At 65.4% G+C, this 49,133-nt stretch carries 50 protein-coding genes and 1 tRNA gene; 28 read left to right on the plus strand and 23 right to left on the minus strand.

Annotation, left to right across the window (positions count from 1 at the left end; all coding sequences use genetic code 11):
- Together GGC30_RS13665 and GGC30_RS16330 are read left to right on the plus strand one after the other, a co-directional pair.
- The coding region (locus GGC30_RS13665; protein WP_228763747.1) for an HlyD family secretion protein at positions 1-1,098 on the plus strand (1,098 nt) is incomplete at its 5' end.
- A 51-nt stretch (positions 1,099-1,149) separates the two neighbouring features.
- Positions 1,150-1,326, plus strand: a complete 177-nt coding sequence (locus GGC30_RS16330) for a hypothetical protein (protein ID WP_017505124.1) — start codon at positions 1,150-1,152, stop codon at positions 1,324-1,326.
- 7 nt (positions 1,327-1,333) lie between these two features.
- Here the strand turns inward: GGC30_RS16330 and GGC30_RS13670 are convergent, their stop codons facing one another.
- The 4 genes from GGC30_RS13670 to GGC30_RS13685 all read right to left on the minus strand — a co-directional run bounded on the left by GGC30_RS13670 (position 1,334) and on the right by GGC30_RS13685 (position 6,492).
- A complete protein-coding gene (locus GGC30_RS13670; RefSeq protein WP_228763748.1) occupies positions 1,334-1,537 on the minus strand; it encodes a hypothetical protein in 204 nt (67 codons plus the stop codon).
- Positions 1,538-1,635: 98 nt separating this feature from the next.
- The gene (locus tag GGC30_RS13675; protein ID WP_153925308.1) at positions 1,636-2,145 is read right to left on the minus strand and encodes a GNAT family N-acetyltransferase; all 510 of its coding nucleotides are present in this window, start codon (positions 2,143-2,145) and stop codon (positions 1,636-1,638) included.
- Positions 2,142-4,220 (minus strand): S46 family peptidase, encoded by a 2,079-nt coding sequence (locus tag GGC30_RS13680; protein WP_153925311.1) that lies wholly within the window; start codon positions 4,218-4,220, stop codon positions 2,142-2,144. Before GGC30_RS13680 ends, GGC30_RS13675 begins: the two co-directional genes overlap by 4 nt.
- Before the next feature lie 178 nt (positions 4,221-4,398).
- Positions 4,399-6,492: a S46 family peptidase gene (locus tag GGC30_RS13685; protein WP_153925314.1), complete on the minus strand. Its 2,094-nt coding sequence runs from the start codon at positions 6,490-6,492 to the stop codon at positions 4,399-4,401.
- Between the two features lie 213 nt (positions 6,493-6,705).
- Here GGC30_RS13685 and GGC30_RS13690 point away from each other — a divergent pair, with 213 nt between their 5' ends.
- The 3 genes from GGC30_RS13690 to GGC30_RS13700 are packed head-to-tail and all read left to right on the plus strand — an operon-like array spanning position 6,706 to position 9,669.
- Positions 6,706-7,878 carry an ABC transporter permease gene (locus tag GGC30_RS13690; RefSeq protein ID WP_055805778.1) on the plus strand — a complete coding sequence of 391 codons (1,173 nt, stop codon included), beginning with the start codon at positions 6,706-6,708 and terminating at the stop codon, positions 7,876-7,878.
- The gene (locus GGC30_RS13695) at positions 7,875-8,630 is read left to right on the plus strand and encodes an ABC transporter ATP-binding protein (RefSeq protein ID WP_055805773.1); all 756 of its coding nucleotides are present in this window, start codon (positions 7,875-7,877) and stop codon (positions 8,628-8,630) included. The genes GGC30_RS13690 and GGC30_RS13695 overlap by 4 nt, the downstream gene beginning before the upstream one ends.
- Positions 8,631-8,664: 34 nt before the next feature.
- Positions 8,665-9,669: an HlyD family secretion protein gene (locus tag GGC30_RS13700; protein ID WP_039248126.1), complete on the plus strand. Its 1,005-nt coding sequence runs from the start codon at positions 8,665-8,667 to the stop codon at positions 9,667-9,669.
- A 9-nt stretch (positions 9,670-9,678) separates the two neighbouring features.
- On the opposite strand, the gene GGC30_RS13705 is transcribed toward GGC30_RS13700, so the two are convergent.
- Both GGC30_RS13705 and GGC30_RS16335 read right to left on the minus strand, forming a co-directional pair.
- A complete protein-coding gene (locus GGC30_RS13705; protein ID WP_153925319.1) occupies positions 9,679-10,476 on the minus strand; it encodes a crotonase/enoyl-CoA hydratase family protein in 798 nt (265 codons plus the stop codon).
- Between the two features lie 116 nt (positions 10,477-10,592).
- Complete coding sequence (locus GGC30_RS16335) at positions 10,593-10,745, minus strand: hypothetical protein (protein WP_017505113.1); 153 nt, start codon at positions 10,743-10,745, stop codon at positions 10,593-10,595.
- Positions 10,746-10,901: 156 nt separating this feature from the next.
- Here GGC30_RS16335 and GGC30_RS13710 point away from each other — a divergent pair, with 156 nt between their 5' ends.
- Together GGC30_RS13710 and GGC30_RS13715 are read left to right on the plus strand one after the other, a co-directional pair.
- Positions 10,902-11,123 carry a DUF1289 domain-containing protein gene (locus GGC30_RS13710; protein WP_153925322.1) on the plus strand — a complete coding sequence of 74 codons (222 nt, stop codon included), beginning with the start codon at positions 10,902-10,904 and terminating at the stop codon, positions 11,121-11,123.
- Between the two features lie 75 nt (positions 11,124-11,198).
- Positions 11,199-11,714, plus strand: a complete 516-nt coding sequence (locus GGC30_RS13715; protein WP_066624321.1) for a TIGR02281 family clan AA aspartic protease — start codon at positions 11,199-11,201, stop codon at positions 11,712-11,714.
- On the opposite strand, the gene pgsA is transcribed toward GGC30_RS13715, so the two are convergent.
- The 7 genes from pgsA to GGC30_RS13750 all read right to left on the minus strand — a co-directional run bounded on the left by pgsA (position 11,711) and on the right by GGC30_RS13750 (position 18,084).
- On the minus strand, positions 11,711-12,355 hold the full coding sequence (gene pgsA, locus GGC30_RS13720; RefSeq protein WP_370452000.1) for a CDP-diacylglycerol--glycerol-3-phosphate 3-phosphatidyltransferase: 645 nt from the start codon (positions 12,353-12,355) through the stop codon (positions 11,711-11,713). The two genes, GGC30_RS13715 and pgsA, sit on opposite strands and share 4 nt — an antisense overlap.
- Positions 12,356-12,399: 44 nt before the next feature.
- Complete coding sequence (locus GGC30_RS13725; RefSeq protein WP_055753092.1) at positions 12,400-13,023, minus strand: carbonic anhydrase; 624 nt, start codon at positions 13,021-13,023, stop codon at positions 12,400-12,402.
- A 21-nt stretch (positions 13,024-13,044) separates the two neighbouring features.
- Positions 13,045-14,913 (minus strand): excinuclease ABC subunit UvrC, encoded by a 1,869-nt coding sequence (uvrC, locus tag GGC30_RS13730; protein ID WP_153925327.1) that lies wholly within the window; start codon positions 14,911-14,913, stop codon positions 13,045-13,047.
- Between the two features lie 16 nt (positions 14,914-14,929).
- Positions 14,930-15,376, minus strand: coding sequence for a DMT family transporter (locus tag GGC30_RS13735; RefSeq protein WP_153925329.1), 447 nt, complete (start codon positions 15,374-15,376; stop codon positions 14,930-14,932).
- A 31-nt stretch (positions 15,377-15,407) separates the two neighbouring features.
- Positions 15,408-16,271 (minus strand): alpha/beta hydrolase, encoded by an 864-nt coding sequence (locus tag GGC30_RS13740; RefSeq protein WP_153925334.1) that lies wholly within the window; start codon positions 16,269-16,271, stop codon positions 15,408-15,410.
- A 58-nt stretch (positions 16,272-16,329) separates the two neighbouring features.
- Positions 16,330-16,800, minus strand: coding sequence for an NUDIX domain-containing protein (locus tag GGC30_RS13745; protein ID WP_153925337.1), 471 nt, complete (start codon positions 16,798-16,800; stop codon positions 16,330-16,332).
- 108 nt (positions 16,801-16,908) lie between these two features.
- Positions 16,909-18,084, minus strand: a complete 1,176-nt coding sequence (locus GGC30_RS13750) for a hypothetical protein (protein ID WP_153925340.1) — start codon at positions 18,082-18,084, stop codon at positions 16,909-16,911.
- Positions 18,085-18,234: 150 nt separating this feature from the next.
- Between GGC30_RS13750 and GGC30_RS13755 the strand changes: the two genes are divergently transcribed.
- The 5 genes from GGC30_RS13755 (at position 18,235) to GGC30_RS13775 (ending at position 20,882) form a co-directional block, all read left to right on the plus strand.
- Positions 18,235-18,996, plus strand: a complete 762-nt coding sequence (locus tag GGC30_RS13755; RefSeq protein ID WP_153925344.1) for an SDR family oxidoreductase — start codon at positions 18,235-18,237, stop codon at positions 18,994-18,996.
- Between the two features lie 3 nt (positions 18,997-18,999).
- Positions 19,000-19,398, plus strand: coding sequence for a dihydroneopterin aldolase (gene folB / locus GGC30_RS13760; RefSeq protein WP_370452001.1), 399 nt, complete (start codon positions 19,000-19,002; stop codon positions 19,396-19,398).
- A gap of 82 nt (positions 19,399-19,480) precedes the next feature.
- A complete protein-coding gene (locus tag GGC30_RS13765; RefSeq protein ID WP_228763749.1) occupies positions 19,481-20,137 on the plus strand; it encodes a hypothetical protein in 657 nt (218 codons plus the stop codon).
- Between the two features lie 10 nt (positions 20,138-20,147).
- Entirely contained in the window at positions 20,148-20,531 is a 384-nt protein-coding gene (locus GGC30_RS13770) for a hypothetical protein (RefSeq protein ID WP_153925347.1), read from the plus strand.
- A gap of 66 nt (positions 20,532-20,597) precedes the next feature.
- Positions 20,598-20,882, plus strand: coding sequence for a GNAT family N-acetyltransferase (locus tag GGC30_RS13775; RefSeq protein WP_052689639.1), 285 nt, complete (start codon positions 20,598-20,600; stop codon positions 20,880-20,882).
- A 41-nt stretch (positions 20,883-20,923) separates the two neighbouring features.
- Here the strand turns inward: GGC30_RS13775 and GGC30_RS13780 are convergent, their stop codons facing one another.
- The 6 genes from GGC30_RS13780 to msrA form a co-directional block, all read right to left on the minus strand.
- Positions 20,924-21,910, minus strand: coding sequence for an SDR family oxidoreductase (locus GGC30_RS13780; protein ID WP_153925349.1), 987 nt, complete (start codon positions 21,908-21,910; stop codon positions 20,924-20,926).
- Positions 21,911-21,989: 79 nt separating this feature from the next.
- Positions 21,990-22,307 (minus strand): hypothetical protein, encoded by a 318-nt coding sequence (locus GGC30_RS13785; RefSeq protein WP_055753103.1) that lies wholly within the window; start codon positions 22,305-22,307, stop codon positions 21,990-21,992.
- Positions 22,308-22,418: 111 nt separating this feature from the next.
- Positions 22,419-24,383 carry a glucans biosynthesis glucosyltransferase MdoH gene (mdoH, locus tag GGC30_RS13790; RefSeq protein WP_153925352.1) on the minus strand — a complete coding sequence of 655 codons (1,965 nt, stop codon included), beginning with the start codon at positions 24,381-24,383 and terminating at the stop codon, positions 22,419-22,421.
- Between the two features lie 154 nt (positions 24,384-24,537).
- Positions 24,538-26,385 carry an acyltransferase family protein gene (locus tag GGC30_RS13795; RefSeq protein WP_370452002.1) on the minus strand — a complete coding sequence of 616 codons (1,848 nt, stop codon included), beginning with the start codon at positions 26,383-26,385 and terminating at the stop codon, positions 24,538-24,540.
- An 86-nt stretch (positions 26,386-26,471) separates the two neighbouring features.
- Positions 26,472-27,794 (minus strand): VOC family protein, encoded by a 1,323-nt coding sequence (locus tag GGC30_RS13800; RefSeq protein WP_153925358.1) that lies wholly within the window; start codon positions 27,792-27,794, stop codon positions 26,472-26,474.
- Between the two features lie 71 nt (positions 27,795-27,865).
- A complete protein-coding gene (msrA, locus tag GGC30_RS13805) occupies positions 27,866-28,516 on the minus strand; it encodes a peptide-methionine (S)-S-oxide reductase MsrA (protein WP_066624350.1) in 651 nt (216 codons plus the stop codon).
- Positions 28,517-28,655: 139 nt separating this feature from the next.
- Between msrA and GGC30_RS13810 the strand changes: the two genes are divergently transcribed.
- Positions 28,656-28,745: transfer RNA gene (locus GGC30_RS13810), tRNA-Ser, on the plus strand.
- A 96-nt stretch (positions 28,746-28,841) separates the two neighbouring features.
- Here the strand turns inward: GGC30_RS13810 and GGC30_RS13815 are convergent.
- Both GGC30_RS13815 and GGC30_RS13820 read right to left on the minus strand, forming a co-directional pair.
- The gene (locus GGC30_RS13815) at positions 28,842-29,669 is read right to left on the minus strand and encodes a tyrosine-type recombinase/integrase (protein WP_153925361.1); all 828 of its coding nucleotides are present in this window, start codon (positions 29,667-29,669) and stop codon (positions 28,842-28,844) included.
- Positions 29,670-30,096: 427 nt separating this feature from the next.
- Entirely contained in the window at positions 30,097-30,744 is a 648-nt protein-coding gene (locus tag GGC30_RS13820) for a helix-turn-helix domain-containing protein (protein WP_153925364.1), read from the minus strand.
- Between the two features lie 114 nt (positions 30,745-30,858).
- Here GGC30_RS13820 and GGC30_RS13825 point away from each other — a divergent pair, with 114 nt between their 5' ends.
- Both GGC30_RS13825 and GGC30_RS13830 read left to right on the plus strand, forming a co-directional pair.
- Positions 30,859-31,308, plus strand: coding sequence for a hypothetical protein (locus GGC30_RS13825; protein WP_153925367.1), 450 nt, complete (start codon positions 30,859-30,861; stop codon positions 31,306-31,308).
- A 1,112-nt stretch (positions 31,309-32,420) separates the two neighbouring features.
- Positions 32,421-32,597 carry a hypothetical protein gene (locus tag GGC30_RS13830; RefSeq protein WP_153925370.1) on the plus strand — a complete coding sequence of 59 codons (177 nt, stop codon included), beginning with the start codon at positions 32,421-32,423 and terminating at the stop codon, positions 32,595-32,597.
- A 370-nt stretch (positions 32,598-32,967) separates the two neighbouring features.
- Here the strand turns inward: GGC30_RS13830 and GGC30_RS13835 are convergent, their stop codons facing one another.
- Positions 32,968-33,789, minus strand: a complete 822-nt coding sequence (locus tag GGC30_RS13835; RefSeq protein WP_153925372.1) for a hypothetical protein — start codon at positions 33,787-33,789, stop codon at positions 32,968-32,970.
- A 68-nt stretch (positions 33,790-33,857) separates the two neighbouring features.
- Between GGC30_RS13835 and GGC30_RS13840 the strand changes: the two genes are divergently transcribed.
- The 8 genes from GGC30_RS13840 to GGC30_RS13875 all read left to right on the plus strand — a co-directional run bounded on the left by GGC30_RS13840 (position 33,858) and on the right by GGC30_RS13875 (position 43,301).
- Positions 33,858-34,070 (plus strand): helix-turn-helix domain-containing protein, encoded by a 213-nt coding sequence (locus GGC30_RS13840; RefSeq protein WP_295184275.1) that lies wholly within the window; start codon positions 33,858-33,860, stop codon positions 34,068-34,070.
- Positions 34,071-34,537: 467 nt separating this feature from the next.
- Positions 34,538-36,688 carry an AIPR family protein gene (locus GGC30_RS13845; protein WP_153925374.1) on the plus strand — a complete coding sequence of 717 codons (2,151 nt, stop codon included), beginning with the start codon at positions 34,538-34,540 and terminating at the stop codon, positions 36,686-36,688.
- Positions 36,689-36,732: 44 nt separating this feature from the next.
- A complete protein-coding gene (locus tag GGC30_RS13850) occupies positions 36,733-38,607 on the plus strand; it encodes a DEAD/DEAH box helicase (RefSeq protein WP_153925377.1) in 1,875 nt (624 codons plus the stop codon).
- 16 nt (positions 38,608-38,623) lie between these two features.
- Positions 38,624-39,037: an EcoRII N-terminal effector-binding domain-containing protein gene (locus GGC30_RS13855; protein WP_153925380.1), complete on the plus strand. Its 414-nt coding sequence runs from the start codon at positions 38,624-38,626 to the stop codon at positions 39,035-39,037.
- Positions 39,038-39,056: 19 nt separating this feature from the next.
- On the plus strand, positions 39,057-40,652 hold the full coding sequence (locus tag GGC30_RS13860; protein WP_153925383.1) for an ATP-binding protein: 1,596 nt from the start codon (positions 39,057-39,059) through the stop codon (positions 40,650-40,652).
- Positions 40,639-41,535 (plus strand): HNH endonuclease, encoded by an 897-nt coding sequence (locus GGC30_RS13865; protein WP_153925386.1) that lies wholly within the window; start codon positions 40,639-40,641, stop codon positions 41,533-41,535. Before GGC30_RS13860 ends, GGC30_RS13865 begins: the two co-directional genes overlap by 14 nt.
- A 70-nt stretch (positions 41,536-41,605) precedes the next feature.
- Complete coding sequence (dcm, locus tag GGC30_RS13870) at positions 41,606-42,841, plus strand: DNA (cytosine-5-)-methyltransferase (protein ID WP_370452003.1); 1,236 nt, start codon at positions 41,606-41,608, stop codon at positions 42,839-42,841.
- Positions 42,834-43,301 (plus strand): very short patch repair endonuclease, encoded by a 468-nt coding sequence (locus tag GGC30_RS13875; RefSeq protein ID WP_153925389.1) that lies wholly within the window; start codon positions 42,834-42,836, stop codon positions 43,299-43,301. Before dcm ends, GGC30_RS13875 begins: the two co-directional genes overlap by 8 nt.
- A gap of 133 nt (positions 43,302-43,434) precedes the next feature.
- Here GGC30_RS13875 and GGC30_RS13880 read toward each other — a convergent pair whose 3' ends face one another.
- Positions 43,435-43,938: a hypothetical protein gene (locus tag GGC30_RS13880; protein ID WP_153925392.1), complete on the minus strand. Its 504-nt coding sequence runs from the start codon at positions 43,936-43,938 to the stop codon at positions 43,435-43,437.
- Here GGC30_RS13880 and GGC30_RS13885 point away from each other — a divergent pair.
- The 5 genes from GGC30_RS13885 (at position 43,928) to GGC30_RS13905 (ending at position 48,779) form a co-directional block, all read left to right on the plus strand.
- On the plus strand, positions 43,928-44,323 hold the full coding sequence (locus tag GGC30_RS13885; protein WP_153925395.1) for a DUF4160 domain-containing protein: 396 nt from the start codon (positions 43,928-43,930) through the stop codon (positions 44,321-44,323). The two genes, GGC30_RS13880 and GGC30_RS13885, sit on opposite strands and share 11 nt — an antisense overlap.
- 229 nt (positions 44,324-44,552) lie before the next feature.
- Positions 44,553-45,503 (plus strand): AAA family ATPase, encoded by a 951-nt coding sequence (locus GGC30_RS13890; protein WP_153925398.1) that lies wholly within the window; start codon positions 44,553-44,555, stop codon positions 45,501-45,503.
- On the plus strand, positions 45,500-47,227 hold the full coding sequence (locus tag GGC30_RS16785) for a UvrD-helicase domain-containing protein (RefSeq protein ID WP_370452004.1): 1,728 nt from the start codon (positions 45,500-45,502) through the stop codon (positions 47,225-47,227). Before GGC30_RS13890 ends, GGC30_RS16785 begins: the two co-directional genes overlap by 4 nt.
- Positions 47,224-48,429, plus strand: coding sequence for a restriction endonuclease (locus GGC30_RS13900; RefSeq protein ID WP_153925401.1), 1,206 nt, complete (start codon positions 47,224-47,226; stop codon positions 48,427-48,429). The genes GGC30_RS16785 and GGC30_RS13900 overlap by 4 nt, the downstream gene beginning before the upstream one ends.
- A 179-nt stretch (positions 48,430-48,608) precedes the next feature.
- A complete protein-coding gene (locus tag GGC30_RS13905; protein WP_153925404.1) occupies positions 48,609-48,779 on the plus strand; it encodes a hypothetical protein in 171 nt (56 codons plus the stop codon).
- Positions 48,780-49,133: the final 354 nt, after the last annotated feature.

Here is a 49,133-nt window from a genome sequence, read left to right on the forward strand (position 1 = left end):
GCCCAGACCGCCCCCGCCTCTTCCGCTCCCGCCGCCCCGCAGGCGCCCGCAGCCGCTCCGCCCGCGCCGAAGAAGAACGTCATGTGGACCGTCATCGCCGCCGGGGTCGCCCTGCTGGGCGTGCTGATGGTGCTGTATGCGTGGCAGTTGCCGCCCTTCCGGGGCGCGATACAGCGCACGGACAACGCCTATGTGCGCGGCCAGGTGACGATCATCAGCCCGCAGGTGAACGGCTATGTCACGGCCGTGCCGGTCCAGGACTTCCAGACCGTCCAACAGGGGCAGCTGCTGGCCCAGGTGGACGACCGCATCTATCGCCAGCGGCTCGAGCAGGCGGAGGCCAGCCTGCATTCGGCCCAGGCGGCCCTGTCCAACTCGACCCAGACCCAGGCCTCGGCGCGCGGATCGGTGGCCCAGCAGCGCGCCTCCATCGCCGCCGCCGAAGCTACGCTGACGCGGGCTCAGGCCGACGCTGAGCGCGCCCGCACCCTGAAGGCCGGCGGCTGGGTCGCCCAGGCCAATGTGGACGTCGCCGAAGCCGCCCTGCGCAGCGCCCAGGCCCAGGTCGCCCAGGCCCGCGCCGCCGAGGGCATCGCCCAGACCGGCGTCACCTCCGCCGTCGTCGGCCGCGACAGCCTGGCCGCCGCCGTCGAGAACGCCCAGGCCGCCGTGCGCCTGGCCCAGATCGATCTGGCCAACACCCGCATCGTCGCCCCCCGCGCCGGTCGTCTGGGCGAGATCGGCGTGCGCCAGGGCCAGTATGTGACCGCGGGCACCCAGCTGATGGGTCTGGTGCCGGACGTGGTCTGGGTCACGGCCAATATGAAGGAGACGCAGATGAAGAACATCCGCGTCGGCCAGCCGGTCGAGATCACCGTCGACGCCCTGGGCGGCCAGACCCTGCGCGGCCATGTCGAAAGGATCGCCCCCGCCGCCGGATCGGAGTTCAGCGTCATTCGTCCCGACAACGCCACCGGCAACTTCACCAAGGTGGCCCAGCGCATCCCGGTCCGCATCCGCATCGACCCGAACCAGCCCGCCGCCGAGCGCCTGGCGCCGGGCATGTCGGTGGTGGCGAAGGTCAATACGGCCGGCTGACGGAACGCGCAGCTCCCGATCGCGCTACCTGTCCCAGCAACGGAGAGCACCATGGACCGCGAACAGACCAAAGGTCGTGAAGAGAACGGCGCCGATCCAGCCGGCAAACCGGACGCCCTGACCTCTGACAAGGCAACGAAGGCGGTCGGTCAGGCCGAGCGCCAGAGCGCGGGACCGGACGGCCCGGACGCCGCCGAGATCGGCGACACGTTCAAGCGCAAACCCTGACGCCGGATCAGGCTGATCGCGGCGACAGGCTGGCGGCGAGCAGATGCACGTCGTGCGCCCGCATCCGCTCGAAATTGCCCAGCCCCAAGGCCAGGGCGCGCATGATCTCCGTCTGGCGCGTATGTTCGGGATGGGCGGGCAAGGACGGCTCCGCCCGCGCCAGCTCCGCATCCAGTTCGGCCATCATATGGGCCAGGATTCCGTCGTTCATCTGATCCTCCATCACGCCGCCGACCGCCGCAGACGGTTAGAGCATGATGAGAACAAATGCGGAACACATAGCGTGGAGATGCCTGTGGAGTATTGCGGCTAGAGCGCTTTTTCCAGCACCACGAATTCCAACTCGGGTCGGGGCGGAGCGACGGGGAAGGGGCGAGTCTCGCCGGTGGGGGCGTAACCGCGTCGTTCGTACCAGGCGATCAGTTCGGTCCGGCGGTGGATGACGGTCATCTCCATGCGGCGCGCGCCGAAACGCGCGATCGCCTCGCTTTCGGCGGCCGCGAGCAGACGACGGCCGAGGCCGGACGCCTGCAAGGTCGGCTCGACCGTCAGCATGCCGAGATAGGCCAGGTTGTCCCCGGCGCGGGCGACCTGGACGCAGCCGATCGGCGCGCCGTCGCGATGGGCCAGCAGGATGACCCGGTCGGGATCGGCGATCAGGGCCGACAGCTCCGCCGCGCTGGTGCGATCATCGAACAGCAGGTCGGCTTCATGCGTCCAGCCGGCCTTGGCCGTTTCGCCGCGATAGGCGCGCTCGATCAGAGGATGCAGCGCGGCGACGTCGTCGGGCGTCGCCGCGCGTATGGCGATCTGCGTCAACGGCTGACGCCCAGCTCCGTCAGCAGATGATCCATCCCATAGACGTCGCGCAGGGCCACGGTGACGGCCTGGGTGGTGACGATCACGCTGCGGTTGGTGTTGCGGTCATAGCCATAGGCGTTGCGCTGGGTCAGGACGGTGGAATCGAAGTTGGCCCCGATGATCTCGCCCCGAGCGTTGACCGCGGGCGACCCGGACGAACCGCCGATGGTGTCGGTCGAGACGGCCATGTCCATCACCGCGTTCGGATCGATCCGGTCCTTGGCGGCCATCAGCTTGGGCGCGACCTTGAACGGTTCGGCGCCGGTGGCGCGGTCCCACAGGCCGGCGAAGGTGGTGAAGGCGCCGAAGCGCTGGCCGGGCACGTCCGAGCCTTCGACCTTGCCATAGGTCAGACGCAGCGTGCCGGTGGCGTCGGGATAGACGGCGTCGCCATAGGCGGCGAAGCGGGCGGCCGCCAGCTGTTCCGACGCGCGGTCGGTCGGGGCCTTGACCTTATTCTCCCATTCCGTGCGGACGGCGCGGGCGTCCGCGTCTATCGACAGCACATACTGGACCATCGGATCGTCCGACGCCTGAACCGCCGCCAGGCCGCCGGTCCACAGGGCGCGACGCACGGCCGGATCGGCCAGCTTGGTGCCAGTTACGACGCGGGCCGACAACTCTTCGGGGCTTTCCTTGCCCAGCAGGGTGCGCACATAGGGGCTGTCCACCGTCAGCCATTCGCGCGTCTTGGACAGCCACCATTCCAGCCGGATCTGCTCCAGCTCGGGATAGGTCGGCCGCTCGGCGAACAGACCGGATTCGACGCCGGGCAGGCGGCTGTCGGCGAACTCGGCCAGACGCTGGTCCGACGGCTTGGCCCGCTCCTGCGCGCCGCGCACGATGGCCTTGGCCCACTGGAACAGCTGCGATCCACCGGCGACCGAGGTGGTGCCCAGGCCCGTGCCGCCTTCCAGCAGGGCGGTAGGGGCATAGAGTTCGCGCGCAATGGGCTGGAGCGCTTCCAGCGCACCCCATGGATCGGGACCATTGCCGTTGGCGGCGGCGTAGCGCTGCATGAAGTCGACCTCGGCCGCAGCCTTGGCCTGGATGAACTGGGCGTCGGTCAGGGCGCGCATCCGGCCCAGGCCGCGCTTGTAGGTGTTCTCCACGCCCACAATCGGGTCCATGGCGATAAAGGCCTGATCGTCGCCCTCTTCGGAATAGCGGATCAGACGACCGCGCAGTTCCGATGCGATCAATTGATCCAGCGGCAGGACCACGTCGCGGATCGTCGCCAGCTGGTCCATCGTCAGCAGGCGCTGGGTCGCGCCGGGATTGCCGGTGATGAAGACGGCCTCGCCCTCGGTCGGCTTGTCGGCGTTCCAGGCGAAGTGGATCGGCGTCTCGACCGGCTTGCCGTCCTCGTACAGGCGAATGAAGGCCGCATCGATGGCGAAGCGCGGGAAGGAGAAGTTGTCCAGATCGCCGCCGAAGGTCGCGGCGCGGTCTTCCGGAGCCCAGGCCAGGCGCACATCGCTGTATTTGCGGTATTTGTAGAGTTTGAACTGGCCGCCCCGGTACAGGCTGACGACCTGGCAGCGGATCTTGGGATCGTTGCCGCAGGCTTCAGTCTCGATCCGCCCGGCCTCGGCCTCGCGCGCCTGGGTGAAGGCCTGGCCCTCAAGCCCTTCGCCGGCCTTGTGCATCCGCTCGGTGACATCGGAGATGTCGGTCAGGATCTCGGCCGTGGCGCCGGGGCATTTGCGCTCTTCCTCACGCGTCTTGGGCGTAAAGCCCGTCTCGCCGTACTGCTGTTGCGGCGTGGACAGGTTGGCCACGCAGGTGGCGACGCAGTGGTTGTTGGTCATCACCAGACCCTGGCCCGACACCACCCCCGCCGAGCAGCCGCCGAACTTCACCGACGACAGCCGCACCCGATCCAGGAAGGCCTGATCGATATTGGTCCCCAACGTCTGGTTGGCGCGGGCGATGGGGAAGTTGTCGTAGGTCCACATGCCTTCCTCGGCGCTGGCCGAGCTGGCGGCGGCGAACGCGAGAACGGCGGCAGAGGCGAGGAGAAGAGGGCGCATGGGCGGTGTCCTTTAAGTCTCCTCCCCGCCTTGCGGGGAGGTGGCGCGGCGCTTCTTCAGCGTCGTGACGGAGGGGCTCTTGGTCAGTTTACAGGCGATTGTGTAGTGGTGAAGAGCCCCTCCACCGCTTCGCGGCCCCCTCCCCGCGCAGCGGGGAGGAGACTTCTTCGTTGTCGTTCTAGCGACGCACGCCCAGTTCGCGCAGCAGGCGCGGCTGGTTGTAGACGTTGCGCAGGGCCTCGGTGATGGCGGCGGTCGAGACCGTCACCGTGCGGTTTAGCTCGGGGTCATAACCGAAGCTGCCGCCCAGCGAGTGGATGTTGCCGTCGAAGGCGGCGCCGATGACTTCGCCCTTGGCGTTGATCACGGGCGAGCCCGAATTGCCGCCGATGATGTCGTTGGTCGAGACGAAGTCATAGACGGTCGACTTGTTGACCTTGCCCTCGGCCGCCAGCCAGTCCTCGGCCGCGTTGAAGGGCTCGGCGCCGGTGTTGCGCTCGTACAGGCCGCCGATCTGGGTGAAGGGTTCGACCGTCACGCCGCGATAGGTCCAGCCCTTCACCTGGCCGTAGGACAGGCGCAAGGAGAAGGTCGCATCGGGATACAGATTGGTCCCATAGACCGCGAACCGGGCCTGGGCGATCTTTTCGCCGGCGCGGCTGGTCGGGCCGGACACAGCCGATTCCCACTGGGTGCGCACGGCCTGGGCCGCATCGTCATTGGCCAGCACGAACTGGATCAGCGGGTCGCCCGAGGCGGCCAGTTGCTCCGGCGTCATGGCCAGGGCCTGGGCGCGGAAGGCGGGATCGGCCAGACGCGTGCCGTCGACCAGACGCTCCGCAATCTGTTCGGGGCTTTCCTTGCCCAGCAGCGCCTTCACATTCGCATTGTCGACCGTCAGATATTCGCGGGTCTTGGACAGCCAGAAGTCGAGATAGATCTTCTCCAGGTCGTTCGAGATCGGCGTCTCGGTCGCCAGGCGACGGCCCAGCGAGGCGATGTCGGCGTCCGAATAGCCGGCGCGACGCTCGGCGACGGGCTTGGCGCGTTCCTTGGAAGCGCGGACGATGGCCTTGGCGTAGCTGTAGAGCGACGAGCGTTGGCCTGCCGCCGATTCCAGCTGGCGATAGGGCAGATAGAGGTCGCGCTGGGCGGTCGAGGCGCGTTCCAGATCGGCCCACGGATCGCCGATGCGTTGGGCCAGGGCCGGGTCGGCGGCGACGCGCTGGCGCAGCTCCTGCTCTTCGCGGCGCTTGGTGGCCATGAAGGCCGGGTCGGTCAGGGCGCCCTGCTGGCCGTAGTTGACCTTGAAACCGTTCTCCAAGCCGAAGATCGGATCGACCGAGACGCGTTTGGCCTCTTCGCCGGTGGTCGAATATTCCAGCAGACGACCACGCAGTTCCGAGGTCTGGATCAGGCTGATGGGCAGTTGCTGGTCGCGCAGGGTTTCCAACTGGGCCACGGTCAGCAGGCGCTGGGTCGAGCCGGGGTTGCCGGCGACGAAGGTTACGTCGCCTTCCTTGGGCGCATTGGCGTTCCAAGTCAGGTGGTTGGGCGTCGCGACCGGCTTGCCGTCCTCGTAGATGCGCAGGAAGCCGGCATCCAGGGCGTAGCGCGGGAAGTTGAAGTTGTCCGGGTCGCCGCCGAAGAAGGCCGCCTGGAACTCGGGCGCGAAGACCAGGCGCACGTCGTCGTATTTGCGGAACTTGTAGAGCTTGTACTGGCCGCCGCGATAGAAGCTGATGACCTGGCAGGTCAGCTTCTGATCGTCGCCGCAGGTCTCCTTCTGGATCTTGTCGATCTCGGCGGCGCGGGCCTGGACGAAGGCGGCGCCCTCAAGACCGGCGCCGGCGCCGGTCACGCGGTCGGTGACATCGACGATGTCCGTCAGGATTTCGGCCGTCTGGCCGGGGCACTTCTTCTCTTCCTCGCGGGTGGCGGGCATCCAGCCGTTCTTGACGTAGTCGTTCTGGGCCGTGGACAGGTCCTGAACGCACGACACGACGCAGTGGTGGTTGGTCAGCACCAGGCCTTCGTTCGAAACCAGCGAGGCCGAGCAGCCCTGCAGGCGGACCGCGGCGTTGCGCACGCGGTCAAGCCACGCCTGATCGATATTGGTGCCGTACTTCTCGTTCACCGTGGTGATGGGGAAGTTGTCGAAGGTCCACATGCCCTCGTCGGCGCGGGCGGAGGTCGCAGGCGCGGACAGGACGGCGGTGGCGGCGCCGAGCGCGGCCAGAGAGGCGGTGAGACGAAGCGAGGGCAAGGACATGAAGGCGTGTTTCCCAGAGCGTGGGACGGCCTGTCCCATCTGTTATGTTGTAACTAGCGCCGACGAAGGGCGGGCGCCAAGAGGCTGGAAGGCCCTTAATCCCCTGATTTCGAACCCGCAATGACAAGGGTTCACAAGCCTTACCCCGATTTAACTTGGCGGTGAGGGGGCGCACGGTCAGATAGGCGCAAGTACCGGGGGTTATCGACGACAATGTCGCTTGCGCTATCAACACTGCTGTTCGAGTGGCGTCGCTATATGGCGGCGGTCATGGCCCTGGCCCTGTCGGGGCTTCTGGTCCTGGCGATGACCGGCGTCTTCATCGGCATCGGCAAGGGATTCACCGCGACCATCGAACGGTCGAACGCCGACATCTTCATCATGCAGCCCGGCGCCAAGAGCCTGATCGGCGGGCCGTCGGGCGTGCCCCGCCGGTTCATCCCCCTGGCCTACAACCACCCCGAGGTGGTCGAGGTCATGCCGCTGGACGGCGCCGGCGGCACCTTCCAGAACATCAAGAACGTCGATCCGACCAAGAGCCAGGCGGACAATGCGTCGCAGGGCGCGCCGCGTCAGAAGTTCGTTCAGGCCAGCATCATCGACACCCGTCCTGGCTCGGTGACCATCCCGACCGACTATTCGCAGGAACTGGTCGATGCGTTGCGCCAACCCTACACCGTGGCGGTCGACGAGACGGCCCTGACGACCTTGGGCGTGAAGCTGGGCGACAAGGCCCTGTACAACGGCCAGACCGTCACCGTCGTCGGCGTGACGCGCGGCTATCCCAATATGATGCAGCCGGGCGTGGTCATGTCGCGCGACACCCTGCGGATGCTGGGCCAGGCCGACACGGGTCCGCGCGTCGGTCCGCTGATGGTCAAGCTGCGTGATCCGGCCCGCGCGCCCATCGTGGTGGCCCAGCTGAACGCCATGGGCGCCGGTCAGTGGAAGGCGTGGACCAAGCAGCAACTGGCCGACGCCAACGCCGGCGCCATGTTCGAGGAAGGCATCCTGGTCATCATCATCGGCGGCTGCGTCGTCTTGGGGATCATCATCGGCGTGGCCATCACCTGGCAGACCCTGCGCGGCGCCATCATGGCCAATATCAAGGAGTTCGCCTCTCTGCGGGCCCTGGGCGTCAGCATGGGGTCCTTGCGTCGGATCGTGGTCGAGCTCAGCTTCTGGGTCGGCGTCGTCGGCGTCATCGCGGCCATCGTCCTGACCTGGCTCGTCTCGCTGCTGGCGATGATGGGGGCGGTGATCATCGCCCTGCCGCTGTCGCTGCTGATCATCGTCGGCATCGGTCTGATCGCCATCGCCATGGTGTCCGGCCTGCTGTCGCTGGGCATCCTCAAGAACAGCCAACCGGCGGACCTGCTGCGATGAACGTTCATACAAAGGTTCACGGCAAGCACGGCGACTTCGCCATCGAGGCCAAAAGCCTGGTCAAGCGGTTCAAGTCCGGCAAGGCTTGGGTGGATGTGCTGAAAGGCGTCGATTTCGATGCGCGGCATGGCGACCTGACCATGGTCATGGGGCCTTCCGGCTCGGGCAAGTCCACCCTGATCGCAGCCCTGTCGGGCCTGCTGAAGCCTGAAGAGGGCCGGGTGGACGCGTTGGACGTCGACGATCTGTGGAAGCTGTCCTCGGGTCGGATCGACAAGTTCCGCCTGGATAACTGCGGCTTCATCTTTCAGGGCTTCAACCTGTTTCCCGCGCTGACGGCGCTTCAGCAGGTCGAGACGGTGCTGAAGTTCCAGGGGCTGACCGCGGGCCAGGCCAAGAAACGCGCCACGATCGCCCTTGAAGAGGTCGGCCTGGGCCACCGTCTGCACCAGCGACCGGCGGCTTTGTCAGGTGGTGAAAAGCAGCGCGTCGCCATCGCCCGCGCCCTGGCCAAGGACCCGAAGATCCTGTTCGCCGACGAACCCACCTCGGCCCTGGACGGCGAGAACGGCCAGGTGGTCATCAAGCTGCTGCGCCGCGCCGCCACCGAACACGGCGCCGCCGTCATCTGCGTGACCCACGATCCGCGCCTGGAGGCCTGGGCCGACCGGGTCATCCACATTGAGGACGGAAAGATTCTGGACGACCAGCGCCGCATCCCTGATCCGAACGCCATCCTGGCGTCCCACTAACCGACACGACGATTTCCCTTAGGACGACACGCCAATGCCCGGCTTTCTGAAGAAAAAACGCACCTGGATCGGCCTGCTGCTGGTGATCGTGCTGGCGGTCGGCTTCATGCTGTTCCAGTCCGCCGCCAAGACCAAGAAGGCCGAGCAGGAGAAGGCGGCGGCGACCAAGGTCGACAGCCCCTATGCGGCTATCGCCAATGGCAAGGTCGACGTCGAGGGCGGCATCATCCAGATCGCGGCCCGTCGCGGCGGCATCGTCCGTGACGTTCTGGTTCAGGAAGGCGATCGCGTCGTCGCCGGTCAGATCCTGGCCCGTCAGGAAGACGACGAAGCGCGTCTGGCGGTGCAGGCCGCCGCCGCCGCCGTCAGCCAGGCCGAAAGCCAGCTGGCCCAGATCCGCGTGGACATCCGCACCGCCCAGCGCGAGCAGGAGCGTCTGCAACGTCTGGTCGCCACCAACTTCGTCGCCGCCCAGCGCATGGACCAGGCCCAGGACGCCATCGCCACCGCCCAGGCCCGGCTGGGGTCGCAGGTCGCCGCAGTCCAGACCGCGCGCGCCCAGCTGGATCAGGCCCGCTACAATCAGGAACTGACGGTCATCCGTGCCCCGACCAACGGCCGGATCGTGCGCCGCTACGCCAACCCCGGCGCCGGCGCCTCGACCCTGAACGTTTCCAACATGTTCGATCTGGAACCCGACGCGCCGCGCATCGTCCGCGCCGAGGTGGTAGAGAGCGACCTGCCGAACCTGACCGACGGCCAGGCCGTCGAGATCAGCCCCGAGGGCGACGCCAGCAAGGTCTATATCGGCGCCGTCATGCGTCGGGCCGCCGTGTTCGGCGCGCGTAAACTGGCCTCGGACGATCCCTCGCAACGTAGCGACGAGCGGGTGGTTGAAGTGGTCGCCTCGGCCGGCGATGCGCCCCTGCTGATCGGACAGCGGGTGCTGGTCAAGTTCATGAAGCCGGGCGAGACCGCCGGGGCCAAACGCGCGGTCGCCGCCGGCGTCGGGCCCAGCGAGGCCATGAAGACGAAATAGGACGTCGGATCAGCGGCCGGTGAAATTGCCCGGCCGCTTTTCCAGCACGGCGGCGACGCCTTCCTGATGGTCCTCGGTCAGATGGGCGAGCGCCTGCATCGCCGCCGACATCTCCAGCATCTGGTCGAAGGTCGTGTCTCGGCCCTGACGCAGCAGGGTCTTGGCCATGCGCAGGGCCTGGGGCGGCTGGGCCGCGACCTGGGCGGCGACGGCCAGGGCCTCGGTCATCAGGTCGTCGTGCGCGACCACGCGGTTGACCAGCCCCCATTCGGCCGCTGTTGCGGCGTCGATGGAGCGGGCGGTGAACAGCAGCTCGGCGGCGCGGGCATAGCCGATGTTGCGCGGCAGCAGCCATGATCCGCCGTCGCCGGGGATGATGCCCAGCTTCAGGAAGGGCACGCCGAAACTGGCGCGGTCCGAGGCGATACGGATGTCCCCGAGCCCCGCGATATCGCAGCCCAGCCCCATCGCCGGCCCGTTGACGGCGGCGATCAGCGGAACCTCAAGCCCATACAGAGACCGCACGATCCGGTGGACGACGCGGCGATAGCGTTCGCGGATCGCGGCGCCCGATCCCTCGAACAGGTCGCGCCGATCTCGCATGGCCGTCAGGTCGCCACCTGCTGAAAAAGCCCGCCCGGCGCCGGTCAGGACTATACAGCGGATCGTCGGATCGGCGTTGACCCGTTCGCACGCCGCCGCGACCTCGTCGCCGTCGCTCAGATCGGGCAGGGCGTTCAGCCGCGCCTCGCGATCCAGCGTCCAGATCACTATTGCGCCTTGGCGGTCTTCGGCGATCAGGCCCATGCGTCGTCTCCGTCTTCGCGCCCGTCATCGACCGCGAACGCCGCGTCAGGCAAGCCCGCAATTGCAAAAGCCCCGGCGAGACCGGGGCTTCTTCAGGCTGAGGGCCCAGCGGGCCGTCAGCGTTTCTTGATCGTATAGGGTACGAAGTTGGACGGATGGCTGACCACCCGGCCCGAGTTCGACGGCATGTGCCGACTGTTGACCAGCATCCCGCCCCAAAGGGCGAAGGACATCATGGCGTGTTGGAGGTTACGCTCCTTATCGTTCATCTTGGCGTCTCCTTTCGCAGAACGATGAAAAGAGACGCGTCGTACCAATGGAATTCCACCGTCAGTCGTTACGCGTCATCGAACAAGATAAGACAGTTTCGTGAATTTGCAAATTTATTCGTCAGGAGTCGGAGTGATTTTCGCTACGATGTCACAATGAGCGCGACGACCCCGAACCGGCCCGGACCGCCCAAGGCCATCGCTACGCCGTGCGTCATGGTGTGCGCGGTCGATGGCGAGAGCGGCCTTTGCCTCGGCTGTTTTCGCACGCTGAAGGAAATCGCCGGCTGGCGGTCGCTGAGCGACGCCGAGCGCGCGGCGGTCATGGCTGAACTGCCGTCGCGCCGTAGTCAGGTCGATCCGGCCAAGCTGGGCTAGCGCGGTTAGCGGCTTAAGCTTTCGTCAGCCACGTCGTTTCACCCCATCCAAACGCCGCGCCTCTAAGACAGAGGCATGGTTCGCATCGATACCCAGTCTGTCGTCGTCCTCGGCTTCGCTCTCATGGCGTCGTTCGGCACGGCTCTGACGATCCGCCATCTGGAAGGCGACGGCATGGCCCAGGCGGCGACGCCCGTGGCCGAGGCGGCGGTGGGCGCCTCCGGCACCGACGCCCAGGTGGTGAAGGGCGCGGACGGCCACTACTGGGCCGAGGCCAATATCGACGGCAAGGCGGTGCGGGTGCTGGTGGATACGGGCGCCAGCGTGGTCGCCCTGACGCGCGCCGACGCCCTGAGACTAGGCGTCGATCCCGAACCCGAAGCCTTCACCGGCAAGGTCCAGACCGCATCGGGGGTCGTGCGCGCCGCGCCGGTTCAGCTGAAGACGATCTCGGTCGCAGGCGCGCGGGTGGACCGGGTCGAGGCCCTGGTGGTGGAGCAGGGGCTGGAATACTCCCTGCTGGGCATGAGCTATCTGGGCCGGCTTTCCGCCTTTTCCGCCACACCGGCCGGGCTGACGTTGCGGCCCTAAAGGTCGCGCATCTGGCGACGGGCTTCGCTGAAATACTGCCAGCCGGTCCAAAGGGTGATGATGGCGGCGAACCAGATCAGGAAGATGGCGAAGGATTCGAACGCGGGCTGCCAGGCCAGCGGGGATCCGTCGTCGTTCTGCAGGCCCAAGGCGCCCCACAGCAGGGTCAGCTGAAGCGCGGCGAGCGCCACCATCTGCACCGTGGTCTTCCACTTGGCGGCCAGGGTGACCGGCAGTTCGATGCGGCCGGCCATCGTCTCGCGCAGGGCGGAGACGGCGAATTCGCGGAACAGGATCAGGCCGCAGGGCAGGGCGATGCCGGGCAGGGATCCCGAGGCCAGAACGCCCAGGATGGCGCCGGTCACCAGCACCTTGTCGGCGATGGGATCGAGAATGGCGCCCCAGCGCGTGGTCGCGTTCCAACGCCGGGCCAGATAGCCGTCGACCCAGTCGGTCGAGGCGGCGATGACGAAGATCCAGAAGGCCCAGACGCTGAACCGCCCTTGGGTTTCCGGCGACAGCCAGGCCTCAAGCGCGCCCGGCGCGGCCCCGGCCATCATGGCGAACATCACCACCCCGGCCGCCAGGCGCAGCCCGGTCAGGATGTTGGGAACGGGGTTGGCGCGGTGGGCGGAGGTCATCGTCATGTCCGTTGCAACGCGCCGGGTGTGGCACGGTTCGCCGCTCAATCCAACGGTTCGAACCGGGGCTTGTCGGTCAGGGCCGTAAGCGCGCCCTCGGCGATGCCGAAATGCAGGCCGCTGAGCTGAAGCTCGCCCTTGGCTTCGCGCTCGGCGATCCAGGGGAAGGTGCGCAGGTTCCGGATCGACAGACGCACGATGGCTTCTTCGGCCGCGCGCTCCAGCTGGTCGGGGGCGACGGTTTCGGCGACGTGCTGGACGACGGGCGCGCCTTGGGCGATCCAGGGGGCGACGAAGTCGGCGACGATTTCAGGGGCGCCGTTGATCATGGCGTTGACCCCGCCGCAGTGGGCGTGGCCCATGACCACGATCCGCTTGACGCCCAGAACCTTGACCCCGAATTCCAGCGCCGCCGACACGCCGTGCAGCTTGCCGTCCGGCTCATAGGGCGGGACCAGGTTGGCGACGTTGCGCACGACGAACAGCTCGCCCGGCTTGGCGTCGAAGATCAGGGCCGGATCGGCGCGGCTGTCGGAACAGGCCACGATCAGGGTGTGCGGCTTCTGGCCCTTTGTCGCCAGGGTCTCGTATTCGGCGCGGGCCGTCGGCCAGTGCTCGGCGCGGAAGCGGCGATAGCCGGCGGTCAGTTCGTCTTCGATGTCGCTCATGGTCGGTGTCTTAGCTCCGGCTCAGCTTTTACGGAAGAAGGCGTGGATGCGTTCGGCGAGGGGTTGGTTGATGCCGTCGACCTTGACCAGATCGGCCAATGAGGCGCGGCTGACGCCCTTGGCCGAGCCGAAGGCGTGCAGCAGGGCCTTCTTGCGGCCGGGGCCGACGCCTTCGATCTCGTCCAGCGGATTCTTCTTGATGTCCATCGAGCGGCGCTTGGTGTGGGCGCCGTTGGCGAAGCGGTGGGCCTCGTCGCGCAGCCGCTGCAGGTAGTAGAGGGCCGGCGACTTCAACGGCAGCATGAAGGGCGCCTTGCCGGGCATGAAGAACTTCTCCATGCCCGCGTCGCGATCGGGCCCCTTGGCCACGCCGACGACGGCGATGTCGTCCAGCCCGCCCAGGTCGGCCATAACCGCCAGCACCTCGGCCAGCTGTCCCGCGCCGCCGTCGATCAGCAGCAGGTCGGGGCGGACGACGTCTTCGCCCTCTTCCTCGTCCTTGACCAGGCGCGAGAAGCGACGACGCATCACCTCACGCATCATGCCGTAGTCGTCGCCGGGCGTCAGATCCTCGCCCCGGATGTTGAACTTGCGATACTGCGACTTCTGGAAGCCTTCGGGGCCGGCGACGACCATGCCGCCCACCGCGTTCGTCCCTTGAATGTGGGCGTTGTCGTAAATCTCGATCCTTTCAGGTCGGCTCTCCAGTCCGAAGGCCTCGCACACCTCATCCAGGATCTTGCCCTGCGCGGAGCTTTCGGCCAGGCGGCGGCCCAGGGCCTCGCGCGCATTCGTCAGGGCGTGGCCGACCAGCGCCAGCTTCTCGCCGCGCATCGGACGGACGATCTCGACCTTGCGGGCCGCCTTCATCGAGAAGGCCTCTTCCAGCAGTTCCAACTCGTGCGGGCGCACGTTGGACAGGACCAGGCGCGGGATCGGCTTGTCCTCGTAGAACTGACCCAGAAAGGCCGCCAGAATCTCAGGATCGGTGTCTGTCTTGTCCACGCGCGGGAAATAGGCGCGGCCGCCCCAGTTCTGGCCGGCGCGATAGAAGAAGACCTGGACGCAGGCCTGGCCGCCGTCGGAATGCAGGGCGAAGACGTCGCCTTCGGCCACGCTATCGGCGCTGACCGAGTTCTCCATGGCAATGGCCGACAGGGCGCGGATGCGGTCGCGCACGCGGGCGGCCTGTTCGAAGTCCATCTCGTCCGACGCCGCCTGCATCTCCTTGGACAGGCGGCTGATGACGGCGCGGGACTTGCCGCGCAGAAACTGCTCGGCCTCGGTGACCAGTTCGCCGTAGTCGTCCAGGCTGATCAGGCCGGTGCACGGCGCCGAGCAGCGCTTGATCTGATGCAACATGCAGGGACGGGTGCGGGTCTCATAGACGCTGTCGGAACAGGACCGCAGCAGGAAGGCCTTCTGCAGGGTGTTCAGCGTGCGGTTGACCGCCCAGGTCGAGGCGAAGGGGCCGAAATAGTCGCCGGGCGTGGTGTGGGCCCCGCGATGCTTCCTGACCTGGGGCGCGCGGTGGTCGCGGCGGATCATCAGCTCGGCGAAGGACTTGTCGTCGCGCAGCACCACGTTGAAGCGGGGCTTCAGCTTCTTGATGAAGTTGGATTCCAGCAGCAGGGCTTCGGTCTCGGTGGCGGTGACCACCAGCTCCATCGACCGGGTCTGCGACACCATCAGGCCGATGCGCTGGGTGTGGAAACGCCCTTGCGCATACTGGATGATGCGCTTCTTCAGCGACTTGGCCTTGCCGACATAGAGGCACGAGCCGTCCTCGCCGTACATGCGATAGACGCCCGGCTTGTCCGGCGCCCGGCGCGCCTCGTCGGCGATCAGGGCGGCGGCTTTCAGTTGGGAATCAGGCGTCTCCTCGGTCATCGCGCCCGATATAGGGTCAAGAGCGCCGGACCAGAAGGACGCCGGCCAGAACAAGCCCCACCCCGGCGACGCGGCCGATGTTCAACGGCTGGCGCGGAACGCCCAGCGCCCCGAAATGATCCAGCGCCAGGCTGAGCAGCAACTGGCCGCCGACCATCAAGGTGATGGTCATGGCCACCCCCAGGCGCGGCACGCCCCAGGCGGCGGCGACCACGAAACAGGCGCCGTAGGCCCCGCCCAGCCAGGCGTACCAGGGCAGGGCGCGCGTCGCGGCCATGTCCGGCCGGGTGTGCAGGATGGCCGCCAATATCCCCAAGACCGTCGTGCCGACCGCGAAGGAGATGAAGGCGGCGTTGACCGGCGAGGCCACGGCGGTCGCCAGCCTGGCGTTGGTCGGGGCCTGAAGCGCGGTGGCGCCGCCGGCCAGGATGACGACGAGGATGGCGAGCAGGGACGGGTTCATGGCCCCTGGCTAGCACGGCGCTCGCCGATTGCTACCCCCGGATGAAGCGGGCGGCGCGTTCCCCTTCCGGATCGCCGGCGACGCCGAAGTCGCGCTTGATGGTCATGTGGCTGTCGTCCGGGGCGGCAACGACCTCTGCGCGGCCGCCGACCCGGATCAGGGCCTCAGCAAGGCCGTGACTCTGTGCAGTCGAATCCTGCCGGCGGGCAACGTGGAAGATGAGGAAGGGCGGATAGGCCACGCCGGGGCGGATAAGCAGAGTAGGCGACAAGGCGGCGGCCTGATCGCCGAACGCCTGATCGTAGGTCCGGCCCAGCCACTGGTCGACCGGGCCGGTCCCTCGCGGCGCCGTGGCGTCATAGCCGGCCCCGTCCAGCAGGATCACGCCCGCCAGATCCGAGGGCTTCGCCCCAACTGCGCCGAGGTATTCGGGATCGATTCCGACCAGCGCGGCCAGATGGGCCCCGGCCGAATGGCCCAGCAGATAGACCGGCCGTCCGGGCAGGCGGCGCTTCAGATCGGCGACAGCGGCGGCGACACCCAGGGCCGACTCGCGCGCGCTGACGGCGGGAGCGAGCCGATAGCTGGTCGAGGCCAGAGTAAAGCCGTGGCGCTGAGCATAGGCAGGCAGGGCGGCGACATTGGTCCGTTCGCCCCGCGACCAGCCGCCGCCGTGGACGAACATCAGGATCGGTCCCGTCCCTCTCTCTGCATAGAGGTCGTAGGCCTGAAGCGAGTCGGGACCGAAGGTGAAGGTGTGGGCGGGCGCGACAGCCGGGCCGGTGGGCGCCGTGCGACGCTGTCGACGATCGCTGCGGGTTTGAGCGAGGGCGTGGGCGGGGAGGGTGGCGCTGACGGTCAGGCCGATAAGGGCCAGGCGACGCGAGAGAGGCATGGTGCGATCCTTTAGCAGGCTTGACCATTCTGAAACGCAGCGAGGGGTGGTTCCCGTCTCACCAGTCGGGATCGACCGGGGCGCCGTCGAAGATTTCGGCCAGGCGCGCGCGACAGCCCCGGTTCACGTCGTCCGGCAGGGCGGAGGGCGAGAACCAGCCGATCTCGGCGATCTCGCCGTGGCCGGTGCGCCGGCCCACATCGAAGGCGTCGATGCGGAAGACGGCGACGTGATCGCCGGGAAAGAACCGCTCGTTGGAATGGATCGAAATCAGGCGAGGCGCCCCGCGCGCGACCAGCCCTGCCTCTTCACGCAGTTCGCGCACCACGGCGGCGTGGGTCGTCTCGCCCCGGTCCACCCCGCCGCCCGGCAGCCACCAGCCCTTGAGATAGGTGTGCCGCACCATCAGCACCCGCCCCTGCGCATCCACCGCCACCGCCCGCACGCCCAGCGTTTTGCCCCGCGTCAGCCGCGACCAGGCGAAGAACAGTGGGCGGGTGAACGGTTCGACGTGGATGCGCCAGGTCATGGGTGTGTCAGTTGGAGCCGGAGTGTGTCACCGGGCCGTTCGTCCAGATCATAGGCCAGGGGAGCAGCGTTTTGGTGCTTCGGGGCACCTCGGTTGGCTTGGGGTAGCTTACTTAAGCTTCTCTAGGACCTCACGCGGCAAAGGAACCCATTCGCGCTCGGGGTAGCGGGGGTAGTCCTTGTCGCCCCACCGTTCATTGCCTGGCACGGCTGGTAGGTGACGCCATGCCACGGGTTCGGCTCTCGCCTCGTCTGGCACCAGTCGGTAAAATTGCCCCAATGAGCGGATGGCTTTGGCGTCCTGCTGCGTCACGACGAGGCTGAGTAAACTGAATACCAATTCTGCGGCTATTGAGCAGACTGATAATTCGGGCGTCTGGCCATTGTGAGCCGCTTTATTTCTCGCTTTCCGAACCTGATTGATCTGGCCATAGAGAATTTCGTCGAACATACCCAACTGGAAGAAGACCTCGGCTTTATGGGCGGCGGTCCAGTCCCGACCGTTGATGAACACCTTACGCCCTGCAACCCCGGCACCTTTTGTTGCGACATGCCGGTCCCATAAGCCGCCCAACAGTGCCTCGCAGGCGGTCCAGAGGAAGATCAAGGATGAGGTCCCGCGCCGGTTCTTAAGCGCCGTTAGACCATCGAGAACAATGGTCGAATTGAGCCACGGCGCATGCTTGGCGATGGACCTGCCCTTAGCTAAGGCGGCATTGATCTCAGCGGCGGTGAAGCTCCTAGGCTGAAAGAGCGCGATTGAGTCGTACGTACTCACATCGCCCGCAATTAGCCCCTGTAGGCGAGAGAGGTTTACGCCGCAGGCTTCCGTGAGTCCCCCCGAGGCCAAGAAGTAGCCGGTATTGTAGGTGTAGCCTTGACCGACATCTTCAGGCGCGGCCGAGTCAAAACGGACGCCGCCCAACAAGAGTTCAAAGTGCACCTTGTTGACGAGATCAATTGCGCGCTGCGGAGTGATGCCCCTAATTGGCGGGAAGATCCAAGCGGCCGTGTAGCTGAAAAGTGCCGGAAGTGATCCCAGACCAACGTCCACTTCCATGGTTGTCCGGCAAAGCCGAACACGGTCATAGTTGTGGCTATTGATTTGCTCGAGGCTGGTGTCGAGTTTGTCATCCTCATTCAGGATAATGGTCGTGAAAGGCCCCGTGGCGACGATCAAGCACGGCAAGCATTTTGACGGATCGTCTTTCAAGGTCTCATTCCTTTGCCTAGATGAACGTTTGGCAGCTTTGGGCAGCAGATCAACGCCCTTTGAATTGGGCATCTGCAATGCTCAAAACCATCCCCGCTTGAACCCCATCCCATCCCGCTCTAAGCCAAGACGGACAACAGGAGCATTCCATGCTGGCTCTCGGCATCATCTTCGGCTTCATCGCCGTTCTGGCGGCGTTCAACGTGTTCGAGTTCGGTCGGGTTGACTGAGGCGGCTGCTCGCTCTGAGAGGGGCGTCGCCCTGGTCACGGGCGCGGCGCGGCGGATCGGGCGGGCCATCTGTCTGAAGCTGGCCCAGGCCGGGTTCGACGTGGCGATCCATCATCATGCGTCGGGCGACGACGCCCGGACCCTGGCCGACGAGATCGCCGGCTTGGGGCGGCGCGCGTGCCTGTTGCAGGCGGACCTGACGGACGAGGCCAGGGTGCGGGCGCTGATCCCGGCGGCGGTCGAGGCGCTGGGGCCGGTCAGCGTGCTGGTCAACAACGCCTCGGTGTTCGAGGACGACCGGATCGGGGCGCTGACGCGCGACAGCTGGGACCTGCATCTCGGCACCAATCTGAGGGCGCCGATCGTGCTGGCCGAGGCGTTCGCGGCACAAGCCGTCGAGGGGGCCATCGTCAATCTGCTGGACCAGAAGGTGCTGAAGCCGGATCCGCGCTTCTTCTCCTACAGCCTGTCGCGGAACGGCCTGTGGTGGGCGACGCAGACCCTGGCCCAGGCGCTGGCGCCCGGCATCCGGGTCAATGGGGTGGGGCCGGGGCCGACCCTGCCGTCCATCCACCAGACGACCGAAGAATTCGCCGCCGAGGCGCGCGCCACCCTGCTGGAAACACCCGGCAGCCCCGAGGCGGTGGCCGAGGCGGTGCTGTGGCTGATTGACGCCCGGATGGTCACGGGCCAGATGATCGCCGTCGACGGGGGCCAGCACCTGGCCTGGCGCACCCCCGACATCCAGGAGTAGCGCGTGGTTTCCTCTCCTCTGGCGACGCCGGTTCCGGCGGACGATCCGCTGCGATTCGAGCGGCTGAGCGTGTTCGTGCGCGGGCTGGAGGTCGAGGCCGGGATCGGGGTCTATGATCACGAGCAGGGGCGGCTGCAGCGGCTGGTGATCGATGTGACGCTGGAGCTGGCGCCGCGCCCCATCGAGCGGCTGGGCGACACCATGAACTATGAGACCGTGGCGGACGCCGCGCGCGCCATCGCCGCAGAGGGGCATGTGGGGCTGGTTGAGACCTTCGCCGAACGGCTGGCGCGGGCGTGCCTGGAGGACGGCCGCGTGCAGCGCGCCACGGTGCGGATTGAAAAGCCGGGCGCCCTAGTGGCGGTGGCGGCGCCAGGCTGCGAGATCGTGCTGGGGCGGTAAGGGCGGTTGCTTCGCGCCGCGCCGACCGCCATTGTCGTCGGCAGATTCCAGCCGGGCGTCCGGCGTGACAGAAGCGTTGTTCATGGCCGAACCCGGCGATCCGAAAGACCCAGCAGCGCCCCGCGATCACGACCACGATCATGACGCCGAGGTCGGCTTCGTCTCGCCTGCGTCGCTGGCGGGCCGTGCGCGTGAGCGCCAGCCGGAGCCGTTTACCACCGAGGAGCGCGAACCAGACCTGTTCGACCCGCCCGAGCCGGGGCCTTTCGACCGGTCTGGCCCGACGACCCGGCCGACGGCGCCGTTTCCGCCCCGGTGCGAGCCGACGCCTGTCGAGGCAGAACCGGCGCCGGCCGTGCGCGCGGTGCGCCAGCGTCTGACGGCCGAGGCCGCGCCGCGCCGCGAAGGACCGGTCGTGCCGATGCGGCTGTATGCGATCTATGTGCTGATCCTGTTGGCGGTGCCGACGCTGGGCGTGTCGTGCCTGGTGGCCCTGCTGGCGGTGATGCGGCGCGACGGGGCGACGGATCCGCTGGAGCACAGCCATGCCGTCTATCAGCAGCGCACCATCGTGGGCGCAGTCGGGGCGGCGGTCGTCGGTGCCCTTCTGATCGTGGTCAACATCGGCGTGCTGGTGCTGTTCGCCCTGGCGATCTGGGTCCTGGCGCGCGGTGCGTTCGGGGTGCTGAAACTGAAGAGCGGACAGGCCGTTCCTCACCCCCGCAGCCTGTTGTTCTGAAGGATCGACGATGACGAACGAACCCAATTTCATCGCCGGGCAGCCGTCCGAGGGCAAGGTCGGGGCGCTGATCGCCTGGGCCCTGTTCATCCTGTCGATCCCCAGCGCCAATGTGCTGGTTCTGATCGGGCTGGTGGTGTCCTATGTGACGCGCGGGACGGCGACGGGCGTGGCGCGCCAGCATATCGAGGCGCAGATCCGGCTGTTCTGGTCGGTCTTCTGGTGGACCATCGCGGCCTGGGTCGGGATCTTCGTCAGCGCCTTGGCGTCATTCGTGTTGATCGGCATTCCGTTCCTGTTGCTGTTCCTGCTGGTCTGGTTCCTGCTGAGCGTCTGGTTCACGATCAAGAGCGTGATCGGCCTGCTGAACCTGCTGAACGACAAGCCGATCTAAGGGCCGATCTGACGCTAAGGGAACGTCCCCGCGGCCCTGGCGGTTGATCCGTCAAAGGAGAACCCGATGGGACAGTTCAAGGACGTCGAAGGCGACAACCGGTTCGAACAGGCGTTCGACGACGACAAGGGCGCGGGCCTGGTCTGGGCCGACTATGCCGTGAAGGGCGATGCCCGGATCATCCTGCATGTCGAGGCCGAGCCGTCGCTGCGCGGATCAGGCGCGGCGGGGCGGTTCATGCAGTCGCTGGCCGATCATGCGCGCCAGACGGGGCTGAAGCTGTTTCCACGCTGCAGCTACGCCGTCGCCTGGCACAAGCGGCACCCAGATTACGACGACGTGCTAGCCTAGGCGATGCCGCCGCCCTGCGACCGCAGGGCGGCGGTTTCGGTTCAGCCGCCGGCGTAGCCGCCGATGATCGGCAGGATCTCGCCGGTGATGAAGCTGGACATCTGGGGCGAGGCCAGAAAGACGTAGGCGGGCGCGATCTCTTCGGGCTGGGCCGGGCGTTTCATCACCGTGTCAGCGCCGAACTTTGAGGTCGCCTCGGCATCCTTGTCGGCGGGGTTCAGCGGGGTCCAGACCGGGCCGGGGGCGACGACGTTCACGCGGATGCCGCGCGGCGCCAGATGCGTGCCCAGCGAACGGGCAAAGGCGTGGATGCCGCCCTTGGTGAGAGAATAGTCGAGCAGATCCTTGTTGCCCATCAGACCGGTGACCGAGCCGGTCATGACGATGGCGCCGCCGGCCTTCATGTGCGGGACCGCCGCCTTGGTCATATTGAAATAGCCGTAGAGATTGGTCTTCAGCGTGCGGTCGAAATGCTCGTAGGTCAGGTCCTCGAAGGCGCTGACGTGTTCCTGGAAGGCGGCGTTGGGGACGAGGACATCCAGGCGGCCGAAGGCGTCCAGCGTCGCCTTGACCGCCATCTCGGCGAAGGCGGGGTCGGAGACGTCGCCCTTCAGCACCACGGCGCGGCGACCCTCGGCCTCGACGGCGGCCTTGGTGGTCTCGGCGTCGGCGTCCTCGTCCAGGTGGCAGATGACGACGTCGCAGCCTTCGCGCGCGAACAGGACGGCGACCGAGCGGCCGATGCCGGAATCCGCGCCGGTGATCAGGGCGGCGAATCCGTCCAGCTTGCCCGAGCCCTTCCAGAAGGGGGCGTCGTACATCGGCGCGGGATCGAGCGCGGCCTCGTCGCCGGGCTTGGTCTGGTGCTGTTTCGGGAAGGGCGGTTCGGGGTAGGGGCGGGCGCCGGCCTGCATCGCGCCGGACGGCTTGTCATCGCCGGACGCCTTGTCCTTTGCGTCGATGTCGCGCTGGATGGCGCGTTCCTGATCGGCGATGTCTTCGGCGCGCGCGTGGGTCCGGTCGTCCATGGGGTCGTCTCCTGAAGATGGGGTCCTCAGGAAAGCGGACGGGCGGGCGGGTCGTTCCGACGGCCCAGCTTCGGTTTTTTCAGCCGACGCGGTGGACGATGGTCTTGATGGTCTCGGCCTTGGTCGGCAGATCGGCGGCGAGACGCGAGGCGATCTCGCGGGCGCCGACCGGATAGGCGTCGCCGCCGTCGGCGATGGCCTTGGCCTTGGCGGCGGCTTCGAGCAGCAGACGCTCCAGACCTTCGATTTCTTCCAACGCCAGGGCGTGGGCTTCCAGCTGAAGGCGTTTGACGCGGTCGGCGGTGGTTTCGGGCGCTTTCATCAGGTCGTAGATCTCGGCCTCGGCCGCGACGAGCCGCAGGTCAGGCTTGGCGTCGGAACCGGTGGATTTGGCCATGGAATCACGTCTCCCGCAAACGACAGGACCCTAGGGTGAGGCCGATCGAGATTGCCGTCGAGCGTTGCTGTAACGGTTGTGGCGACACTGTGGCCGCCACGCATCGGTCGATTACCGCTCGGGCGCGCGCGCCGGGACCATCGCAGGCGCGGCGACGGGGGCCAGGACGCCGCCGGCGACCGCACGCAGCGGCGAGCGCGGCGTGTGCAGGACGGCCGGCGAGACGCTGACACCGTCCTGAACCGGGGTGACCAGATAGCCCTTGGCGGCCAGCTTGTCGCCCGAGCGGACGCGCGAGGTCCAGACGGTGATCGGCGCGGCCAGCAGCAGCGGCAGGACGATGGGGGCGAACCAGGTGGCCAGGTCGGGACGAACCGCCAGCGGAATCAGGAAGCCGATGCCGGCGATCATCTGCCAGCGCATGGCGCGGAAAGCGTCCGACCAGGCCAGGCCGTCGGCCTCGCGCTGCTGGGTCGACCAGCCGGTGTCGTGGCCCGAGACGATCTGGATGAAGGCCTTGGTGTTGGCGACCATCAGGATGGGGGCCAGGATGGCCGACAGGGCGATCTCGGCCGCCATGCCCTTGGCGATGGCTCGGCGGCCGCCGAAGGCGCGCAACTCGGCCGGACGGCTGAGGACCAGGGCGGCGCCCATGAACTTGGGCCCGATCAGCAGCACGCCGGACAGGAAGGAGGCCAGCATGAAGGGCGTGAACTGGGGGTTCAGGATGTAGAAGAAGCTGGTCCAGTCGACTGGATAGAACATCTGGATGAACAGGCCGACCATCAGCGACGCCAGCCACAGGGGCGACGACAGATAGGCCATGCAGCCCATCAGCAGCTGCAGGCGGCTCATCGGCGACAGGCCCTTGGCCGTGATCAGGCCCAGGTGCTGAAGGTTGCCCTGGAACCAGCGGTGGTCGCGGCGGATGAAGTCGGTGATCGACGGCGGGGTCTCTTCCCACGAACCGTCCAGCGAGGCGGTGACGTGGACGGCCCAGCCGGCGCGGCGCATCAGGGCGGCCTCGACGACGTCATGGCTCATGATGTGACCGCCGAAGGGCTTACGGCCCTTCAGGTGCGGCAGGCCGCAGCAGGCGGCGAAGGCGCGCGTGCGGATGATGGCGTTGTGGCCCCAGTAGCTGGATTCCGAACCGGTCCAGTAGGCCAGGCCGGCAGCGGCGACGCGGCCGTACAGGCGCACCGAATACTGCGACACGCGCGCGAAGATGGTGCGGGCCTTGATGATGACCGGGGCGGTCTGGATCAGGCCGACGCCGGGGTTGCGCTCCATGGCGTCGACCATGCGCAGCAGGGTCTCGCCGGCCATGGTGCTGTCGGCGTCTAGGACGATCATGTTCTCATAGGCGCCGCCGAAACGACGGACCCATTCGGCCAGGTTGCCGGCCTTGCGCTCGGCGTTGTCGGTGCGGCGACGGTAGAAGGCCTTGGAGTTGGCGGCCATGCGGAACGACTGGAACACCGAACGCTCTGCGGCGGCGGCGTCTTCCTTGGTCGAATCGCTGAGCACGAAGATGTCGAAGGCCGACGAGGCGCCCAGACGCGCCAGGCAGGAATCGATCTGGGACAGGCGCGCGAGGGACGAACGGGCGTCCTCGTTGTACAGCGGCATCAGCAGGGCGGTGCGGGTGCGCGGCATCGGCGGATGCGGCGAGAAGGCGAGGTCCGCCTGATCCTTGCCGCGCAGCATGACGAACAGGCCCATCAGGCCGCTGACGAACCAGCAGGAGATGGCGGTGATCAGGACCATAAACAGGCTGAAGGCCAGGATCTCGGTGCCGTCCCAACCCTTGCGGGCATAGAGGTAGAAGGGCGTGATGGCCGACAGGCCGGTCAGGACGATGGTGCCGGCCAGCAGGGCCAGGCGGCGCGTCGCAACCGTGCGCGGCGAGGTCGCGGGCGTCACGTCGGCGACGGCGTCGGGCGCGGACAGGGACTGAACCGGCATGGCCAGCGGCGCCTCGTCGGGCAGCCACGACCAGCTGGGCGTTTGCGCGCCGTGGATCGTCGTCTCGATTTCAGCCTGTTCGACAGGCCGGATCGCCAGCTTGTTCATGCCGCTCTGGACGCCCCCGAGTGAACCGGATGTCGTCCCGAGGGCTGGGGACGACGCGGAGTGCTGCACTGCAACACGACCTGCATAATCGATCACATTCGCGCGACTTTCAATCACGCAATGTTGATGAAACCAAAAAAATGTGGGGGTGAAGTCAGGCCGGAACGTCGAACGGGGCGCAAGCCGGGCGGCCGTGCGGCGACTCCGTGGCGACCGACAGCAGTTTACGATCCAGCACCCAGGCTGCAACCCCCACCCAGCAGACCAGGACGATGGCGTAGAGACGCTCCCACCAGCCGACGTTGGCGTCGTTGACCGTGCCGGGGAAGACGAGGTGCTTGGTCAGGACCGTCAGGATCGCCATGACGACGAAGGTGACGGCGAGGAAGAGCTTCAGGCGCGGCAGGTCGCGGCGTTTGGCCAACCCCCATAGCAGCAGCATCGGCGCCAGCTGGATGCCCAGGGCCAGGTTGATGACCATGTGGCGCGGATCGGGCCAGGGCCACAGGGTCGAGGCCGACATGCCGCCGCCGGCCAGGATGAAGACGATGGCGATGACCCAAGCTGCGACCCGCGCGCCGGTCAGGGCGTAGATGGCCAGACCAAAGCCGATTCCCGCCAGCCCGGCCATGACGCCGGCGACGAAGACCCCGCCGTTGAAGATGATCGGCGCCTTGGCCGTCGCCCCGCCCAGTTCGCTGAGATACTGGGTCGCATTGTTGAAGCCGGGATAGGCCAGGATAGCCACGGCGACCACCGTCAGGGCCAGAAGCGGCGCGGCGACGCCGACGCCCAGCAGACGACGACGGCGGTGATAGCGAACCTGCGGCCTCAGCAGGGCCTGAAGGTCCAGCGGCCAAGGCCTGCCGTCTAAGGGCTTCAGCCCCCACAAGGGGCGAATGGCCGGGATGCGCCGCACGACCTCATAGATCGCCAAACTGCCGACGAAGGTGACGGCGATCAGGGACAGCAGTTCGATCGGCGCCGGCAGGTTCGCCGGGCGGATGATCCAGACGGCCGCGACCAGCACCGTCTGGTGCGCCAGATAGAGGGGAAAGGTCGCCTGCGTCAGATAGTTGAGCGCAGGGCCGCCCCGGTCGCGCAGATGGCGATAGCCGAAGCCCAGGATGGCGACGATCACCGCCCATTGGTCGATGCCGTAAACGGCGGCCTTGGGCACGCCCCAGAAGGCCCGCGCGCCGGGATGCCAGACCTGGACCATCATGATCGGCAGAGCGACGGCCGCCAGGGCCAGGGCGATCCAGCGATACCGCTCCATCGTGCGCCACAGGCTCTCGCGCCCCACGATGCTGAAGCCGAACAGGAAGGCGACCAGCGACAGGGCGTGATTGTACCAGTCGTTGTGCAGGGTATTGGTCAGGCCGAACCAGGGAAAAAGCAGCCACCGGATGGCGAAGAGATAGAGGATCGGCAGGATCAGCAGACGCGGGCCTGTCAGCGCCTTCTCCAGCCCGTTGCCCAAGCGCTCGATCAGGCCGGGCTGACGCCACAGGACGACGGCGATCAGGCTGTAGACGGCGATATAGACGATGAACCACAGATGGTTGACCGGTACGCCGTCGGCGAGACCGCTCCAACTGAACTCATGGCCCAGCCAGGCGACGAAGCCGGCGACGCCGCCGGGCCAGCCGCCCTTGTCCATCGATTCGATCCAGGACTGGATCGGCACCAGAACCAGGGCGCCGAAGATCAGCGGCGGGACCAGCCGCTCGAACCGGGCGCGAGCGACCTCGCGCGGGGTGCGCCGGAACGTCATGAACCGCAGGGCGGCGCCGGACACCAGAAACAGCAGGGTCAGCCGCCAGGGATTGGTGACCAGGATCGCCTCGCGCATCCACTCGAAGGTGTGGGCGCTGTGGATGTGCCAGTCATAAACCCCGTAAACCAGGCCGACATGATACAGGATCAACAGGCCGAAGGCGCCGACCCGGATCCAGTCGAGATCGTAACGGCGCTGGGTCGGGGAAGCGGGCGGGTTCACGGCCGCGTCTATGATCCGCGTCTGCGCATCAGGCAAGACGCCGGATGGACGCGGGGCGCCGCCAGCCCCGCATCCGGTTGAACGGACTAGACCATCTCCGTCAGGCCCAAGGCCTTCAGCGTCGCTGTGATCGAGGCGTCCTGTTCAGCGCGGTACAGGGCCATCTCGTCTTGGACCGAGCGGCCCAACGCCTGTTCGAAATCGGCCTTGGCGGGATCGACGGCATAGGCGGTTTCGCGGGCCTCCGATCCCAGGTTGGACTGGAAGATGCCGGCGGCGCTGACAGGCAGGAAGTCTTCATAGGTGATGGGTTCGGCGACGACATGGCCCGAGGCGATCAAGGCGTCCAGATCGGCGGTCTCGGCGCGGGCGGCGAGCCCCTCAGACGTCGCGCGATAACGGAACCAGGCCAAGTCGGCGCGTCGTAGCGCGTCCCAGTCGTCGGGCAGGGCGGAGAAGTCCTTCTTCGCCAGGGCCTCGTCATACAGGGCGCGACCGGAGGGGGTCAGGGCGCAGCCGCGCTGTTCGATCTCGCCAAAGCGGGCGGTGTGGGCGCCCGCCGTGGGGCCGTCGGCGCCGGGGAAGGTGATGGCTTCTTGCAACGCCTTGAAGCTGGTCTGGCGCAGCAGGATCGGACAGGCGCGGGCGGGCGGACCCTCGATGGTTTCCTTCGGGCTGATGCCGCGTGCGGGCATGGCGGCCTGGGCCGCATCGATATCCAGCGTGCGCGGCGTCAGATGGTTGATGTGCGGCCCCTTGAAACTGACCACATCGGCGATCAGTCGGTGGGCGGCGACCAGCCGTTCGTAGGTCTCGGCGCTGACGGTCGCCTGGGCGTGCCAGCGGAAGGTCTCCAGCAGTTCGGACACGAAACGATCGGCCTGAGCCTCGTCCAGACCGCCGGCGGCCTCCGCCGTCTCGATCAGCTCACGCGCGCCGGGGGTGAAGATGTCGCGGCGGGCCAGGGTCTCGGCCGCTTCCGCGCGCAAGGCTTCGTCCTCGATCAACTCCAGCCGCAGCAGCGAGGTGAAGACCCGGAACGGATTGCGCGCCAGGGCCGCCGGATCGACGGGGCGGAAGGCGGTCGAATGCACCGGCACCCCGGCGGGGGCCAGGTTGTAATAGCTGACCGGCTCCATCCCCATGACCGCAAAGGCGCGCGCAATCGTGGCCAGTTCATCGGCCGTGCCGACACGGATGGCGCCGTGGCGTTCCTCCGACAGACGCGCCAGTTCGCCGGACGCCGCCAGCCGGTCCGCACCGCCCGCATCCGCCTTCAACGTCTGCGCATTGATGTCCGCCACCAGCGTCAGCAGGTCGCCGTATTGCGGCACTTCGGCCCGGTACATGGCGGACAGGGCGGCCGAAAACCGGCTGCGGATCTCGTCAGGATGGACGAAGGCGGACATGAGCGCTCCCATTTTTCGCCGATCCATAGGCCGACTGGCCGCCGGTTGAAACCCGGCGGCCGTCGCATGGGTCAGGCGTCGATGCCGACCCCGATGGGGCAGACCACGCCGGTCCCGCCGATGCCGCAGTATCCAGCCGGGTTCTTGGCCAGATAGCCTTGGTGATAACCCTCGGCGTAGAAATAGTCGCCCGCCGGCTCGATCTCGGTGGTGATCGTCCCGCGCCCGGCCTGGGTCAGGGCGGCCTGATAGGCGTCGCGAGAGGCTTCGGCCTCGGCCTGCTGCTCGGCGTTCAGCGTGTAGATGGCCGAGCGATAGGTGGTGCCGATGTCGTTGCCTTGGCGCATGCCTTGGGTCGGGTCGTGGTTCTCCCAGAAGGTCTTCAGCAGTTCGGCATAGGTGATGACGCTCGGGTCGAACACGACCTTGACCACCTCGGTATGACCCGTCCGGCCGGTGCAGGTCTCTTCATAGGTCGGGTTGGGCGTAATCCCGCCGGAATAGCCGGCCGAGGTCACCCAGACGCCCGGCAACTGCCAGAAGATGCGCTCCACGCCCCAGAAACAGCCCATGCCGAAGATGGCGGTCTGGAAACCGTTGGGATAGGGCCCCTTCAGCGGGTTGCCGCTGACATAGTGGTTCACATCGGTGTCCAGCGGCTCGGCGCGGCCGGGCAGGGCCGTCTCGGGCTTGGGCATTTCGGCAGTCTTCTTGAACAGCATTTGCGGCTCCCTCATCGGAAAATGACGTTGAAGTCCATATGGGGATGCGAGAGGCGCTTGCCGAGGGGGCGAGGGTGTTCTATCAGGCCCGCCTCCCGCCGGATCGACCTCCGGCGGCGCGCAAGACGCAGCGTGAAACGGACAGGTGGCGGAGTGGTCGATCGCGCACGCTTGGAAAGCGTGTGTAGGTGAAAGCCTACCGAGGGTTCGAATCCCTCTCTGTCCGCCACCTGCTTAATATTTCCGAGCATAATCAGTCTTATAACTCCTGATATGTCTAACGCGCATGGGTGTTGTTAGACAAAACTGTTCTTGTTTCGTTGGCTCAGCCGATCCGCTTCATGGCGGAATCGGCGAGATTGCGTCGACCGGCCTCGCGCGTGTAGCGCTCGACTTCCTTGAGGGTTTGGTGGCCAGTGATCGCCATGATTTCATGGGCTGAGCATCCGGCTTCAGCCAAACGGCGGGCCGCTGCTTTGCGTAGGCCGTGGGCCGAGCAGTGCGGCAGCCCGGCGCGTTCCGCCGCCTTGCTCACCCAGTTTCCGAAACCCTTTTCCGTGAATGGCTTGCCGTACTGAGTCGTCAGCAGCGCCAAGTGCTCGACTTTGTGCGCCGCCAGCGAGTTTTGAAGCCGCGGATGCAGTGGGATATCGACCAGTTGGCCTGTCTTTTCCTGCCGCACCAAAACACGTCCGTCACGGACTTGATGGACGGTCATCTGACGCACGTCACCTGAGCGTTGGGCGGTGTAAAGCAGCAGGTCGAAACCCAGCCTCTCCTTTGTCCCAACGGGCCATTTGGCCTCGAAACCATCGACCTCGGCTTCGGTCCAGGTATGGAAGCCCTCGCTCCGGTACCGCAGCATCCGCACGCCGATCGTTGGGTCGGTGCGCACCAAACCCCTGTCGACAGCAAAGCGCATTACCGCCCGCAGCACCTTCAGCATATTGTTCGCTGCGGCCGGGGTCGCCGCCATGGCGTCCATCTGCGCGCGAATGTGACGCGGCTCTAGGAGCGCGACCGGATTGGCGCCGTACTTGTCGCGATACCGGTCGAAGATGCCCTTGTAAGTGCGCTGGGTGTTGGGCCGGAGCCCGTTGAAATCGGCCGACGCATAATAGGCGACACCGAGAGCATGGATGGAACCCGGCACGCTACGGCTCTCCGCAACTGGCCTGGGCTGGGCCGTGGAAGCGGCAGTGTACCAAGTCCACCAAGCTTCCGATCCGAACGGCTCAGTAGTCTGTGACTCGGGGCAGCCGACACGCCGAAAGCGCCATCGAGGTTTGCCTCGTGCATCGCGATAGAGGCTGACGTTCTTCGGCTTTTTCTTCACGCCGCCGCGTCCCAAGGATTCACGTCGCGATCGGGTCCATCGTCCGGAAGAGCCCAGAATGCGGTGTCCAAGGCGTGTCGGTCCCAGACTTTTCGAGTGTCGATCCGTTTGGGAGCTGGCATTCGGCCGTCGAGCACGAGTTGATCGAACTTCGAGACGCTGATGCCGATATATAGGCTCGCTTGCTCTCGGTTTAGGCCGCGTGGCTCCAAAATGGTCGATGGCGTCTGCGTGCGTCTGCCGGTCACTTTGAGAACTCCGACTTGAAGCCTGCGTCTCGGAGCGCCTCTTTTGCAAGTTCATCCCCATTGCGAGCGGCGTCTCGAGCCAACGCTATGGCTTCGGCTGACGGTCCGCGGGCAACAAGCCACAGTTTTTTTCCAGCCCGCTCCGCAACCTTGAGGCCGACTGCTTTCAAATCGATAATAGCAACGCCGGACCTACCATCCTCAGCCGCAAGCATTTCTCTTAGGTCGTCGAAATCAGCAAAGAGCTCAAGTGAAGCGCAGTCTTGCCAAGGCGTTGTCGTCGCGGCGAATCGGAACTGGGCGCTAGGCATTAATGATCTGACGGGATGGTCCTCGGAGTTCGTCCCAACCTTGTGCCCAACTGCACCTGGATACACTGCGGCCCAGGATTGTGCTTGTAGTGCGGCGTTGCGAAGGTCCACGTCTGGGCTTGTATGCGGGAGGCCGAGGTGTCTCATCGCATCTCGTAGCGCGACGTGGATGAGGTCTTCAGGGGTGAAGCGGGTCCAACCCTCGTTTTTGGCCAACAATCCTCGTGTTCTCCAGTCCCGCTGCACCGGGGGATTAACATCAGTGATCTTCCAGGCTTCTGACGCCGTGAAGAGCGTTTCCTGCAGATGTGAGGGGGGGAAGTAGCCGGTCATGTGCTGAGCCTAGCACCAAACGGGAGGGGGTCAAGAAAACAAAATTACGTTTTCATTCCATCGCGCGAGCGATTATGCGTATCTGGCCAACTCGCTCTTTCCAAGGACACATTCATGCCGATGGGGCCAAAACCATCTAGGAAGCTGCACAAGCACCGCGTGAACCTCCGGCTCTCGGCCGAGAGTGCGGACTTCCTTCGCGGCTATTCCGCAAAATCCCACTGTACCATCAGCGAGCTCGCTGAGCTCATCATTCGGGAATATCGCGCGACGGAGGAAAACTACTTCACAAAGAGCGCGGCTTATTTTGGCTTCGTGAACGCGAGCTTGTCTCTGCTGATTGCGGCGAAACTGTTCGAGCCGGAACTGTCGCCGACAGGCCCGCTCACTGGAATCAAAGAGGACATCACCATCGCCGCAGAGAAAATGTTCGGCCCGCAACCCACGTCGCCGTTCGGCTGGTACTATACCGATAGCGATGAACGGCTCTGGAGCCTGTATCATGCTTTCGCCGCCCACCATTTGAAGCGCGGAGACCAAGTGGGCTCCTTCGACGTTCGTTGATCATGCGGTCCTACGTCGTCGCAGAGCGCCGAGCCACACGATGGCTGCATGCAGGATTGGTGGTGGTTTGGGGCATCGTAAGCTGGCGCGCCGGGGCGACGGCGATCGGCTTCAGCCTCCGCGCATTTGAGGCCGATCTTCAGTCGCTGCTGGACAGCTCCTCGCTCCACACCGTTCCGCTTCGCCATCCCTACGGAGGCGTGGTTGAGCTCACTGCGGAGGAGCTGAGACGCGCCTATTGGATCGCGCCTCATCTCGACTGGGCCAGTCTCTGCTTCGTCCAAGGCGCATGGCTGTCGGTCCTGATCTGGCTCGGGTCGCTCGCCTATTTGGGGCGACAAAGGTCAGAGACGGATCCTCAGTTTCGTGCCCGTATCGATCGCGCAGTCGGCCAGTTCGAAGCGGGTGTTGCGGGCGCCGTAAACGGGATGCTGAGGTTCGGGTCGGTCGCAGTCTTAGGGACGCGATCGAACGTACTGCGGCGTCAGGGTAGGGGCCAGCGCTACGCTCCATTGCCGCCGGAGGTCTTGGTCGCAGCGACTGATCCTTTAGAGCCGATTGTGGGTTTGCCGTGCCCTTCGCCGAGAGCGGAGGTCGCCCAAACCGACATGGCCGAGGCGCCCAATCATACCGTGCCGGGAAGTTCGGAGCATGACGGGGAGGGTATGCGTGCGGACCCGACGCCCCCGCTGGTGGGAACGGACTTGAAAGAGGTCTCGCCAAAGCCCGAGCTGGGCCACCTTCCGTCGTTTTTCACGCGCTTCTAACACCGTGATCAGCAGCGAAGTTGGCGCCAAGTTGGCGCTGGCCAATCACATGCTTTTCCAGAGGTATTCGGAATACGACAGAAACACGACGGTGTTGGCACCGCATTGGTGTCGGCTGCGCCCGAGTTTTGTCTCTTTAAAACAGATACTTAGATAGGCCGCAGGTGTGCGTAATGTGTGCATCATCCTCCACAGGATGATATTCCTAATGGCCCCCAACTGGGGTCAGGCATTTTTGTTGTCGGGATTCATGGCCTCGAACGCAGGCCTATCGCCCCCTAGGCTGTGTTTAATATGGCGCTCGAGATGGAAGATTTGGATGCGCAACAAGCTAGGAGAACGACGATGAGCGACGCTGAGCTGCAAGCCTTTCAGATGAACTTTTTGCAAATGGCTTTGGTGTTCTCGTTCACCATTGTGGCGGTCCTCGCCATCAAGACCGTAATCTCCAAAATTGTGCGAGCGCTGTGTGATCGAGAGGCCCGCGCCGGCGATCATGACGAGCCAAGCACGTCCTCTTGACCTAAGTCTCTCGCGTCGATCCGGCTGCGCTCGTTCAGGAGGCGCAGGGCTACCGCGACGAGGCGTGCACATACACCGGGACGGAGGAACGCGCGGCCGACACATCGACCGACACGCGGAGTCAGCTGCTATTCGGACTTGCTTTTACGCCGGCTCGTCCCGCCATTCATGCCTTCGATGAGTCCTCCGAAAATGGGTTGGACCAACCAGGCTATGAACACTGCGGTGACCCCACCGGCCATGAATACAAGAACATCCATCATCAGGCGTCTCCCAGCGAAGTCTGTGGCTCTCATATAAGGTAGCATGTCCTGTGACCGAAGCTGTGGGGCGGCACGGCGACCAGAGCACACGTCCGAATGCCTGCTTTTCAGTGCCGAACGCCCTTCGTCTCGACGGGGTTCAGCGGCAGCTCTGCCGCACTGATCGCGAGAGCCTGAAGCTTGGTACACGCAAGAAGGCCGCATTCCTGAGCAAAGGTCAGCGGCCCATGATTGGCGGGGTCGGTCAGACCAACCACTGCGTCGTGCAATCCCTCTAGCGTCGAGACGTCATCCACGAAAGCGGCCAGGTCTGCGCCGGCGCCGTACACCGTGTAGTGAGCAAAACCGTCTCGCTGAGCTCTATAGGCATCCCAACGAGCCTTAAGCTTCACCAACCGCTCAGCGGCGCCAACAACGTCCCTCGCTCGTGCCAATCCCTCCGCGACGGTCTCCTCAGCAGCCTCGAGCTTGGGACCCATTCTCATCACGTAGTGAGCCGTCCAATACCGGACCAACAGATCGCCGCAGTCAACGCCGTCATGATGCAGCAGGGGCGCCAAGCCAATCTCTAAATCCCCTTCGACGAACAGCGTGAGGTCATCAATCAGGATATGCGGCGCTAGCGCCTGCAAGGCTGTCAGAACTCGATCAACGGACCAGCCTGAGAGATCAGCCAAATCCTCGGCGGTCGTCTTCACCAACCCTCCATAGTCGGGGTTGTCCCTCAGCTGACGCGCCCAGGTCATCAGCAGCAGCGAAAGCGTCGTTAAGGCGTCGTCATCCAGGCCGGCACGGGCCGCGTTCTGAATAACCGTAAGCGACGCGAGCATGATCAGCGGATCGAGTTCGGCAGGATCGAGGTGCGATCCAGTCCCGATCATCAGCTGAAGCTGGGGGCTCATCTCAGAGATGTCGGCAAAGCCGGTCATTCGGGTCGTCCTCAAAATCACACTGATAGTGTGTAGAGAAGGATCTGCGTCCACCGCAAGTCCATCAGGTGGAAGTTGACCCTGATCTGCTGAGGTTTGGCCGGGCCGTGCGGCGGCGGCGCACTGCGCTGGGGCTAAGCCAAGAGGAATTGGCCGACCGAGCGGGCCTGCATCGCAATTACATCGGCGGAATCGAGCGCGGGGAGCGAAACGTCGGGATCAAGGCGGTGTTTGCGTTGGCCGCCGGCCTGCAATGTTCAGCAGCCGACCTTTTTACATAAGTGGGGCGATAGGCATATTTTGCTCACGCGACGACAGTCGTGTGCCAGTGCGGATAATGTCGCCGAACTAAGATTAGAGTCTCTTCCTGACTCATAGCGGCGATCTAGGATGTCTGCTTTCGGGTCGGTGCGATCGCGTGGGACGCCACTGGTGTGGAACACTGCCCGCAGCTCAGGACGGTTCGCCGTCGCTTGAGAACGGAAAGAATCTCGCTTTTTTAGGGCGCGAAGCGGGTGTGCCAACTTCTCCCTCGCAAGGGGTGGCGGACCGTTCATTGTTGGCCCAGCGTGCCACAGGGAAATCACGAGGTCTGTTTCCTGAAGTTTTCCCGCGCGGAGAAGCGCTTGGCGGCGAGTAAGGGCTCGCGCGCCGAGGTTGCGTGCGCTAGCGTGCCAGCCGGGCTATAAGCTTGCGACCGAATCTGACGCATGGCGGATTTAGTACGTTCGCGGCTGGCGGAGGATCGATGGACAGGCTGGAAGCCACCTACGACGAATTCTGCAATGACATCGTCGCCCGGGCGGGAGAGTCGGGCGAGCCGCTGGAAGCCGTGTTCTTCGAGGCCTACATGGCGGCCGCTGTCGAGAACGGCGACTGCATCGACCTCGACTATTGTCCCTCGAGCCAGGGTGGGCGTGGTGGCGCGCGGATCGACGGCGTCGCCGTCGATCCAGAACGCGGCGTGCTCTACGTCGGTATCTGCGATTTCCACGTCGCGGACGCCCTACAGCCCCTTCACGCGGCGAAGCTCGAGAAAATCAAAGACAGGCTGGTCCGCTTCGTCGAGCAGGCGACAGACCCGGCCGTCATGGCGACGCTGTCGCCGGAAACCGAGGGCTTCGATGCCTATTACTCGGTCTGGACCCAGCTGCAGATGATCCGGCGTGTCCGGGCGGTGATCTTCACCAACGCCAGGCTGGCCACCGCGAAGCCTCCTGAAGCGGCCGGAGAGATGGCCGGCATTCCGGTCGTTTACAACATTCTGGATTTCAGCCGCTACGCCAGCATCATGGGATCGCGCTCGGGCGGAGAGCCTGTCGAGATCGATCTCGAGGCGCTGGATGCGCCGCCGCTCGTCTGCCTTCCGGCCTCCACCGGAAACGGCCGGTATGCCTCCTATCTCGCCGCGATGCCGGGTGAGACGCTCGCCGCCATCTATGGCCTCTATGGACCGAGGCTGCTCGAGCAGAACGTACGGACTTTCCTGCAGGCCAAGACCAAGGTGAACAAGGGTATCATCCGGACGATCCGCGAGGCTCCCGAGATGTTCTTCGCGTTCAACAATGGCCTGACGGCCACGGCGGCGGGCATGACCACGCGCAAGGCCGAGGGCGGCGCGGAACTGGTGACCCGCATACGGGGACTGCAGATCGTGAACGGCGGCCAGACCACGGCCTGCGTCCTCACCGCGAGGGACCGCCACGGAGCCGACCTTTCCGGTGTCTACATCCAGATGAAGCTGACGATCGTCGACGAGGACCGGATCGACGAGGTCGTTCCGCGGATTTCCCGCTTCGCCAATACCCAGAACCGGATCAGCGAGGCCGACTTCTTCTCAAGCCATCCTCTCCATCTCGCACTCGAGCAGATCTCGCGCAGACTGATCGCTCCGCCACGCCCCGGCCACGTCTCCGGAGCGAAGTGGTTCTATGAACGTGCGCGGGGCCAATACCGGGAAGCGACTTCGGGCGCCTCGGCAGCGGGACGGGCGAAATTCGAGGCGGAGTTTCCCAAGACGCAGCTGATCGACAAGACCACGCTCGCGCGGCTCGAGTTCACGTTCGACTGTCGTCCCCATACCGTCAGCGCCGGATCGCAAAAGTGCTTTCTGGCGTTCGCCGAGTTCATCTCGCGGGAATGGGAGGCCTCGCCGCTCAGGTTCAATGACGCATGGTACCGTGACGTGGCCGCCAAGGCGGTGATCGCGCGGTGGACTGACCAGATGGTGGGAACGTCGGACTGGTACCGGGCCGACCGGGCTTGGAAGTCACAGACCGTCGCCTACACCCTCGCATGGATCGTGCACCAGGGGCGTCTGCGCGGGAAGGCGGGTCTGGACCTGCAGTCCGTCTGGCGGGCTCAGGACGTTCCGGACGAACTGCGTGACGTCATCCGCGCAGCCGCGCCGGCGATCGCCGCGAGGCTGCGGTGCGCGCCCGAGAGCGTCCGCAACATCGGCGAGTACACCAAGCACCAGGCATGCTGGGCGTCGGTATCGGGTCTGGCGATCAATGGGCTGGAGGTCCCGGACCTCATCTATCTCGACGCCGACCAGGCGCGGCAGGACCGCAAGGACGCGGTGCAGTCGCGAAGGCTGGATGTCGAGCTCGATTTCGAAGCCGGGCTGCCGGCCATGGTTCCGCACGCCCACGCGATCGGCGAACTGGCCCGGCGAGCCAGGCTCGCGACGCCGAGGGCCGATCAGGCACTTCGGAAGCTTGCGTCGGGCGACATCCTTCTCGCGCCAGGCGAGCGCAGCGCGCTTCGCCAGGTTCTCGACAGGCTGAAGGCGGAAGGCGTCGAGCTTCCCATGCAGGGGGGTGACCCCGCGGCCGCCGGAGCTGTCGTCCAGACCCTGAAACTGGGATCGACCGGCGTGCGCATGGTGAAGCTTTGACGGAGGCGGGGCGAGAAACAGGCTCGTGGTCGGTGGATGGGGGCGTGCTCCGGCTGGAGCTCGATGGCGAGGCGCTGACGCCGACGGCGAACGAGGTCTACGATCTCGTTTTCGGTGGCGGCGAAACCTTCCGCGGCCGCGCCTGCGCGCCCGGGAAGACAGGCGGGATCTCGTTCTCCCGATACCCCGCGCGGCTGATCATGGCACTGCGATACGGCGACGGCCCGGACGGCGCGGCGCTTTATGCCGTCCCGTCGGCAGTCGCCGGGGAAAACAGGATCGATCTGCCTGGGGGCGGCCAGCGCGACATCGACCAGGTGATCGTCGGGTCTCGCTGGTATCCGCTCGCGACCGGCGCCCTCGATCATGTGAACCAGCAGCTCGGCAGGACGGGCGCGAAGCCGGGCCGCGCCCTTTCGCTCAGGCAGTACCTCGAGCTCCGGAAAATGGCCGGATCCGAGGACTGGATCGAGGACGGGACCGGGGAGGGAAAGCCGCCGGTGCCGGCGGAGCTCGAGCAGCGGACGGAGGAGGCCCTCGTTTCGTTCCGCGGGAACCTCTATCCCTACCAGCGGGACGGCTGGCGTTGGCTGACCTACATCTGGCAGGAGGGACTTGGCGCGATCCTCGCGGACGAGATGGGGCTGGGCAAGACGATCCAGGTCATCGCGCTGCTTGCTTCGCCGGAGAGGGATGCCGCCGCGCCGTCGATGATCGTGGCTCCCACGACCCTTCTGGAGAACTGGCGGCGGGAAATCGGCAAGTTCGCCCAAGGGCTGCGGGTAATCGTGCATCAGGGCGCGGACCGTTCCGGAGACTACCGGACCCTTTGCGACGCGGATGTCGTGATCACCTCCTACGAGACCGTGGTCCGGGACTCGAGCATGTTCGCCATGATCGACTGGCGCATCGTGGTCCTCGACGAGGCGCAGGCGATCAAGAACCCCGACACCAAGCGGACCCAGGCCATCAAGGCGTTGCGGCGGCGCACGGGGATCGCCGTGACGGGCACGCCGCTCGAAAACCGCGTCCGGGACCTGTGGTCGCTCACGGACTTCGCCATTCCGGGCTACCTCGGCGACCTCGAGGATTTCGAGAGCCGGTTCGTCAATGACCAAGCGGGCGCCGCGGACCTCGAGCCGCTGGTGTCGCCGATCATGCTCAGGCGGATGGTGGCCGACGTCGCCACCGATCTTCCCGAACGGATCACCATTCCGCAGGCCATCGGTCTGTCCGAGCCGGAAGCGGCCCGGTACGAACAGGTCCGGCAGGAAACGCTCGCCGAGTATGGCGCCAGCGGTCACCTCGTCGCGCTGGGCCGACTGCGGATGTTCTGCGCGCACCCGATGCTGATCGAACAAGGAGACTGGTCGCTCGACGAGGCGATGGCCTTCACCAAGACCCGGCGTCTCGTCGAGATCATCGACGAGGTCTTCGCGCGTCGGCAGAAGATGCTGGTCTTCACGTCATACAACCGAATGGCGGCGCTGATCGTCCGGATCGTGCGCGAGCGGTATGGTGCGTACGCGGCGGCGATCAACGGCGACACGCCGGTCCCGGACCGGCAGAAGACCGTCGACATGTTCAGCGACGAGGCCGGGCCGGCCCTTCTCGCCCTCAATCCTCGGGCGGCTGGCGCGGGGCTCAACATCACGGCGGCGACGCACGTGGTCCATTATAATCTGGAGTGGAATCCCGCGATCGAGGACCAGGCGTCCGCGAGGGCCCACCGTCGGGGACAGACCCGCCCCGTGACCATACACCGGCTGTATTTCGCGACCACGGTCGAGGAAGTGGTCAACGATCGTCTCGAGCTGAAACGTGACCTGTCCGGAGCCGCCGTGGTCGGCGTGGCGGGGACGGAGAACGATCGCGCGGATGTCGCCCGCGCGCTGCGGATATCGCCGGTCGGATTCTAGAACGGGGGAGCGGAGCATGACCCAGGCCGTATCGAAGATACTCAGTCCGAATGACCTCGGGGAGACCGGTGGTCACCAGGCCGGAATTCTCGTTCCGAAGAAGCCCGAGATCCTCGGCTTCTTCCCGCTCCTGACGGCCGAGGTGAAGAATCCGCGGCACCTGCTCACCTTCCGCGACGATCATGGCGGGCGCTGGGATTTTCCCTTCATCTACTACAACGGAAAATTCTTCGGGGGGACCCGCAACGAGTTTCGCCTGACCGGCATGACGGGCTACTTCCGGGAGGCGGGACTGGTCGCCGGCGACGAGCTTGTCCTTGAGAAAAGCGACGGGGGCGGCCGCCGAATCGCGTTCAGGAGGGCCCGCGCCACGGGGTTGCAGGACGGCGTGCTGCGCCTTGGCGGCGGATGGAAGGTCGTGTCCGCCTGAGGACACATCTGGAGGAAAGATGACTACTGAGAATATCGAGACGCTTCCCGATCCCGAGCGGATGATCGAGGGGCTCCGCGACACGGGCTACAAGTTTAACACCGCGATTGCCGACATCATCGACAACTCGATCGCGGCGAAGGCGACCTATGTCGACCTGCAGGTCGTCATGGACATGCGGGACAACATCCGGGTCTCCATCGCCGACAATGGCGACGGCATGGACAGAGAGGGCATCCTGAACGCCATGACCTACGGGTCCCGCCGGCGTGCGGATCCGTCGAGTCTCGGGAAGTTCGGACTTGGCCTCAAGACGGCATCGACCGCTTTCTCGCGTGTACTGTCGGTCGTCTCGCGTCCTTCCGCAGGCGGGCCCGTGCTGCAGGCGACCTGGGACTTGGGCCATGTGGCCAAGCACGGCTGGAACGTGCAGCTCACCGACGAGGTGGACGAAGAGGCGCTCGATCACCTCAACCAGGCGGCACCCGCCCATTCCGGGACGGTCGTGCTCTGGACGAGGGTCGACAGGCTGATCAAGCAGACCGGAGGGAACGCCGCCCAGAACGCGCTCAACAAGACCGTCAAGGCGCTCCGCGAACATGTCGGCATGGTCTTCCAGCGATTCCTCGATCCGGCTGACGGACGGGCGCCAAACGTCGAGATTCGCATCAACGACGAGAAGGTGCACGCCTGGGATCCGTTCTGCGTGGCAGTTTCGGACAAGGTGGTGGACCAGACGGTGGATCTCGAGACCTCGGATGGCCGCAAGGCGCGCTTCATCTTCCGCGCTTACATCCTGCCCCGGAAAGAGGAGTTCGAGTCCGACCTGGCCTTCAAGAAGTCCCGTCTCGGGAACGAGGCCCAGGGCATGTACATCTACCGCGAGAACCGGCTGATCCAAGAAGCGACCTGGCTGGGCATGTACACTAAGGAGCCCCACGGCTCCCTCCTGAGGGTCGAGTTCTCCTTCACGCACGAGCTGGACGAGGTCTTCGACATCGACTTTAAGAAGTCGCAGATCTCCCTCAACGAGGACCTCTGGATCGCCCTGCGCGACCAGTTCCTCACCGCCCCCCGTCGCGAGGCCAACAAGCGGTACCGCCAGGGCCGCAAGGCGGACGCCTCCAAGAAGGCCCAAGGCGCGCACGATTCCTCGAACCGGGCGATCGCCGCGAAAGAAGGCGCGCTGGACAACACGAGGATCGGCGAGCCGGATCCCAAGACCGGCGACGCCGAGCTGACCAACGCCCAGGGCTCGTTCCGGATCAAGATCAACTTCGGAACCGCGCAGCGACCCGGGGAGGTCCACGTCCAGACGGTCGACTCGCTCGACGACGGCGCGCTTTTCGAGCCCGGCATCATCGACGGACACAAGGCCGTCCGGATCAACACGTCGCACCCTTATTACAACAAGGTCTACATCCCGAACCTAGCGCAGGGCGTGACGGTCCAGGGCATGGACTCCCTGCTGTGGGGCCTTTGTCTCGCCGAGCTCAGCACCATCAGCGAGAGCACGGCCGAACACTTCGAGCAGATGCGCTACGAGGTCTCCAGGATCCTGAGGAAGCTGGTCGAGGATCTCCCAGAGCCGGAGATGGACGATGTGGCGGGCTGATCCCGGCCGCATCGCCAGCGCGGTGTCCGCACGGTTCGGGGTCGCCTTCGCGGGCGCCCCGCGACCGCCTGCGGCAGGGTACCCCGGGGTCGAGCTGCGGCCGCTGGACGTTCACGGCAACGAAGGCTTCTCCATCGTTCTCGAGGTCGCGTGGCGGAGCATCGAGCTTTCCTTTCGCCCCGGGCCCTTCGCCGGTCCTCTGATCGGGCAGATGGGCGGCGCCGGTCCCGAGGCCCGGCTGGCGTTTCGACGGCTCGCGGACGACATCCGCTCCCGTGGAGGCGTCGTCACGCTCGTCGTGAACGGTGATGTCCAGACCGCCGGCGACGATGCCTCCTGGCCTGAGACGTGGAGGCAGCTCGACCTGAGGGTTCGCCGCTCGCCGGCCGTCGTCAACACGGAAGACCATCCGGACAACGACGCCGAGGTGGAAGCCTGGGCGGTGCGTTTCACGGGACTGCTGCTCTCTCTGGTTCCGGTCGAGCGCCTCGACGACGCCGCCACGTCCGTTCCGGAAGGCCTTCCGGAGGGCGCGAGCGTCAGGGTGGAGGTCAACCGTTACGAGCGGAGCCGAACGAACCGCGCCAACTGCCTCGCCCTGCACGGCTGCCAGTGCAAGGCCTGCGATCTCGACCTTGGCGACAAATATGGTCCGGCCGGCGAGGGGTTCATCCACGTCCACCACGTCGTGCCCGTCTCGAAGCTGGGCGCGGGCTACATCGTGGACCCGCTGACCGACCTCGTGCCGCTCTGCCCCAACTGTCACGGGATCGCCCACCGGACTGACCCGCCCGCAAGCGTCGCGGCCATCAGGGCCATGCTCGCGGCCGCAGCGGCCACTAGCGGGAACACGGTCCGGACCGGACAGGCCGGGAAAGGGTAGCGGCTGTTCATCCCTTGTTCGCGGGGCTTCAATCCGACAGCATGTCGGAAATCGGCCTAGGGGATGATTCGTGTCGGACTTCAAAACACTGCGCCTGAAAGCGGGCCTCTCCGTCGCAGAGACCGCCAGGCTGCTGGACTACGACGAGAGGACGATCCAGCGCTGGGAGAAGGGGCTCGGCGCGCCCCGCAGGTCCGTCCTGAGGGTGCTTTCCTCATGGCGTCCGGCGGCGCCGGTCCCGGAGAGGGAAACCGCGTTCCGGTTCATCGACCTGTTCGCGGGGATCGGCGGCCTGCGGCGGGGCTTCGAGAGCATCGGCGGCGAGTGCGTCTTCACCAGCGAGTGGGACCGGTTCTCCCAGATCACCTACCGCGCCAACTTCCCTCACGACACCCACCCGATCGCCGGGGACATCCGGCAGGTCAGGGAAGAGGAGATTCCGGCCTTCGACGTCCTGCTGGCGGGATTCCCCTGCCAGCCGTTCTCTCTCGCCGGCGTGTCGAAAAAGAACTCCCTGAACCGCGCCCACGGGTTCGCGGACGAGGCCCAGGGCACGCTGTTCTTCGATGTGGCGCGGATCATCGGCCATCACCAGCCCCAGGCCTTCGTGCTCGAGAACGTGAAGAACCTCCTGAGCCATGACCGGGGCCGGACGTTCGCGGTGATCCGCGAGATCCTAGAATCCCGGCTTGGCTACCACATCTCCTGCCGGGTGCTCGACGGTCAGGCCTGGACGCCCCAGCACCGGGAGCGGATCTTCATCGTCGGCTTCCGCGATCCAACGGCGTTCACGCTGGACGACCTGCCGGTGCCGGCGGCTGGTCCGAAACTCGCCAGCATCCTGCACGGCCTGCCGGGCGAGAAATCCGAGGAACCCTATTCGGAAGGCGAGGGGGCCCGGGCGGCCGCCAAGTACACGCTTACGGAAAACCTCTGGGACTACCTTCAGCGGTATGCCGAGAAGCACCGGGCCATGGGTAACGGGTTCGGGTTCGGCCTGGTCGATGGGACCCGGGTCGCGCGGACCCTGTCCGCCCGGTACCACAAGGATGGTTCGGAGATCCTGATCTCGCAGGGCGAGGGTCGCCGGCCCCGGCGCCTGACGCCCCGGGAATGCGCGCGGCTCATGGGGTTTGACCGGGACGGACAGGAACCGGTTCGCATCCCGGTATCTGACACCCAGGCCTATCGCCAGTTCGGCAACGCCGTGGTCGTGCCGGTCATCGAGGCCATCGCCAGACACATGGAGCCTCATCTTCTCGCGGCGCTCGCGGCCGGGCGGCAGCCCGAGCGCGCCGTTGCCTGATATCGTCGATCCGGCCACCAGGAGCCGGATGATGTCCGGCATACGAAGCACGGATACGAAGCCCGAGATCATGCTGCGTCGGGGGCTCCACCGACGCGGCCTCCGCTTTCGCCTTCATGACCGGCGCCTGCCGGGAACGCCTGACCTCGTGTTCCCGGGGCGGCGGGCCGTGCTGTTCGCCCACGGGTGTTTCTGGCATGGCCATGACTGTCATCTGTTCCGGCTGCCGAGGACCCGGCCCGACTTCTGGGCGGCGAAGATCGCGCGCAACCGGGCCAACGATGACCGGGCGGTCTCCCGGCTCGTGGATGAAGGCTGGCGAGTGGGGACTGTCTGGGAGTGCGCGCTCAGGGGACGGACCCGATTGCCGGAGGACGAGGTGCTCGACCGGTGCGAGCAATGGCTGCGGGCGGGATGTGGCGAGCGGGCTTTCGAAATCCGGGGATCGGTCGGATCGTAATGAATGGGCGTTTGTTGACCAAATGCTGCCGTTGGCGACGTCCCCGTTCGTGAAGGTGCCGGTCCACTCGCCCCCAAAATAGATCAGCTTCTGGTCAACGAAGTTTTTGAACTTCACCCGTTCGAAAGCCGATCTACGGCGGCGAAATCGTGGGCAATATGGCGACGCGGTAAGGTTTTCCGTCTTTTGCTATCCCGGAGATCAGAAGAGCGCCGTCGGAGGGGTCGAAGACATAAGTCTGAAAACGCGGAGAATAGCCGAGGTGGTAGCGGTTGACGGACACCCGATCCGTTTCTTCAAGTTCGATGCGTCCTTCGTCCGGCGAGGCATCCACGAAAGTCACGAAGGTGGTCTCGAAAACCGTCGGCCGGGAGCCTGGCGGCTTTTCATAGGCGACCTGGACCGGGTACTCGACCCGCGTGTTACCTCGGTTCACTTCGGGATACTCGGCGCTGTCTCGCCAGTAGTCCCGAAAATCGCCCAGCTGATCGATGTTATCTGAGGCTTCCGACTTGCTTAGCATGGGCATGAAGACGTCTCTGGGCATTCGCTCGACGGACAGGAAATGCCCTTTTAAACGACAAAATGCGTGCTGACGTATCCGTGTATTCGCGATATGGCAGGCTATGGCGACCATCTCAATCGAGCTTCCAGCGGACCTGGTCGAAAAACTCAAAAATTCATTCGACGCGGGTCCGATCATCGACGACCAGGGTCGTCGTCAACTAAACGAAGAGGAGGTCGGTCGGATCAACGCCAAGATGGTGGCGATGATAAATGCCGACGAACACCCGCCGCCACACTTCCACGTCAAGTTCGGCGGTGAAAACGCCAGTTTCAACTTGGCGACCGGCAAACGATTGCCGAACATTAAGGGCCTCGAACGCTTTGACCGGAACATCAGCAAGTGGTGGAAGGCGAACTTCTGCGACCTAATCAAGGTGTGGAACACCAGTCGGCCAACCGACTGCCAGGTCGGGCCAATGCCGGTTCCAGACGAGTGTAAGCCACAGAAGACCTGACAGGCGGCACGACACGGTCACCGAGGTACGCGATAGTCTGACTGAGTTGAGCGATGCACGAGTTCCATGAGCTCGTGGTGACTCATCGCCGCCGTTGGCAAGGTCCGCTATCTAGTCCGCTGCATCGACACCTACGACCGCTTTACTGAACGATGCTCACCAGCCCATATCGCCGCTAAGTTGCAATGGCGACCGACCCAGCGGACAATCTCTGCGCTGGGGAGATTCCATGTATCTGAAGACGGTCGCGCTGCGGAATTTTCGCTCATTCGATGAGGGCGAAGTCGAACTCCAAAAGGATCTTACGATCTTTGTGGGAGAGAATAGCGGCGGCAAGAGCAACGCGATCGATGCGATCCGGCTCGTAACCCAGCCGCTTGGCGGTCGCCGCGAGATTTACTGCGAGCCTACCGACGTTCGGTTCCAGAGCCCGACCAAAGGCTTCGATCTCGAGGCGACTTTCAGTGACCTGAGCGTCGGCCAGCAAGGACGCCTCATCACCGCCAGCACCGACGCCTCGCTATCAGAAGCGCGCTTTGGGATTCAGTACGCCGGGGGCTTGGGAGATCGCCCAAGCCTATGGGCGGGAAAGCCGGGCAACCTGCCAGAGCCGGGCTGCCACGACATGGTCCGCCACGTCTACGTCAACCTGCTGACCCGTCAGATCAATGAGGCGCGGATCGCGGAAAGGGTCGTAGTCATGACGGACGGCGATCATGGTGTGGGCCAAGGCGACGATGACGAAGAAGACGCCGACGCCGCTGATGAGGAGGACGACGGCGAAGAGATCGAACCGGGCGCCGACGGCGAACAACTGATCCCGGGCGAGCGTCGCAAGCGCGCGTTGGAAGCTCTGGCCAAAACAAACGGCGCCGAAGGAATTCTGTCGGCGATTACGTCCCGGTACTCACTGGAGAGCGAGCTCCTAGAGGCAGGCAACGGAGCGATCCTGCGCGACGCCTACGTCAGCCTGCACAAGCGGTCCGGCAAGAAATGGGACAAGGCCGCAGCGCTCGAAGGCGATGCGCGCGCCAAGGCAATCCAGAAACTGTTCAAGAATGCGCGGAAGGGTGACTTCGCCCAGACGCTCGCAGACCTGATCGAGAAAATCCCTGAGAACGGGCACACCTTTGCCGTGCCCAAGTATATCGCCGACACGATCCGCGAGGTCGTGGCGTGACGAACGCCTATGCGCCGACGAACGAGCAGAAAGCGATCATCCTGCACGATGGGCATGCCTTCGTGCGTGCCTGTCCTGGCGCAGGGAAAACCCGCACCATGGTCGAGCGCGCGCGCCACGTGCTCAGCGCGACGACCGACCGGCGCGGGGTGGCATTCCTTTCATTCACCAACGCAGCTGTAGAGGAACTGGAGGGAAGGCTTCGCACCTTCGGCGTTTTGCTTTCACCCCTCTTCCCGAGCTTCATCGGCACATTCGACCGCTTCCTCTGGCAGTTTTTTATCACACCGTTTGGGGTCGACGGATGCAGCCATCCACCCCGGCTGGTTCCGGACAAATCTGAGTGGGAGATCAAGCCCTTCGACACTGCTCAGGCCCTAAAGCTGAAGCACTTCGATCGGTCGACCGGCGCCTTCGTGCCAGCTAAGGCATTGGATACGGGCTTCTCTTCGAAGGCCGGGCCTGGCGCCTGGGAGACTGTTGCGCGCGACACGATCGCCCTAGCCCGCGATCGGGGGCATCTCGATTTCGAGGACGTCAGGGACTGCGTCGCCGAACGACTTGCAAACGCGGCCTTTGCGGCGCGCCTAGGCGCCGCGCTGAATGGCCGGTTCCGAGAGATCGTCGTTGACGAGGCCCAGGACTGCAATCCGGCCGACCTCGAGATCATCGACTGGCTTCGGAAAGCGGGCATCAAGGTCAAGGTCGTCTGTGATCCTAACCAAGCGATCTACGCCTTTCGAGGCGGTCTGACCGATGAACTGATCAAGTTCGAGACGACTTTTAACAGTGACGACCGGCTTCCGATGAGCGGCAACTTTCGCTCGTCACCGTCTATCTGCGCAGCGATCTCGCAATTGCGTCCGCCGGCGACGCGCGGTGTTCGCGACCAGGCCGTGGGCAGGTTCAAAACTGAAACCACATCAGTTCAAATCCTGTCCTACAGCGGCGCTGCCGTGCCCGCCACGATCGGGGCCCGCTTTCAGGCCTTAGCCGCAAGGCTGGACATTCCGCCGGCGCAGGCACCCGTGCTCGCCGCGACCTGGGCCAGCGCTGGGAACGCTGTCGGTCGCGCTGTACCCGACGCGGGCAACGACAAGACGTTGCTCCTTGCCGAAGCGGTCATGGGTTTCCACTTCGCATTCGCGGCAGGCAACCGCCGCGAAGCCCTGATCCGCTTGCACCGGGTCGTTCTTCAGATTCGCGGCTTCATCGCCAACGCCGGGGACTACACCAACCATGTCAAAGCAAGTGGCGCGGACGACGGCCGGTGGCGTCCCGAGATAATCGCCGTGGGTCAGGCCTTGCGGGTCTGCCCGGGAGAAAGCGCTGATGCGTGGTTGAAGCGCGCTCGCGACCTCATCGGAACGACCCTCGTTGGATCGTCGACGATCGGTCAACGTCTGCGATCGAACGGGAAATTGGACTCGGTCTTGGTCGAGGTGTCTCCGACGGCTTTGCCCGCAAAGGCCATCCACGCCGTGAAGGGGCTGGAGTTTCCCGCGGTGTGCGTGGTGCTGACGGCGCGAACTACAGGCCGTATCCTTGATGTCCTGAGCGGAACGTCGACCGATCCGGGCGCTGTCGAAGAGGCTCGGAAAATCTATGTCGCCGCTTCGCGCGCCGAACGACTTCTGGCCATCGCGGTGCCGAAGAGTCGGGCCGCCGCGTTGAAGGCGCACCTCGACGTCGACGGGCACGCCGCGGAGATCTTGGCGATTTGAGCGCGGCAGGGTCTTCACCGAAGCGATGGACCGACGAGGCGCTTGAGCTGCGCATCCGCTCGCTCGAACACGCCATCGAACAATGGGCCGTGGAGCGGGACCTGTGGTTCGACTGCTCCTGCAAGAGCCACCTCGCCCACAACGGTGGCGAGCCGGGAAGTCCTCCCATCGCCACGGTGTTGTGTCTCGGCGGCGATCTCTACGGCGTCCTGAGCGGGGAGGACGCGGAAGGGCACGAGCCGTCCTTTTCCGAGATGATCAATGGGCTAGGGTTCGATTACGAAAACAACGACGGATCAACGATCCACTTCTATCCGACCGACTTGGAGCTGGCGGCAGCGTTGGAAGACTACTTTCACTGGCAGTGGGTCTGCGGCCTGATCACCGACGACACCGCCGACGTCTACCATGAGCTCTACGAGCATTTTTCCGCCAACCCGGAGCGCCTTCAACGTCTCGAGTGGCGGGACTTCGAGGTCCTGCTTTTTCGACTGTTTCAGAACCAAGGGTTTGAAGCGGTGCTTGGGCCCGGCCGCGGCGATGAGGGCGTCGATCTCCGGATCATCCAGCGGTCCCCGTTGGGCGACATGATGACCTTCGTCCAGGCGAAACGGTACAGCACTCACCGGCCCGTCAAGCTCCCTGAAGTCCAAGCGCTGTACGGCGCCGCGCAGCTGGACCGCGCAGACAGGGCTCTGTTCGTGACAACGTCTAACTATGCGCCGGCACCGCAGCGATGGGCGGCGCGAACGGACGGCTTTATGGAATTGGCGGTCGCCGAGGAGGTGGTGAAATGGTGCGCCGGCGCTCAAGCTGGGGTGATCGCGGATCGGGCCAGCCTTGTCGCCCGCGACCGCGTCGAGCAGCTCATTCTGGACGCAGCCCGGGGGACGCGAGGGCTTATCGTCCACGCTTCCGGCGGGTGGAACATCACCGACAACTGGTTCGCCTTGCTTCTGAAGGAGACGAAGCATGCGGCCTTATTGATGGGCGTGCCAACGCAGGTTTTCTCCCACGACGGTTACGGCCAGGTCGGTAGCCATATCCCTCAGCTCGACCCGTCTACGATCACTACGTTCCAGTCGGACAATGTCTGGCGCGCCAAACGGGAGAGCAAAGATGGGCGGGTCAGCTACTGGGATGGCCGCCACCTATGGCACCCTTGGAGCGGTCAACCCTGCCACTTCAACTTGATGGACTAGGAACGGCCTTCGGCTGAGTCAGAACCAGTGCCTTGGTTGGATCCCAAGGGTGGATCAGGACCACACGTGAGAATGTGAGCGTGTTGATCCGAGCGGTCCAGCGTCGCAGCGTCGCCGACGGCGATTTTCTTCCATGTCTCGCTCGCCGAACTCGGTTTCATCGGCGAGAAGGGTGGACCTTGGGCGATCTGTCCTACGCGGTCATCTTCAACCCGTACTACGTCATCAAGCGCGCTCACATCGCGAAGCAGGTCCACGACAACAAGTGGCAAGCGTTGGCGATCCGCGCCAATGAGATCGGTGCGTTCGATCCGGAGGACCTCGACGACGGGCAAGTTCATTGTCGATGATGATGATGACGATGAAGCGCCCACGGCCTCCTCGGGGGCAAAGCCGAAGATGGCCGCCAAGACTACTTTAAAGCCCGCCGCCGGCGCGCCCATCAAGCCTGGCTCCCCCATCCGCCGGTCTGCCAAGCCGGCGGCCAAGTGGTGCGCCGACCATTGAGCCCGGACTTTACAGGCGAGGGTGGTTGGACGTCCGCTTCCCGCACCGATCTTAAGGTCCGCAACTGACTGAGGCTGTGTGAAAACGCCTCCAGCTCGAGCGAATTAGGGTAGCCTCCTGAGGTCTTCAGGAGGTGGGTATGAGCCGCTTCGTTCAGGGTGCAGACCGCCGGCAGCAGACGCTGCTTCCCGAGTGCC

This window comes from Brevundimonas sp. SPF441, assembly GCF_009661015.1.
In the GTDB taxonomy this organism is placed as follows: Bacteria; Pseudomonadota; Alphaproteobacteria; order Caulobacterales; family Caulobacteraceae; genus Brevundimonas; species Brevundimonas vesicularis.

Excerpts from the sequence above, each read along its gene's own strand:
- GGC30_RS16330 (WP_017505124.1), top strand. The coding sequence starts at position 1,150 with ATGGACCGCGAACAGACCAAAGGTCGTGAAGAGAACGGCGCCGATCCA.
- GGC30_RS13670 (WP_228763748.1), bottom strand. The coding sequence starts at position 1,537 with ATGAACGACGGAATCCTGGCCCATATGATGGCCGAACTGGATGCGGAG.
- GGC30_RS13680 (WP_153925311.1), bottom strand. The coding sequence starts at position 4,220 with ATGCGCCCTCTTCTCCTCGCCTCTGCCGCCGTTCTCGCGTTCGCCGCC.
- GGC30_RS13685 (WP_153925314.1), bottom strand. The coding sequence starts at position 6,492 with ATGTCCTTGCCCTCGCTTCGTCTCACCGCCTCTCTGGCCGCGCTCGGC.
- GGC30_RS13690 (WP_055805778.1), top strand. The coding sequence starts at position 6,706 with ATGTCGCTTGCGCTATCAACACTGCTGTTCGAGTGGCGTCGCTATATG.
- GGC30_RS13695 (WP_055805773.1), top strand. The coding sequence starts at position 7,875 with ATGAACGTTCATACAAAGGTTCACGGCAAGCACGGCGACTTCGCCATC.
- GGC30_RS13700 (WP_039248126.1), top strand. The coding sequence starts at position 8,665 with ATGCCCGGCTTTCTGAAGAAAAAACGCACCTGGATCGGCCTGCTGCTG.
- GGC30_RS13705 (WP_153925319.1), bottom strand. The coding sequence starts at position 10,476 with ATGGGCCTGATCGCCGAAGACCGCCAAGGCGCAATAGTGATCTGGACG.
- GGC30_RS16335 (WP_017505113.1), bottom strand. The coding sequence starts at position 10,745 with ATGAACGATAAGGAGCGTAACCTCCAACACGCCATGATGTCCTTCGCC.
- GGC30_RS13710 (WP_153925322.1), top strand. The coding sequence starts at position 10,902 with ATGAGCGCGACGACCCCGAACCGGCCCGGACCGCCCAAGGCCATCGCT.
- GGC30_RS13715 (WP_066624321.1), top strand. The coding sequence starts at position 11,199 with ATGGTTCGCATCGATACCCAGTCTGTCGTCGTCCTCGGCTTCGCTCTC.
- pgsA (WP_370452000.1), bottom strand. The coding sequence starts at position 12,355 with ATGACCTCCGCCCACCGCGCCAACCCCGTTCCCAACATCCTGACCGGG.
- GGC30_RS13725 (WP_055753092.1), bottom strand. The coding sequence starts at position 13,023 with ATGAGCGACATCGAAGACGAACTGACCGCCGGCTATCGCCGCTTCCGC.
- uvrC (WP_153925327.1), bottom strand. The coding sequence starts at position 14,913 with ATGACCGAGGAGACGCCTGATTCCCAACTGAAAGCCGCCGCCCTGATC.
- GGC30_RS13735 (WP_153925329.1), bottom strand. The coding sequence starts at position 15,376 with ATGAACCCGTCCCTGCTCGCCATCCTCGTCGTCATCCTGGCCGGCGGC.
- GGC30_RS13740 (WP_153925334.1), bottom strand. The coding sequence starts at position 16,271 with ATGCCTCTCTCGCGTCGCCTGGCCCTTATCGGCCTGACCGTCAGCGCC.
- GGC30_RS13745 (WP_153925337.1), bottom strand. The coding sequence starts at position 16,800 with ATGACCTGGCGCATCCACGTCGAACCGTTCACCCGCCCACTGTTCTTC.
- GGC30_RS13750 (WP_153925340.1), bottom strand. The coding sequence starts at position 18,084 with ATGCCCAATTCAAAGGGCGTTGATCTGCTGCCCAAAGCTGCCAAACGT.
- GGC30_RS13765 (WP_228763749.1), top strand. The coding sequence starts at position 19,481 with ATGGCCGAACCCGGCGATCCGAAAGACCCAGCAGCGCCCCGCGATCAC.
- GGC30_RS13770 (WP_153925347.1), top strand. The coding sequence starts at position 20,148 with ATGACGAACGAACCCAATTTCATCGCCGGGCAGCCGTCCGAGGGCAAG.
- GGC30_RS13775 (WP_052689639.1), top strand. The coding sequence starts at position 20,598 with ATGGGACAGTTCAAGGACGTCGAAGGCGACAACCGGTTCGAACAGGCG.
- GGC30_RS13780 (WP_153925349.1), bottom strand. The coding sequence starts at position 21,910 with ATGGACGACCGGACCCACGCGCGCGCCGAAGACATCGCCGATCAGGAA.
- GGC30_RS13785 (WP_055753103.1), bottom strand. The coding sequence starts at position 22,307 with ATGGCCAAATCCACCGGTTCCGACGCCAAGCCTGACCTGCGGCTCGTC.
- mdoH (WP_153925352.1), bottom strand. The coding sequence starts at position 24,383 with ATGAACAAGCTGGCGATCCGGCCTGTCGAACAGGCTGAAATCGAGACG.
- GGC30_RS13800 (WP_153925358.1), bottom strand. The coding sequence starts at position 27,794 with ATGTCCGCCTTCGTCCATCCTGACGAGATCCGCAGCCGGTTTTCGGCC.
- msrA (WP_066624350.1), bottom strand. The coding sequence starts at position 28,516 with ATGCTGTTCAAGAAGACTGCCGAAATGCCCAAGCCCGAGACGGCCCTG.
- GGC30_RS13820 (WP_153925364.1), bottom strand. The coding sequence starts at position 30,744 with ATGACCGGCTACTTCCCCCCCTCACATCTGCAGGAAACGCTCTTCACG.
- GGC30_RS13825 (WP_153925367.1), top strand. The coding sequence starts at position 30,859 with ATGCCGATGGGGCCAAAACCATCTAGGAAGCTGCACAAGCACCGCGTG.
- GGC30_RS13830 (WP_153925370.1), top strand. The coding sequence starts at position 32,421 with ATGAGCGACGCTGAGCTGCAAGCCTTTCAGATGAACTTTTTGCAAATG.
- GGC30_RS13835 (WP_153925372.1), bottom strand. The coding sequence starts at position 33,789 with ATGACCGGCTTTGCCGACATCTCTGAGATGAGCCCCCAGCTTCAGCTG.
- GGC30_RS13845 (WP_153925374.1), top strand. The coding sequence starts at position 34,538 with ATGGACAGGCTGGAAGCCACCTACGACGAATTCTGCAATGACATCGTC.
- GGC30_RS13855 (WP_153925380.1), top strand. The coding sequence starts at position 38,624 with ATGACCCAGGCCGTATCGAAGATACTCAGTCCGAATGACCTCGGGGAG.
- GGC30_RS13860 (WP_153925383.1), top strand. The coding sequence starts at position 39,057 with ATGACTACTGAGAATATCGAGACGCTTCCCGATCCCGAGCGGATGATC.
- GGC30_RS13865 (WP_153925386.1), top strand. The coding sequence starts at position 40,639 with ATGTGGCGGGCTGATCCCGGCCGCATCGCCAGCGCGGTGTCCGCACGG.
- GGC30_RS13885 (WP_153925395.1), top strand. The coding sequence starts at position 43,928 with ATGGCGACCATCTCAATCGAGCTTCCAGCGGACCTGGTCGAAAAACTC.
- GGC30_RS13880 (WP_153925392.1), bottom strand. The coding sequence starts at position 43,938 with ATGGTCGCCATAGCCTGCCATATCGCGAATACACGGATACGTCAGCAC.
- GGC30_RS13890 (WP_153925398.1), top strand. The coding sequence starts at position 44,553 with ATGTATCTGAAGACGGTCGCGCTGCGGAATTTTCGCTCATTCGATGAG.